Annotated in this window: 41 protein-coding genes and 1 pseudogene (1 of these 42 running past the window's edge); 1 reads left to right on the top strand and 41 read right to left on the bottom strand. The window is 43.6% G+C overall.

The annotated features are described in order from the left end of the window. The 34 genes from LI162_RS03675 to LI162_RS03505 form a co-directional block, all read right to left on the bottom strand. Nucleotides 1-551 carry the 5' portion of an ABC transporter ATP-binding protein gene (locus LI162_RS03675; protein ID WP_186856080.1) on the bottom strand. It extends 1,231 nt beyond the left edge of the window, so only the first 551 of its 1,782 coding nucleotides appear in the window; the start codon lies at nucleotides 549-551; its stop codon lies off the left edge, out of view. A gap of 121 nt (nucleotides 552-672) precedes the next feature. After that, nucleotides 673-1,530, bottom strand: coding sequence for an AraC family transcriptional regulator (locus tag LI162_RS03670; RefSeq protein WP_015524564.1), 858 nt, complete (start codon nucleotides 1,528-1,530; stop codon nucleotides 673-675). A 94-nt stretch (nucleotides 1,531-1,624) separates the two neighbouring features. Beyond that, the gene (locus tag LI162_RS03665) at nucleotides 1,625-3,160 is read right to left on the bottom strand and encodes an ABC transporter ATP-binding protein (protein ID WP_173738634.1); all 1,536 of its coding nucleotides are present in this window, start codon (nucleotides 3,158-3,160) and stop codon (nucleotides 1,625-1,627) included. A gap of 4 nt (nucleotides 3,161-3,164) precedes the next feature. Beyond that, the gene (locus LI162_RS03660) at nucleotides 3,165-3,902 is read right to left on the bottom strand and encodes an energy-coupling factor transporter transmembrane component T (protein WP_173738633.1); all 738 of its coding nucleotides are present in this window, start codon (nucleotides 3,900-3,902) and stop codon (nucleotides 3,165-3,167) included. Further along, nucleotides 3,902-4,480 carry an MptD family putative ECF transporter S component gene (locus LI162_RS03655; RefSeq protein ID WP_117484504.1) on the bottom strand — a complete coding sequence of 193 codons (579 nt, stop codon included), beginning with the start codon at nucleotides 4,478-4,480 and terminating at the stop codon, nucleotides 3,902-3,904. The genes LI162_RS03660 and LI162_RS03655 overlap by 1 nt, the downstream gene beginning before the upstream one ends. Nucleotides 4,481-4,637: 157 nt before the next feature. Then, nucleotides 4,638-5,735, bottom strand: coding sequence for a saccharopine dehydrogenase NADP-binding domain-containing protein (locus tag LI162_RS03650; RefSeq protein ID WP_117484503.1), 1,098 nt, complete (start codon nucleotides 5,733-5,735; stop codon nucleotides 4,638-4,640). After that, entirely contained in the window at nucleotides 5,732-13,036 is a 7,305-nt protein-coding gene (locus LI162_RS03645) for a non-ribosomal peptide synthetase (protein WP_227155768.1), read from the bottom strand. The genes LI162_RS03650 and LI162_RS03645 overlap by 4 nt, the downstream gene beginning before the upstream one ends. A gap of 14 nt (nucleotides 13,037-13,050) precedes the next feature. After that, nucleotides 13,051-14,691, bottom strand: a complete 1,641-nt coding sequence (locus tag LI162_RS03640; protein WP_227155766.1) for a (2,3-dihydroxybenzoyl)adenylate synthase — start codon at nucleotides 14,689-14,691, stop codon at nucleotides 13,051-13,053. A gap of 19 nt (nucleotides 14,692-14,710) precedes the next feature. Beyond that, nucleotides 14,711-15,448: a LytR/AlgR family response regulator transcription factor gene (locus LI162_RS03635; protein ID WP_008688094.1), complete on the bottom strand. Its 738-nt coding sequence runs from the start codon at nucleotides 15,446-15,448 to the stop codon at nucleotides 14,711-14,713. 88 nt (nucleotides 15,449-15,536) lie between these two features. After that, entirely contained in the window at nucleotides 15,537-15,776 is a 240-nt protein-coding gene (locus LI162_RS03630) for a helix-turn-helix domain-containing protein (protein ID WP_008688092.1), read from the bottom strand. 284 nt (nucleotides 15,777-16,060) lie between these two features. Further along, nucleotides 16,061-16,267: a PIN domain-containing protein gene (locus LI162_RS03625; protein WP_024728263.1), complete on the bottom strand. Its 207-nt coding sequence runs from the start codon at nucleotides 16,265-16,267 to the stop codon at nucleotides 16,061-16,063. 27 nt (nucleotides 16,268-16,294) lie between these two features. Continuing rightward, a complete protein-coding gene (locus LI162_RS03620) occupies nucleotides 16,295-19,054 on the bottom strand; it encodes a YodL domain-containing protein (RefSeq protein WP_227155764.1) in 2,760 nt (919 codons plus the stop codon). A gap of 81 nt (nucleotides 19,055-19,135) precedes the next feature. After that, on the bottom strand, nucleotides 19,136-26,818 hold the full coding sequence (locus tag LI162_RS15550) for a DEAD/DEAH box helicase family protein (RefSeq protein WP_255615904.1): 7,683 nt from the start codon (nucleotides 26,816-26,818) through the stop codon (nucleotides 19,136-19,138). A 68-nt stretch (nucleotides 26,819-26,886) separates the two neighbouring features. Further along, the gene (locus LI162_RS03605; RefSeq protein WP_227155760.1) at nucleotides 26,887-27,975 is read right to left on the bottom strand and encodes a DUF5688 family protein; all 1,089 of its coding nucleotides are present in this window, start codon (nucleotides 27,973-27,975) and stop codon (nucleotides 26,887-26,889) included. Nucleotides 27,976-27,981: 6 nt separating this feature from the next. Next, a complete protein-coding gene (locus tag LI162_RS03600) occupies nucleotides 27,982-28,122 on the bottom strand; it encodes a hypothetical protein (RefSeq protein WP_005344203.1) in 141 nt (46 codons plus the stop codon). A gap of 82 nt (nucleotides 28,123-28,204) precedes the next feature. After that, nucleotides 28,205-34,498 (bottom strand): SpaA isopeptide-forming pilin-related protein, encoded by a 6,294-nt coding sequence (locus tag LI162_RS03595; RefSeq protein ID WP_227155758.1) that lies wholly within the window; start codon nucleotides 34,496-34,498, stop codon nucleotides 28,205-28,207. 69 nt (nucleotides 34,499-34,567) lie between these two features. Beyond that, entirely contained in the window at nucleotides 34,568-36,640 is a 2,073-nt protein-coding gene (locus tag LI162_RS03590) for a DNA topoisomerase 3 (protein ID WP_227155756.1), read from the bottom strand. Beyond that, nucleotides 36,641-38,071 carry a CD1107 family mobile element protein gene (locus tag LI162_RS03585; protein ID WP_331470788.1) on the bottom strand — a complete coding sequence of 477 codons (1,431 nt, stop codon included), beginning with the start codon at nucleotides 38,069-38,071 and terminating at the stop codon, nucleotides 36,641-36,643. After that, nucleotides 38,068-38,328, bottom strand: coding sequence for a DUF4315 family protein (locus LI162_RS03580; RefSeq protein WP_227155754.1), 261 nt, complete (start codon nucleotides 38,326-38,328; stop codon nucleotides 38,068-38,070). The genes LI162_RS03585 and LI162_RS03580 overlap by 4 nt, the downstream gene beginning before the upstream one ends. Nucleotides 38,329-38,370: 42 nt before the next feature. Further along, nucleotides 38,371-41,172 carry a CD1108 family mobile element protein gene (locus LI162_RS15875; protein WP_227155798.1) on the bottom strand — a complete coding sequence of 934 codons (2,802 nt, stop codon included), beginning with the start codon at nucleotides 41,170-41,172 and terminating at the stop codon, nucleotides 38,371-38,373. A gap of 18 nt (nucleotides 41,173-41,190) precedes the next feature. Then, nucleotides 41,191-41,301 carry a hypothetical protein gene (locus LI162_RS03570; protein WP_008688066.1) on the bottom strand — a complete coding sequence of 37 codons (111 nt, stop codon included), beginning with the start codon at nucleotides 41,299-41,301 and terminating at the stop codon, nucleotides 41,191-41,193. 16 nt (nucleotides 41,302-41,317) lie between these two features. Next, a complete protein-coding gene (locus tag LI162_RS03565) occupies nucleotides 41,318-43,774 on the bottom strand; it encodes a VirB4-like conjugal transfer ATPase, CD1110 family (protein ID WP_225084009.1) in 2,457 nt (818 codons plus the stop codon). Next, nucleotides 43,656-44,120, bottom strand: coding sequence for a PrgI family protein (locus LI162_RS03560; protein ID WP_005344185.1), 465 nt, complete (start codon nucleotides 44,118-44,120; stop codon nucleotides 43,656-43,658). Before LI162_RS03560 ends, LI162_RS03565 begins: the two co-directional genes overlap by 119 nt. Nucleotides 44,121-44,143: 23 nt before the next feature. Next, complete coding sequence (locus tag LI162_RS03555; protein ID WP_015524554.1) at nucleotides 44,144-45,013, bottom strand: VirB6/TrbL-like conjugal transfer protein, CD1112 family; 870 nt, start codon at nucleotides 45,011-45,013, stop codon at nucleotides 44,144-44,146. Between the two features lie 12 nt (nucleotides 45,014-45,025). Further along, nucleotides 45,026-45,076 carry a hypothetical protein gene (locus LI162_RS16050; RefSeq protein WP_235853306.1) on the bottom strand — a complete coding sequence of 17 codons (51 nt, stop codon included), beginning with the start codon at nucleotides 45,074-45,076 and terminating at the stop codon, nucleotides 45,026-45,028. A 123-nt stretch (nucleotides 45,077-45,199) separates the two neighbouring features. Further along, on the bottom strand, nucleotides 45,200-46,870 hold the full coding sequence (locus tag LI162_RS03545; protein ID WP_004612760.1) for a recombinase family protein: 1,671 nt from the start codon (nucleotides 46,868-46,870) through the stop codon (nucleotides 45,200-45,202). Beyond that, a complete protein-coding gene (locus tag LI162_RS03540) occupies nucleotides 46,871-47,068 on the bottom strand; it encodes a hypothetical protein (RefSeq protein ID WP_227083179.1) in 198 nt (65 codons plus the stop codon). 241 nt (nucleotides 47,069-47,309) lie between these two features. Further along, complete coding sequence (locus LI162_RS03535; protein WP_042520381.1) at nucleotides 47,310-48,647, bottom strand: virulence-associated E family protein; 1,338 nt, start codon at nucleotides 48,645-48,647, stop codon at nucleotides 47,310-47,312. Then, complete coding sequence (locus LI162_RS03530; protein WP_042520382.1) at nucleotides 48,616-49,260, bottom strand: CHC2 zinc finger domain-containing protein; 645 nt, start codon at nucleotides 49,258-49,260, stop codon at nucleotides 48,616-48,618. Before LI162_RS03530 ends, LI162_RS03535 begins: the two co-directional genes overlap by 32 nt. 65 nt (nucleotides 49,261-49,325) lie before the next feature. Next, a complete protein-coding gene (gene mobQ, locus LI162_RS03525; protein ID WP_102287526.1) occupies nucleotides 49,326-50,906 on the bottom strand; it encodes a MobQ family relaxase in 1,581 nt (526 codons plus the stop codon). Nucleotides 50,907-51,093: 187 nt separating this feature from the next. Next, on the bottom strand, nucleotides 51,094-51,237 hold the full coding sequence (locus LI162_RS03520; RefSeq protein WP_009274458.1) for a hypothetical protein: 144 nt from the start codon (nucleotides 51,235-51,237) through the stop codon (nucleotides 51,094-51,096). Nucleotides 51,238-51,536: 299 nt separating this feature from the next. Continuing rightward, nucleotides 51,537-51,833 (bottom strand): DUF3847 domain-containing protein, encoded by a 297-nt coding sequence (locus LI162_RS03515; RefSeq protein ID WP_012816208.1) that lies wholly within the window; start codon nucleotides 51,831-51,833, stop codon nucleotides 51,537-51,539. Further along, nucleotides 51,826-52,167 (bottom strand): DeoR family transcriptional regulator, encoded by a 342-nt coding sequence (locus tag LI162_RS03510; protein WP_003020305.1) that lies wholly within the window; start codon nucleotides 52,165-52,167, stop codon nucleotides 51,826-51,828. Before LI162_RS03510 ends, LI162_RS03515 begins: the two co-directional genes overlap by 8 nt. Further along, nucleotides 52,164-52,352, bottom strand: coding sequence for a hypothetical protein (locus LI162_RS03505; protein ID WP_055058411.1), 189 nt, complete (start codon nucleotides 52,350-52,352; stop codon nucleotides 52,164-52,166). The genes LI162_RS03510 and LI162_RS03505 overlap by 4 nt, the downstream gene beginning before the upstream one ends. 483 nt (nucleotides 52,353-52,835) lie before the next feature. On the opposite strand from LI162_RS03505, the gene LI162_RS03500 reads away from it, so the two are divergent. Beyond that, a complete protein-coding gene (locus tag LI162_RS03500) occupies nucleotides 52,836-53,642 on the top strand; it encodes a helix-turn-helix domain-containing protein (protein WP_012816207.1) in 807 nt (268 codons plus the stop codon). 93 nt (nucleotides 53,643-53,735) lie between these two features. Here LI162_RS03500 and LI162_RS15675 read toward each other — a convergent pair whose 3' ends face one another. The 7 genes and pseudogenes from LI162_RS15675 to LI162_RS03465 all read right to left on the bottom strand — a co-directional run bounded on the left by LI162_RS15675 (nucleotide 53,736) and on the right by LI162_RS03465 (nucleotide 57,638). Further along, nucleotides 53,736-55,037: an MATE family efflux transporter gene (locus LI162_RS15675; protein WP_003020289.1), complete on the bottom strand. Its 1,302-nt coding sequence runs from the start codon at nucleotides 55,035-55,037 to the stop codon at nucleotides 53,736-53,738. Beyond that, nucleotides 55,030-55,464 (bottom strand): MarR family winged helix-turn-helix transcriptional regulator, encoded by a 435-nt coding sequence (locus LI162_RS03490; protein WP_227083177.1) that lies wholly within the window; start codon nucleotides 55,462-55,464, stop codon nucleotides 55,030-55,032. The genes LI162_RS15675 and LI162_RS03490 overlap by 8 nt, the downstream gene beginning before the upstream one ends. Nucleotides 55,465-55,580: 116 nt before the next feature. Continuing rightward, nucleotides 55,581-55,958, bottom strand: coding sequence for a TnpV protein (locus tag LI162_RS03485; protein ID WP_009274452.1), 378 nt, complete (start codon nucleotides 55,956-55,958; stop codon nucleotides 55,581-55,583). Then, nucleotides 55,918-56,190, bottom strand: coding sequence for a helix-turn-helix domain-containing protein (locus LI162_RS03480; protein ID WP_009274451.1), 273 nt, complete (start codon nucleotides 56,188-56,190; stop codon nucleotides 55,918-55,920). Before LI162_RS03480 ends, LI162_RS03485 begins: the two co-directional genes overlap by 41 nt. A 155-nt stretch (nucleotides 56,191-56,345) precedes the next feature. Further along, entirely contained in the window at nucleotides 56,346-56,504 is a 159-nt protein-coding gene (locus LI162_RS03475) for a Maff2 family mobile element protein (RefSeq protein ID WP_118440657.1), read from the bottom strand. Between the two features lie 124 nt (nucleotides 56,505-56,628). Further along, nucleotides 56,629-57,438, bottom strand: a pseudogene (locus tag LI162_RS03470) (VirD4-like conjugal transfer protein, CD1115 family); the annotation flags it as partial. Nucleotides 57,439-57,479: 41 nt separating this feature from the next. Next, nucleotides 57,480-57,638: a transposon-encoded TnpW family protein gene (locus tag LI162_RS03465; RefSeq protein ID WP_006428300.1), complete on the bottom strand. Its 159-nt coding sequence runs from the start codon at nucleotides 57,636-57,638 to the stop codon at nucleotides 57,480-57,482. Nucleotides 57,639-57,671: the final 33 nt, after the last annotated feature.

Raw genomic sequence — 57,671 nt, 5'->3', positions numbered from 1 at the left:
CTCATAAGGAAAAACATAGGAATCATGGCCAGCACCGGAGCAATCAGAACCGCCAATCCCATGCGCCAGTCAATGACCATCATCCAGGTAAAAATTGCAACAGGGAGTAGGAGGTTAGAAGTCAATTCCGGGATCATGTGTGCCAAAGGCGGCTCTAAATCCTCCACCTTATCCATGATGATATTTTTCAGATAGCCGATTCGCCGCCCCATCACTTCGCCGAGAGGCGCTTTCATCAGCCGGTCCGCAATTTTAAGCCGGATTCCTTCCAAAATGGTATAGGCTGAAATATGCGCCAGGATCGTAGAGATTCCATGGCAGGCAACCCGCAGCAGGTAGCCCGCTGCTCCAACCAGACACCAAATCAGAATGCCATTCAGGGTCACATTCTGATTGATAAATGCCAGCAGGATTTCATATACAGCCCAAAAAGGAATAAACCCTCCTGCAACGCTCAGAATGGCGCAGAATACCGAAAGAGCCATTTTCCCCTTGCATGGTGCGGCGAAGGAAAACAGAATTTTCACCCAATTATCTTTTTGCTGCTTCATTACAATCACCTTCCTTCTTTTTAGTCAGCAAAGAAAAAAGGATGGGTAGTCTTTGCTAACCATCCTCATTGTAGCAGTATTCAATTCTTCTTTCCTCTCCAAAACGGCATTTATGCACCATTTAGAAAAAAGATTTTCGGTACTCCATAGGCGTTTGTCCCATCACCTGACGAAAGGCCGTTGCAAATTTACTGGGACTTTCATATCCGACAGCCCCGGCAATTTCTGCAATCCCCTTTTTGGAATCCTGCCTGAGCATTGTAGCAGCGATATTCATTCGATAACGGCGAAGATAAGAATACATGGAATCTCCGTAAACCTCTTTGAAACAGTTTTTCATGCCCGTCAATGAAATCTGGAACCGTTCAGCCAATTCATCCATTGTATAATGCTCTTGCAAATCCGTTGTAATCAGGTCGTGGATTGCTTTTATTTTCTCTACCTGCCCTTTATAAAAATAAGGACGTTCCTCTTTGGACTCGGAAATTTGCAAAGCGTCCAGATACAAAAGTAGTTCCAGCGCCTTTACTTTATAGTAGTCTCCTTTGATTTGCTGCGGGACAAAGTAAAGTTCTGAAAAAATATGTTCAATTCCCGGCTCATTATGAATAACAAACGGTTTCTTGTCGTTACAATACTTCTTTTGAAGTTCATATAAATCAACCGAAAACCCGCCAAAAAAATCTCTGAGGGCTGGCACAGCAATTTCCAAATCAAACCCGAGCGTCATCCCGTGGTAATGGCAAAGCGGAAAGCAAACTCGTCCCGAATGGAAACGCCTGTTATCAACTCGCATTTCATGCTCCTGTAAATAGCCATAAGCATGATTGCCAATTTCGTTTTCGATTCGTCCCTCCCGGCAATGGTCGATATAGAGAAGCGAACTGCCTGTACTACTCTGAAAATGAGAAACGCATTCTTTTAGGTGCATATCACTATACATCACAAAAGCGCCATCAAAAATTTTGTGAGCTGTCATTGTCCCTTCGCCGCTTTCGTCAAAAATTTGCAGGACAACACAATCCTCAGTTTCAATGACATTTTTTACATTTGATCCGCAATTTATTTTACCATCAAACAGTTTGATTTCCGCCGCCCCCTTCCAGTATAAAGAAGTTTAATAGCCGTTCTCGTCCTTCCATATCCCAGAGGGAATAGCTTTCTTCCAGCATTCCGTTTTCCAGATGAATCACATGATTGCAGCATCTGAGTATAAATTCAGGATCATGGGTCACAATCACAATGGTTTTTCCTGAATCGGCAAGTCCTTTGACCGAATCGGCCACCTGCCTCATATGAAAGAGATCAAGGCCGCTGGTAGGTTCGTCAAATAGTATAACCGGACGTTCAGAGGCAATCGCAGAAGCAATCGCCACACGTTGTTTTTGCCCTCCCGAAAGCCCCATCGGATGGCAGGCTTTGTACGGGAGCAAATCCATTTCTGTCAAGATAGCCTCTGCCTTTGCCACATTTTCAGGCGATTCATCGGAATCTTTCCCCGGCATACTTAACAGGACTTCCTCTAAAACGCTCTCCGTAAAAAGCTGATGATTTACATCCTGCATGACCATATAGCATAGCTTCAGCCGCTGTTTGCTTGAATAGGAAGTACCTTCTTTTTCGAGGATACCTTTACATCTTTTTTCCAATCCGCATAAGCAACGGGATAGTGTCGTTTTTCCGGCTCCATTGTGCCCGATGACCGCCGTTACATTTCCGGCAGGAAGCTCTATATTTTCCAGAGAAAGCGTTTCCGGCTGTTTCTTGTATGCGAAATGGAAGTGGTTCAGTTTCCATATCCCCTGCCCTGAATGTAGACTGGCAGGCTCAATGTCTGCAAACTCACCCAGGCCAAGAGGCCGTAATCCCATTTTAGCTTTTTCCGCCGCCGGAATCAACTGAAATTCCGGCAAAGTATAATCCCCTTGTATTTCCCCGTCGCTTAAATATATGATCCTATCTGCCAGATCATAAAGATAGTAGAGCCGGTGCTCCGCAATAATAATTGTTTTGCCCTGTGACTTCAATATTTTTAACAGTTTCCGAAAATCAGCGATGGAATAGGCGTCAAGGTTGGAAGATGGCTCGTCCAAAACAAATACATCCGGTTCCACAGCGGCGGCAGATCCACAGGCGATTTTTTGCTTTTCCCCACCGGAAAGGGAGAAAACACTTCTGTCCAGTAGATTTGTAAGGTTCAACTGCTCTGAGACCAGTTTTACCCGCTTTCGGATTTCTGCTTCTTCCAATCCATGGTTTTCACATCCAAAGGCAATTTCGCTGGTCGTATCCACATTAAAAAATTGAGAACGTGGATTCTGAAAAACAGAACCCACTTTTTTTGATATATCAAATAACGACAGGCTACTCATATCTTTGCCATCGAGTATGACTCTACCTTCCAGCTTGCCATCGTAATAGTGCGGAATCAGGCCATTAAACAAACGAGTTAATGTAGTTTTTCCGCATCCTGATGTTCCGCAGAGCAACACGAAATCTCCATCATTAATAGACAGGTCTATATTTTTCAGCGTTCCATGTACTTCACGTTCTCCGTCGATACTTTCATTTGAAGGGTAGGAAAAAGAAACTTTTTTACATTCAATCATAATCCTACCTCCCTGCAATCATTGTTGCAATCGGAATAGCAAAAGCCACTACACACAATAACAAGAAAAGAATATCCTGCACATGAAAACCGATTTCGCAGATATTTGTTCTCTTAACCGATCCGCCCAATCCTCTCGTCAGGGCTGCAGCACTTAATTCTTCCCCAATCTTAACAGAACACATAATTACAGGAACAAGCCTATATTCCAACATTGCGCCTGCTTTGCCTCCGCCGAAGCGAATCCCTCGCATTTTCATAGCATCGCCTATCGCATTATATTCCTCAACAACTGTTGGGAAAAAGCGGAATATAACAGACATTGGAATAATAATTTGCTCCGGCAAATGCAGCTTCTTCATGGCAGCAACAAATTCACTGACGGTGGTTGTTTTGACTGTAATGTATCCCATCATAATTCCCGGAACAAACCTCATTAAAAAGCCACAAACTGCAACAACAAAAAAACTTGGCAGTCCTGACAAGTACGGGAGTGACAGTATTTGCAGTAGATAGCTGCCACCGTACAAGGCAAAATAGATACATGACCCCTTCCATGCCCCTTCGGTCAGCATCAATATCAGAGGAACTGCCGACAAAACAGGAGCGAACTGTCTGGAAGTTACACCAATGCCTCCACTTAAAACAAATACGGAAATTGTGATAAGCAAAGCGAGTTTCGTCCGGGGGTCTAACAGTATTCCTCTGCCGCTTTTCTGACTTGCTAATAACTCCTGACGCATTATGCAATACCTGCCCTTTTGAAGTGTTTCTTAAAAATCTTCTGTCCGATGATACCGCCAATCACGCCGCAGACAAAACCGGCAATCAAAAGAAGCGGAAGTGTATATGCACTGATATACCCCATAATCGCATCGGCATATTCCTGACTATAGCCGGTAATCAAATCTTGGTAATAGCTGTCCCTTGTTACAACAATAGGAATATAATTACCAATAATCCACATCGAGAAAACCCCATGAGAAATGATCCCTTTCTTTGCGCTCTTATAATCGCCGGACTTCAAGATTAGATCAGCCAGAACACCAAAAACAAAACCGGTAATAATACTCCAATATCCCATACCTGTGAGCAGCATCAAAATACCACAGATCAAACCGGTCAGAGACACCATTCCAAACTTTTGGATTTTAGAATAGTACAGCATCATAACAATGCCGGCAATAAGCGGCGCAATCGCAATCAGCAGTGGCAAAAAAATAGGGATAAAACCCAACATAGCAACGGCCATAAATACCACGAAATAAATTGCAGTAAAGATTCCAACGTTAATAAGGTCTTTTCCTTGTAGTTTCTTCATTATAACATCCTCCTTCTTTTGGTTAGCCAGTTCTAACCTTCTTCAACGTAATATAACAGATATGATAATTTTTTTCTACTCCAAAAAGGCATTTTAAATCCAAATAGATTTTTTTCTGATTCATTTGAATATTATTTTTGAAATAGAATTCTTTTGTTTAAAGTTTAACTATATTCTGTTTTATTTCTCCCGGAAGACTCTCTATAAATTTTTGAATACCTTCTATTTCATCTAAATTATATGCCTTTCCTTTTGAAATTTCATCGTTTAGGCACCATTCTGCCACCAACGCACAAACATACCCCGATAGGGAATTCCAGTTACACGCATATTCAAAAGACATAAGTTTTTTTTCTACATCATTTCCATTTACAAGTTCTATACCAAACCAAAATATAGTCTTTTCATTTTCTGTACTTTTGTTCCTATACATTTTTTCCAATTGCTCTGTATATCCAAAAGTATCCATACTATTCGAATGATATATTTTGCTTCCAATTTCAAAAAAACTAGCCATGGAAGACAGATCAGAAAATGTGTTAAAAAAACAACCTTCCTTGACTCCTGTTTCCTTGCACACTCTTCGAAAATCTTTACTAATAATAGGATACAGATACATTGTTCCTACTTTCTCATCTATACATATACTTTCCCCTATCCTCATTTTGCATGGAATAATTTCGTCTTTATAAAAAAAACTCATGCTTTTAGATTTATTATTAATCATACTTGATATTACATCTTGTGTAGCTCCATGCGAAAAATAACTATTTCCATAAAAGTATTCTTTGATAGATACCTCAGCTCCTTTATGTATTTCTGCCACATACTTAAATAGAGCTTCTGATAATCCTGGATATGTACCTGATGATAGTATAATTCTAGTTTTTTTATCCCCTATCATACTTTTATTATCAACAATATATTTCTCGACATCTCCTTCTCCAAATGGATCAATATAATCATTCCCTTGCTTAATACACTCTCGAACTATCCTTGTCCCAACTATAGATGCGGGAGATGTACAATTAATGACTACATCGCATTGCGAACAGAACATTTCAACTTGTTTCGGAATAAATACATCCATCTGTATAATTTCTATATTCTCTGTTGAAAATTCTTCTTTCAAACACTGAAGTTTATATTGATTACGTGCCCCTATAAGTAAAGCATACCCTTTCCCTTGTAACGCAGATAACACAGATGATCCTACCAAACCTGTTGCTCCAAGAATTCCTATATTCTTCTTCATCCTCTTATATTCCTCTCTATAATTATTTGTGCTAGCAATGTGGCATTTTCCTCACTATGAATGCATGTAACATGATTTCCCGGAACATTTATCACTTCAAATTCCCCAAGACATATATCGTTCCACATTTCTAAATTTTGGTTTTTATCTGCAAAAAAATATTTTTGTTCTTCACATGCTGATAAATAACAAATATCCCCACTATAAAAAGGTAATTCTACATTTGCACCTTTAAATCCATGCTGATAAATTTCAAATGTTGCTTCTAGCAGTTCAGCACTCACGTTAATGCAAGTTTTTTTCTCAATGGCTTTTGCGTAGGCTTCAAATCTTTTTTCTTTTGTACTATTAACAAATTCCCAAAGACCACTATTGTTTTTCATTTTGGTATCTTTCTCTATAATGTTAAAGAAAGTATTTTGAGGTATATTACCATTATTTCTTTTCCTCACTTCTGTAATAAATTCCATTACCTTAAAGTCATCGACATCTTCCAGAACCTCCGAAAGCATTAATTGATAGTTAGGCAAAAAGATCACTTCATCTATAAATTGATCCTCTACCTTCCCGGAAACAGGATAACTATCTATAACAAACAGATTATTTACTTCGATTCCTTTCTCCAGCAATTTTACAGCTACATTTAATGCAAGAATACCTCCAAGACAATATCCAATAAGATTAATATTTTTATAGTGAAGTTGCTCTATTTTCCGAACATACTCGTCTGTAATTCTATCAACTAATTCATGATATTGTATTGAATAATACCATTCTACATCTTCTACATTTATAAATAGAAAATCTCCCAAATCCTCTTTTCGTAATTCCTTTTCTACAAAGCGATAACAATTAGTTGTTCCTAATGCCGTATGGAAAAAAATATATACTGTATCCTTCGCAGTTTTCTCTATAATTCTAAAATCATCAGTTCGTACATTCTCAGATGTTAGAATGTTCTGCTTGCTCTTTACAAAGGTTGTTATTGCTTCCCCCGTAGGATTATTCAATATTTGGCGTAGAATCTCATCAAAAGTGACGGATGTTTTAGTTTGCTCTATAATTTCTTTTACTCTGCCCGCAATCTGTGCCATTAATAAGGAATCTGCCCCTAATTCAAATAGATTATCATCTGGATATAATGCATCAACCTTTAAGACACTGATTAAAATCGAATAAATTTCTTTGTCTATTAAATTTTCTAATTCCCATCTTTTATGTTGAATCTTATCATCCCTTTTATCAATAAAGAGTTTCCGAATTGCCTGTCTATCGACTTTACCATTTGAAGTACATGGTATTTCATCAATAAATTGCAAAAAAAACGGTATCATATACTGAGGTAAGTATCGCTTCAATGCTTCCCGTACACTCTTTTCATCTTTTTTTTCATCTTCTTTTGGAACAATTACCGCAACCAACTTTGGTTCATTATTCCAATCTACTGTTGTTACACAACAGTTTTTCCCCGAGCAGCAATCCATAATTGCATTTTCTATTTCCCCGGTATCAATTCTATGCCCCGAAATTTTTATTTGGGAATCTTTGCGTCCTAAAAACTCAATCTCTCCGTTCCTTAAATATCTGCCGAAATCCCCGGTTTTATATATTCGTTTATTATTTAACCAAAAAAAGCTACTTTGTGTTTTAGAAACATCTCCCAAATACTCTTTTGCTAACCCTTTTCCTGTTATATATAGTTCTCCTTGTACCATATCTGGGCATGGTTTCATATTTGCATCCAGCACTTCAAAACCTTGGTTACTTAAAGGAACACCGTACGGTATGCTACTATTATATGATTCACCCATTTTGCACTCGTGATAAATAGACCATATGCTAGCTTCCGTAGCCCCTCCTAGTGAATATATTCGAACGTCTTTTAAGAATCTGCAAATTTTTTCTGGCAACTTTACTGGTATCCAATCACCTGACAACAATATTTTGTTAATTGACAATTTTTCTCCTTTATAGAATCGTTCAAGATAGTCTACAAACATTTCCATAAAGGCGGGCACAGAATTCCAAACTGTGATATTCCACTTCTCTACCAACATAAGCCAATAAGACGGATCTTTATATCTAACTTTTTCTGGTATTACTATTGTTCCACCTGTAGCTAACATTCCAAAAATATCATAAACAGAAAGATCAAAATGTAATTGTGAGAGCGCCAGAATACTGTCTTTATCTTTTACCTGAAATCTTTCATTTATATCTATAATCGTATTTACAACAGCTTGCTGCTCGATAACTACCCCTTTAGGTTCACCTGTGGATCCAGACGTAAAAATCACATATGCCACATCATCAAAGTTGTCATTAACAATCTCATCATAACTCTTTTTTAAAATGACACTGTCTTTGTCAATCCATTTATATTTTTCTCTATATTTATGAGTTTCTTCTTTTTCTCCAATTAAGCATTTGATTTTTGCTATCTCCAGTATTTTATCTGCACGAATTTCTGGTTGGTCATTGTCTATCGGAACAAATGCTGCTCCAATCAACAAAGTTCCCAAAACACTCGCAATCTGAAAAAAACTCTTATTCAATTTGATTCCAACATAGTCACCTGCTTTACAACTGCATTTCTGCAATTCATCTGCTATTCCATATGCCGTCTCTGCGCACTCAGTATCAAGGCCGTCTGCATCCAGTTCAAAATAACAGTGTGTTGCAACATTTCCCAATTCATACAATCCGCTTCTGCCAAGCCAGTAAGCATACTGCACATCGGTTAATGGGAACGAATGATATGCTTCCTCCAGATTCGGTTTGATCTGCAGTGTATCTTCTTCTTTCTGTTCGGACTGTTCAATAGCTTTTGCCAGAGATTTTACGGTCAGATTTTCAAAAATCGTACTGATCGTTATTTTGCAGCCGAAGGTTGTCTGTACTTCCGAGATCAACCTTGTGGCAATCAGCGAGTCTCCCCCAAGGCTAAAATAATTATCTTCAATTCCGATATTTTCATATCCAAATAATTGTTTCCAGATATCTAAAAGCTTTTCTTCTGTTTCTGTCGTTGCCTTTGAAAATCGGATAACCGCAGTTTCTTCTTTAAAATCTTCCCGCAATTGCTTCCTGTTAATCTTCCCATTGGACAATGTTGGGAGCTGCTCCATGAAATGATAGTTCTGTGGAACCATATACTCCGGCAGTTTTTCTGACAGATATTCCCTTAGTGCTCCATTATGATAGGACAGGACAGACGCCTGCTGTCTGCTGCAGCATATACATCTTCCATATCTCTCTGTCACAGCACAGTCTTCGCCCAATCCTGCCTCTGATAAACATTCTCTCCACAGCAGGCAGTCCGGGGTAACCAGCCCTGCTTCTTTTCTCTTGTCCCGAATATCCGCAAAACCATTTTCCAAAAAAGCCGCTGTAAGTTCCTGAAGGTATGTCCTTACCACAAGGTCAGTCATCAGCAATATTCCGTTTGGCTTCAGTAATTCCGCTACTTTCTTTACCGCATCCGCAGCATCAATATTTCTATGTAAAGCATTTACCGATATCACAACGTCATAACTATGCAAGGACATCTGCTGCTTATCCATGCCTTCTTCCAGATTCAGCATCTCAAACTCGACTCTCTCATATCCCGCAAGTTCTTTCTCTGCTTCCTGCAGAAAATATTTTGAAGAATCCGCATATGTATAAGCCACGCTTACATCTTCCAGTGCATTCAAAAACTGTCTTGTAATTGCAGTGTCCCTTGTACCAATTTCTATAATCTGGAGTGGCTCTTTTCTGCGTTCTTCTGCCAGAAGCCTTAATCCCTGCACCAGTCTTTCCACTGTTTCCTCGCAGCCCGGAATCCTCCGAAGCAGCATATTCGGAGCCAAAGCCGGCTCTTTCTGGTAGAATACGTCCAGCGGAACTTCATTCCCAGTAACCATATGCTTCAGATACGGCTTCAGTTTCTTAAAATACGTTTCCGCATCTCCAGCTTTTTCCGGTACAGCCACTTCCTTCCCGGTACGCGATAGTCTGCCGTCCTCTTCTCTCAGGATTCCTTCCTTCTTTAAAATTTCCAACCATCTTGCCACAGTATTCTTCTGTGTTTCCGTAATGCTCCCTTTTTCAAAAATTTCCTTTTGCGAAAGAACTTCCTTCTCTGATACAAAAATGCCTAACTCTATGAGTGTCTCCAGCATAAGCTGTACACATCTCTGGTCTGCATAGGCAAGGAAATTTTTGTATGCTGTCTTCCGTTCCTGCTGCATCTGCCAATTGCTGACATCATCCTTCAGTTCTTTCCAGCCTCCGCCAAAGATATCTGTGCCGTACAAATACGTTGTAACTTTAGAATCTTCCTGTATCGGCGCTCCGATATAAGCAGCCAGCGTTTTATTGCCATGACCATCACTAACTGTATCAACAACTGCATGAGCCACACCCGGAAACTCCTGAATCGCATGTTCAATTTCTCCCAATTCAATCCTGTGTCCACGGATCTTTACCTGATGATCTTTTCTTCCCAAAAATTCAATTATCTCATCATCCCAGATTCTTCCGAGATCACCGGTCCGATACCATCTTCCATACTGATCTGTGATAAATTTCTGCCCCGTAAGCGCAGAATCTCCCCTATATCCTTTTGCTACACCAAAACCGCCAATCCAGAGTTCGCCTTCTGCCCAGTAAGGGCAATCCCTTCCATACTCATCCACAACACGATATGCCTGATATCTGAGTGGCTTTCCATAGGGAATAGATTTCCAGTTTTTCGGCATCGGCAGGGTAACATTCTGATAATTGGACCAGATACTTGCCTCTGTAGCTCCTCCCATAGCGACAAACTGGCAATCCTCTGTCCATGCCGCAACCCTCTGCGGGAGATCCATCCCAATCCAATCTCCGGAAAGCATAACCGCCCTGATCGGCAGTTTCTGTTTCATGGATTCCGCCCGTATCAAAAGCATATCCAGAAGCACCGGCACTGAATTCCAAACGGTAATCTGATATTTCAACACTTGTTCCAGCCAGTAATCCGCATTCCTTCGCTCCTGCTCTGGAAGCAATACCAATGTTCCTCCTGCGCCTAAAATTCCAAAAACATCATATACCGACAGGTCAAAATCCATAGCTGATACAGCCAGCGCCCGATCTGCACTTGTCACATGGTACTTTTCATTAATATCCTGAACCGTATTCCATGCGCTTTCATGCGCAATCTCTACACCCTTCGGAACACCTGTAGAGCCTGACGTCATGATGATATAGGCGCTGTCCTTCGGCGACACCTCTGGCATTCTCACATTTTCCTGTCCCTCTTCCATACCTTCCATCACAAGGATTTCCGTACCTTCCGGCCAGTCCAGTTTTTCGGATAATTCCCGATTCGTGACCACATAGCGGACTCCCGTCTTCTCATGGATTAACGCTCTCCGATCTTTAGGCTGGCTTAAGCTGACCGGAAGGTATGAATTTCCGGAAAGCAAAATTCCTAATGCCGACTCGATCTGTTCTATCCCGCGCGGCAGGGTAAGTGCAACCGGGACGCCCTTAATATCCTTTTCTGAAATTCCTGCCGCCACTGCTGTTGCCCGTGCTTTTAATTCCCCATAGGATACCGATCTTCCGCTTCCCGCATCAATAAGCGCAATATCTTCCGGGCAAACTTCCGCATGGTTCATAACAGCCCAATGCAGGCATTCCACACGCTCCGGCACTCCTGTACGCGCTGTATCTTCAATTTCTCTTTTTCTTTTTTCAGGAAGCACATCAAATCTCTGATTCCAGTCCTTCTTTCCCAATTCATGCAGAAGAATCTCAAAACTCTCCAACATATCCGGGATCATATTCTCCGGGAATAACTCATCCACGCTGTCCCATGTAAGCTGTACGCCATTTTCATCTTCATAACTCTGAAAATCATTCCACACCTGCGGCGTCTGGGAAATCATATAGGAAAACTGCCCCAGTTCATTCCGGAACGTATCATTTACCAACGGCGTTCCCAGATTGCAGGCAAAAACAACCGGCGCCACTGCCGATGCGTCCCCACACATCTGCGCAATGTCTCTCTGTACTTGCACGCCGGAATATGCCGTATACTTCATATCCTCATGAAGCTGCTTCTGAATCCTGTCCAACAATTCCGCAAAAGTCGGATTTTCTTCGCAGTTAATCTCCAGCAATAACAGAGTAGTAAAATCTGCTATTACTTCCTCTAACCCCTGCTGCTCTGTTTTCCGGTTAAAAAACGGAATGTTAATAAGGAAACAATGATTCCTGCTCCATCGTTCCAGAACCACCGCATATGCAGTAAGAAGAACCATTGCCGGAGTTGTCTGGTATTTTTTTGCCCGCATTTGCAAATGATCCCATTCTTCCTTTTCGATTCTCACAATCCTGCGGTTGAACACCGTTTTTTCCACTTCTTGCGGACGTTTTGCCAATGGAAGGTCAGGGCCTTTTGGCAAATGCTCTAAACGATTCTTCCAGTATTTTTCTGCGTTTTTCCGTTCCTCCCCTTCTTCCTGTTTCTGCCGTTCTAGATAGGAAGCAAAATTCCACCCTTTTGATTCTTTCGGCAGGTTTTCCCCTCGGTAAGCAGATGCCAAATCCCTCAATAATATCTGCAGACTCTGTACATCAGCAACCAAAAGTGCCATGTCCACATGAAGGCGTGCCTTATTTTCAGGAAAAAGCGTAAGCTCTATTCCTGCTACTTCGCCTTCCTCAATCTTTAACTTCCGATGGGATAAACGTTCTCTGACAGATACTGCCATTGCCTCTGCTTCCTCAGATGACATCCGGGAAAAATCATGAACCTTTATTTTTTCACAATACGGCTTATCCAGGATTTTCTGTGTTCCATCATCCAAAAAGCAGGCGCGCAGCATAGGATGATGATACTGCAGTACATTCCATGCTTTTTCCAGACGCTCCGGATCTATATTTCCCCCATCAAACTCTAAATACGCATGACAGTCTATTCCTCCAAGAGCCTGTTCTTCATCCCTGCCAACCCAATATGCATACTGTACGTCTGTTAAAGGAAACGGCTGTTTCATATCCTTTTCCGGCGTTATCTTAGATTCTTGCGCCCGTTTTTTGCCCGCTTTTTTCTTCATGCTGCGCTGGATCAGCGCCCACCAGCCTTCAAGGGTAGGATTTTCCATCAATGAACCGAATGAAACCTTAACCCCCTGTTTTCTCCACTGGTTTACCAGACGCATGATTGTCAGGGATGAAAGCCCAAGCTCCAGCAGATTTTCGGAATCCCCCAAATCTCTGGCTACCGGCAGCTTTTGTTTGATCTGTTCCTTTATCTCTATATATTCCATGATTCTGTCTCCTTCTATTTTTCCTGCGCCATACGTTCTAATGCTTTCTTATCTATTTTTCCTACGCTGGTCAGCGGCCATGTCTCTACCCGTTCTATCTGATCCGGCATTTTATACGCCGCAACGCCTATTTCCCGCAGGAACCTGTGTATTTCCTGCAAATCGATCCCGGCTTCATCATCGGTCACAAGGAATGCACATATCCGGTTTCCAAGGGTTTCATCCGTAACGCCGACAACGGCTGCCTCTTTGATTTTCGAATGCCTGCAAAGATAAGCTTCAATCTCTGAAGGCATGATCTTTTCTCCGGCGCGGTTAATCTGCTCTTTGATCCTCCCGCCCAAACGTAACCTTCCGTCTTTCGTCCACATAGCTTTATCGCCCGTCCGGTAAAATCCGTCCGACGTAAAGCTCTTTTTATTCGCTTCCTCCGCCATATAATAACCATCAATCGTATACGGGCCTCTGGATAATAATTCCCCAAAAACTCCTTCCGGTACGGCCTTATCTTCTTCATCCACAATCTTCACTTCATCCGCAGGAGACACCGGAGTTCCCTGGCATCTTGCGATCAGGGAACCTTCATCCTCCGGGCTAGTAAAGGACAGTAGCCCCTCCGCCGTACCAAATACCTGCATCAGTTTACACGGCCATTCTTCAATGATCTTATCCGCAAGGGAATCTTCCAGCATTGCGCCGCCCACCTGCAAAATCCGCAGGCTGGATATATCATAATCTTCATCCCATTCCAGCATTTCCATGCACACAGTAACCATAGCAGGAACCAATGCCGTTATCGTGACACCTTCCTCTGTAATTGCGTCAAGGATATCATCCGGGCTGGTCGCAGACGCAAGCACAACTTTTCCTCCCACGTCCAGCGTGCCTAAAAGCCCCGGGCAGCATAACGGGAAATTATGAGCTACCGGAAGAGACGCCAGATAAACGTCACTGCTATCCAGACGGCATCTCTTCGCGGACATGCGGGCATTATACATATAATCCGTATGGGTGCGCGGAATCAGTTTCGGAACCCCTGTCGTCCCGCCGGACAGCAAAAGCACCGCCGTTTCATACCCATCCACAGCCGGAAATGCTCCATTTTCTCCATACGTTTCCGCAATCATTCCACTGATATCCCCGGATTCGCTATCTACAAATATATGCCGGATACATGAATATTTCTCTTTCATCGCATTTGCCATCGGCACATATGAAAATCCCAGATATTTCTCCACCACAATATAAGCGGCCGGCTTTGCCAGTTCAATAATTCCTTCCAGTTCCGCCTCCCTGTGGGCCGGCAGCATCATGATCGGCACCGCCCCAATCTTGGAAAGCGCAAAAAACACGATCACAAAAGAAATCCTGTTCGGAAGCTGCACAAGCACTTTGTCTCCCTTTAAAATCCCTTTACGCAGAAAAGCTGCCGCAAGACAATCTGCTTTTTGCTTTAATTCCATATAACTGATCTCGTCTTCACTGTCCGTGACCGCAATTCTTTCTCCATATTTTTCCGCCCACCTATCAAGCTGTTCTCCAAATCCACATCTCTCCCAGCCTTCCAGATTCTCATATTTGCTCATATCTTTCTTATAACCCATGGGAGTATGTTCTTTTCCAAGTCCTCCAACAGATACATCTGAAGAAGACAAATCAAATAATCTCTTATTATCATACCATGCCGTTCCTTTCCCCAAGAAATGTTATCAGTGCGTCGGCAAACTGTCCTTTTCTCGACCTCGAAACATTCAACTGGATTCCAAACGGCAGCAACGCAACGTTCTTTTCCAATCCTTCCACTTTTGCCAAATTCACAATATAGCTGTTGTGTGCATACTCAAATCCCCTTCCGGCCAGACACTCATACAGATCACTTAAAGATTCCTTGCAATGCATCTCTTCTATCTTTCCCTGTCTAGCAATGTATATCGTACAGCCCCTTTTCGCCAGACAGATATATAAAATGTCTTCCGTATGGATGCGCATTATCCTTCCCGCCGATGTAACTGTCACGGAAGAATCTCCACAGCACAATTTCACTTTTAATAAAATCATAGGTATTTCCTTTTTCAGACTTCTGTCATGCAGATCCTTCATGATGTACCGGAACGGTTGTCCAACATTAATGCTGTCAGGAGTCGGTTCAAAACAGCCGGAGCAGAACACCAATATCGCTGCTTCATTATATTCCCTCAGCTTCAGTACTGTTTTATTTCCATCCAATCCAGGCATACGCATATCCATAAAAATCAGATCATGCAAAATATCCGCATCTTCCAATAATTCTTTTCCTGATTCATATTCATAAAACCGTATCTCATTCGAAGACAGAATCCCTTCCGTTTCTATGACCGTCTTTATTTTCTCCCTGTATTCTTTATCATCGTCGCAAATTGCTATTTTACACATATTCATCCTCCAGTGTTAGTTTCTTCTAACCCTTTCCCATAAAAAAACCATCTTGCAGAATCTGAATCCTAAGATTATTTGCCTGTTCCTATAACTCCGGTTCCAAATCTGCAAAGATGGGATCTTCAAAAAATTCCTGTATTGTAATATCCAATCCATCGCATATCTTTTTAATTGTAACTACGCCAGCATTCCTGCTTTGTCCATACAAAATATTTTTCAGTGTTGAAGGCGGGACGCCTGAGCGCACCGCCGCTTCATTCACTGTGATATCTTTCTGCTTAATCAGATCGTTTAACCGATATATGACCGCTGTTTTTATATCCACGGTATCGACCACCTTTTTTTCTTCTATTTTATATAAATCGGCTTTAAAAGGTCGCCCATATATAGTCTTTTTGATCTATGCACGATATTTTTTTAACAGTTTTTCTTATTCTAGCAGAAATCCGCTAAATTTCTATATTTTATTAGATACATGAAACCCTGTGAGAACATTTCTGATCCTACGCAGGGTTTTCCACTTTGTTATAAAATTTTTATATTTTGCAGTATGCTGGATCGGAGTTATCATTCAACTTTCCTTCTGCTGCCGATTGTAAAAACATATTTTTACGAATAAATATTCAGCAGTTCTTCCGGAGAAAGCAGTGTAATCCAAAAGGAAAGAAAATCCTTTTTATTCCTTGTCACAATCGCATCACACTGATTCTCCTTCGTACAAGTTGCAAGTAGGCAGTCTTCAAAATCAGATACTCTCTGCAAATAAGCAGGCAGCACATCTTCGTTCGTCACTGTCAGCACTTTTGCTATGTCCAAAACGGAGCCAAGTGCCTTTCTATAAATTTATACCGTTCTTACATCCCGATCAGCTCCTCTCTCCAGCTCATCTTTTCCCTGCTTTTCTTGGATTTTTCTCTTATTGATTTCCAGTCGTTCATGAATAGATGGCTTCTTTGCCTTCGTAGTTGCTTTATTCTTTTCTGTTTGCATACTCGAAACTACCTTTTTCACAGCTTTGTCATTATCCCCTTTTGTCACATTCGCTGCTCTTGACGCTTCTACTCTGCTGTCCTGCTTTTCTGCAACCTGCCGTTCCTGCTTTTCCTGCACACTTTTTTCTTCCAGACTGCAAAAGCTCTGCAAATATGGCAGCACATGGTTCTGCATATCGGTCAGATCTTCCATACACTTCTGAAACTCTTCATTTCCCTTGTTTTTCAGATAACCAATCCAGCTTTCATCCGTAAGTTTCAGTTCATTTTGGAGTTTCAGCTGACTTAAAATACCGCCATTTCCTGTTCCAATATCTATTTTCCCTTTGAAATGTTGCATCATTTTATCGCCTTTTTCCGCATAATATATAGTAAAAAACATCTGGGCTGTTACCATCGGCTCATCCGTCCTCGGATTACGGTCTGCGTACCATTCCTTATCCTTCTGTGCAGTACGGGAATCCAGATCTGAGAGCTTCTGACAGCGTGGTTCCATCAGCTCTCGCTTTTCACAGTAATTCACATACACCATCGGCTCTGTTTCTTTGGATATATCTGGTTCGTAGGATTTCAGCCGTTCCAGCAAAACACCTGCCCACACGGACTGCTCACAGTCTTCTTCAATCACATCCTTCAGAAAGGAAATATAAGAACCAACATTTCCACTTTGCAGATCCAGCATGACTTCCTGTATGGTATCCTGCCCTGGCTCTACATGGTCCCGATAGTCATACGGATCGAAGTCTTCCGCAATCTCATCCAATGCTGCTGCCAGTTCTTCTGTTGTCATTTTTTTCGGATACATTGCCTCACGCACATCCTGAATCGGGATATATTTATAATCAGGCAATGCTTTATGAATCTTCTCCAAACCTTCACGCACCACCGGCTGATCTTTTAAAAACCGCACATTATCCAAGAAGTCGCCGTGTATCGTTGTTCCCATTACAATTAACAGTTCTGTTTCATCAAACAAGCTATCCTCCGGATCACGATAAATAATCCCCATTCCACTGCCTTTATAAGCGTTTTCCGGATCTTCTCTGTACTTCTCATAGATTGCTGCGATTTCTTTCACATCTGTGCTTTTCTCATAAGCTCCCATATCATGAATTTCATCACATTCTGCAGCATAATATTCCAGATAAGCTTCTTTCTTAGGCGGCATATTATTGAGTACATTATCAATCATGTTATAATTGGCCTCTTCCAGTTCCTCCACCTTTGCCAATGGCTTATATTCGCCCTGGCTTTTCTGAATCTCTGCCATTACAACTTCATCCATTTCTTCTACTTTCTCCATCAACCGATCATAATCTCCACGGATGCGTTCTCCAGTCCAGCCTTCGTCTTCCAAAAGTTCCTCCGCCGCTTCTTCAATAGAAATTTCATCATTCTCATAAACGCCACCATCCATCAAGCGGAAATCTTCATCGTAAAAGGAATAATCATATCCTTCTTCTGTTCTCTGAATAGCAAAGTAACGTTCTCCTACCTCATATGCCAGTTCACTAAGGACCTGTTCTTCCAGATTCAGGAAAGAATCTAGCTGTTCAAAACTGATACTGTCTACAAAATGAGCAGTTACCTTGTCCCCGTCATTCAGAACTACGATATCACTGACAGACAGGGAGTGACCACGGAAGTCTTCCGGTCTGTCAATGTTGAACCTTTCAAAAATATCATCCAGTGACATATTTCCTGATAATTCACCAACATAGACCAGCTTATAATCTTCTTTTTTTATCTGCATACCATGACTTTCAATAAAGCTCATATTCATAAAAGCATAGTTTTCGCCCGGTGAATCCTCCCGGGTCTGATAAATACCAAATGTCCTTCTTGTTCCTAACAACAGGTTTGCTTCTTTCAATGACTGAATCTGTGGATACTTCTGCATTTCCCATTCCAGCTTACGGAAACTCTCCAGTTCTGTCATAGACATCTGATAATGCTCTGGTCCTCGTTCAATTTCCATGCGTTCCGTGACATACATCGGTGATGAAAAATTAGTGATCAGATAGATATCTGCTCCGGCATCGTATAATTTTAGTGCTTCTTCCTGCTCAATGACACTCATAGGCTCCTGAAATGCTCCTAAATTTTCTTCTGCATAATCCAGGTTGTTATCCTTTATCCGTTCCCACATCTGCGATTCCATTCCAAACAAACCATCGTATGCCTGTATCATTTCTTTACTCGCATATTCATCTTTACTGTCATCACTGCCAAGGCAATAAATTTTAGAACCCATTCTGTGATAATCAAGAGCTGCTTCTTTTCTAAGCGGTACCATATCTTCTGCTGTATATCCATAGTCACGTAATTCCAGCTTACCTATGGTTGGATCCGGCAGTTCCTGAATATCCATTCTTGCGTCATCCAGCAAATCCTCTACACCTTCTTGATCTGCCTGACTCACTGCATCTGCCAGATTTCTTACCAAAGTTCTAACTTTCTCTTCCTCGCCGATCAGATTCGCATATTCAAAAATCTGTTCTTTTACATCTGTTGAAAATTCTATATCTCTACGCTCTGCCTGAGCGATCCGTTCCTGCGTATATTCCTGCATTTTCTGTGTTTCTCTACCTATTATCCTGTTTCTTGCCATATAAGTTCCTCCTGTATTCTGAAAGATGGCATAACCCACAGAACATTCTTTCTGCCAGATTATGCCATCTTCCTTGTTATCTTATTCCAGACCGAAATCCCGTTTTCTGTTTTCCTTGCCAGTTTCACTTTCCCGCTGACTCTTTTCTTTATAAATCTGCAGTTTTTCATGGATAGAACCACGTGCCGGTCTTTCTTCTTTCTCATCTGATTCAGATACCTCTGCTTCTGCATCTTCACGTTCATCCATATTAAGCAATGCATTTAGCTCTGACAGTCGCTCCAGTTTCTGGTTCAACTCCTCTTCTTTTGGAAATGGCTTTCCAACCTCTTCTTTTGCATTTGCAAGCTGTTCATATACTGTTTCCAGTCTTTGTTGTGCTTCTGAAAGCTTCTCTGGATAACTGTCCAACAGATTGTTGATACGGGTAATATTTCCAAGTGCATCTGCTCCAAGATGAACTTTCGAGACAGCCTCATGTTTGACAGATAGAATAAATTCTTTACTCCATCCATCAAACTGAATCCTCATATTGAATCCCTGATAGTTTCCGATATCCATCGCAGCATCTACAGCTTTAATATCTTTACATACCGCCAGAAGTGCTGCTCCTGCCTCTTTCTTTTCTGTGAACACTTTGCCACCAATCTCCATAGTAAACTGCTCTGGATCTGTGATTTTATGCTCAGAATAATGAGCGATGTCTGCCTTGTAGCTGTCAATGATTTCTGTCAGTTTTGCAATCTGTTGTGGAAAATTCCTTGCAATATCATCTTCCAGGCGGTACTGATTATTCATGTGGTTAGCTTTTAAAAGCTTTAATTTCGCCACATCAACATCCAATGCCATCTTCTCTTTTACCGCCGGATTTCCGGTTGCAAGTGCCTTGACCTCTGCATAGGAAAGTGCCGCTTCGTCCACATCTTCACAGCTTCGCACAGGTGCTTTACTGGTCATAATCTGAGAAATGAATTTCTGCTTATTCTCGATCAGCTGCCACATGTAGCTGTCGAATGTGGATTCTGTTACATATCGGAAGATATGAACTTTTTTATTATGATTTCCCTGGCGGATAATACGCCCTTCTCTCTGTTCCAAGTCAGATGGTTTCCAGCCAATATCCAGATGGTGCAACGCAATCAGACGATCCTGCACGTTGGTCCCGGCACCCATCTTTGCTGTTGAGCCAATCAAAAAACGAACCTGCCCGGATTTCACTTTTCCAAACAGCTCCGTCTTTTTTGCTTCTGTATTTGCATCATGAATAAAAGCAATCTCTTTTTCCGGTACACCTTTTTCCATCAGCTTGCGTTTCAGGTCATCGTAGACATTAAAACTGCCATCGCCTTTCGGTGTGCTCAAATCACAAAAAATCAGCTGTGCCGATTTCTGTGCTGCTGTGTCTTTCCAGATCTCATAGCTTTTCTCTGCACAGACTGATATTTTGCTTTCCGGATTGTCTGGCAATAATTCGTTCACCAAACGCTGATCCAAAGCTAATTTTCTTCCATCATTGGTGATTTTCAGCATATTATCAACAGAGGCATCTACCCCGCCGTTTCTGACAACTTCTGCACGTTCCCCCAGACTTTCTACGATTTCTTTCTGCTGTTCTGTTGGTTTCAGCACCACTGTTTCATATTCTACTTCCGGCACAGGAAGCTTTAACTGATCGGAAGTTTTGATATCTGCAATCTCCTTGAACATATTCATCAACTCCGGAATATTATAAAACCGTGCAAATCTTGACTTTGCACGGTAGCCTGTTCCTTCCGGTGCAAGCTCAATGCTTGTGACTACCTCGCCAAAGGTGGAGGCCCAGGAATCAAACAGTCCAAGGCCCATATTTTGTAATTTTCTGTTCTGCAGATACCGTTGCATAACATATAATTCCGTCATGCTGTTGCTGATCGGTGTGCCCGTAGCAAAGGTAATGCCTTTTCCTCCGGTAATCTCGTCCAGATACTGACATTTATTAAACATATCTGCCGACTTCTGTGCTTCATTCTGTGCAATCCCGGCTACGTTTCTCATTTTTGTATAAAGAAACGCATTTTTATAGCTGTGTGCTTCATCTACATACAAGTGATCCACTCCCAGTTCTTCAAACGTAACTACCTGATCTTTTTTCTCTTTCTGATTCAGTTTTTCCAGCCTTGTCTGCAGTGTCTTTCTGGTCTTTTCAATCTGTTTGACGGTATAACGTCCGCCATCCTGTTCATACCTTGCACTCTGAATTGCCATTTCCAAATCATCAATCTGCTTCCGTAACATGGCTTCCTGACGTTCATCAGAGATTGGAATACGCTCAAACTGGGAATGTCCAATGATAATAGCATCATAATTTCCCATAGCGATTCTGGCACAGAACTTCTTTCGATTTGCCGGTTCAAAATCTTTCTTCGTTGCCACCAGAATATTGGCACCCGGATATAACTGCAGGAATTCTGCACCCCACTGCTCCGTCAAATGGTTTGGAACGACAAAGAGGTTTTTCTGAGATAATCCCAGGCGTTTGCTCTCCATTGCCGCCGCTACCATTTCGTAGGTCTTTCCAGCTCCTACTACATGAGCAAGAAGCACATTCTCTCCATAAAGCTGATGTGCGACAGCGTTTTTCTGATGTGGGCGAAGTTCAATTTCCGGATTCATTCCTGGGAAAGTCAAATGACTGCCATCGTATTCACGGGGACGGATGCTGTTAAATCGTTCATTGTACACTTTTACCAGCCTCTCTCGTCTCTGCTGGTCTTTAAAAATCCAGTCCTTAAATGCTGCTTTCATGGCATCCTGCTTCTGTGATGCCAGCATGGTTTCTTTCTTATTAAGGACACGGATCTCATCACCATTTTCATTGACACTCTTATCATAGATGCGTACATCTTTCAGGTTCAGGGTATCTTCCAGAATCTTATAGGCATTTGCTCTCTCAGTTCCATACGTTGCATAGGCAAACGCATTTTGGGGACTGTCGGCATTCTTTCCTGTAATCCTCCACTCACCATTTACCTCAGAGAATTTCACCTGTATTTCTTTCTGAAGCAGATACCATGGTGTATGCAATGTTTCTTGCATAAAATCCTGATAATCCGAAGGTTCAATCCAGGTAGCTCCAATACGCACTTCAATCTCCGATGCTTCCAGATCTCTCGGCTGAACTGCCTCTAGTGCACGCACATTCGATGTGAATTCCGGATGATTCTCTGCAAAAGTTCTCGCAGTGTTTAATTTATCCCTGACATTTCCTGACAGATATTCATCTCCACTTTCCCACTGGTCTGTCAGTGGATTCTTAAAAATAACTCCGACCAGTTCTTCTGTGATTTTCTCTTCACTCTTTCCGGTCAGCTCTGCCATATAAGGAAGGTCTACCTTTGCTCTTTCGTTAAGAGACAATGCAAGTGCTTCTGTTGCTGTCTCCACGCTTGTCACAGCAACCGCCTTTTTAATGGTTCGCTTAGTAAACATGTCTGCTTTCCGTTTTAGCGTTCCATCTTCATTCAAGTCTTCCAGTGAACACAGCAGACAATAAGAAGAGTCATCAGAAAACGCCCGTTTGTTGGCATTACTTCCAATGACTCCATACTTCGCCGTGTAGGTATCATATACCTGATTCAGTTTTTCCTGCTGTTTCTGGATTTCTTCATCTGTGACGATTTCCTCCATCTGCATAGCGATCAGTTCTCGGACAGTATCACGGATTGAAACCATCCCTTTTACACGTTCTGCAGTGGCGGCAGGCATTTTCACCTGATTCATCAAAGAGTTGACACGATAATATACCTGATCATCTACCACCGTATAGCTGTAATTTCTAACATTCGGATCAGCCGGAATACTCTCTGGCATCTCATCCAGTTCTGTTTCCACATCTACTGCCGGTACCATGCTTCCCTTAATTTGTTTCACAGCTTCTTGTAACTGTAATTCCAAATCAGCTCCTTCCATTGGAGCACATGTTGTTTCCATACCATACGGACCGGACACTTCTTTCATCTCACCCAGAATCATTTCCGGATGCTGAACAAAATACTGATTGACCGTAATTCCATTGACATCACTATCCAGATTTATCCATTCCGGCATTTCTTTCGTAAGGCTTTCCCTCTTTTGGAAAAACAAGATATCAGCACTGACTTCTGTTCCCGCATTTGCCTTAAAAGCTGTGTTCGGCAGTCGGATTGCTCCCAACAGATCTGCCCGCTCTGCCAGATATTTCCGGACTTCCGGTGACGCCTTATCCATAGTTCCCTTTGTTGTGATCAATGCCGCCACACCACCTGGACGTAACTGATCTATCGTCTTGGCGAGAAAGTAATCATGGATCATGAAATTGTAGCGATCATACTGACGGTCATTGACCTTGTATGCACCAAATGGCACATTTCCAATCGCCACATCAAAAAAATCATTAGGATAATCTGTCTTCTCAAAACCTTTGATCTGAATATTGGCATCTGGATAGAGTAGCTTTGCAATTCTACCGCTGATACTGTCCAGTTCCACACCATAGAGTTTGGACTGATTTAGATTCTCTGGAAGCATTCCAAAGAAGTTCCCGACTCCCATAGACGGCTCCAGGATATTTCCTTTTGTAAATCCCAGATTCTCCAACACCTGATACATACTTTCAATCACAATCGGCTGTGTATAATGAGCATTTAACGTGGAAGCTCTGGCTGCAGCATATTCCTCTGGTGTAAGAACCGTCTTTAATTCCAGATATTCTGTCTCCCATGCAGCTTTTGTCTCATCAAATGCATCTGCAAGACCTCCCCAGCCGACGTACCTGGATAAGATTTTCTGTTCCTCTGATGTCGCATTGCGGTTCTCATCCTCACATTTCTTTAACAACTGGATAGCCATGATATTGGCTCGGAATTTCTCCTTCGGTGTTCCCTGTCCAAGTTCATCATCTGTGATACGGAAGTTCGTTGCTTGAATCGGTTCTGCTATTCCGTTAATCTCTTCCAAAGATTCTTTTTCTTCCGATACCTCAGCTTCTCCCGATAATTCTTTTTCTTTTTTATCATAATCTGTCCACACACGTTGAGAAATAGCAGTAAAATACGAGGACTCTTCCTCCATAATTTCTTCCCTGATTTCCCGTAATTCATCTAAGGTATCCGCATTTACAGTTTTGTTGTGATAATGATAATAAAGTACTTCTTGTCCGAGTTTTACATCCAGACGTTCCAATTCTTGTGTTGACATTCGATTCCAAATATCATCTTTTTCCGTATGAATCGTGAAACCTTCTCCATCATCATGATATTCTAATGTGTATTGAAGTCGATTCACTTCTCCCTTAACTTTGCAATCAAAATCATGGATTCTTGTTCTGGTACCGGACATATATTCTGAATCAACTAATCTCAAATCAGTTATATCTTCCGCTGTCAAAGTATCCTGCTCCAGCTGTTCTCCTAACATCTGCTGTGCTTCTTCCAAATCTGCCAGTCTCTGTGCTTCCTGCCGCTCTTCATACTTTTCCAATTCTTCCGGTGATAAGAAATCATCGGTGCGGATCAGCTGACGGACACGTTCTGCAACCTTATTCCATTTTAATAGAATTTCTACTTCTGGACTGCCAATCTTTCCTTTCGCAAGTTTTAATCCTTTTGCATCATGTGAGGCATCAGATTCATACGCTCCCGGTATCCCAGGTGATGCACCACCTGTTCCATACTCATTTTTCAGGAACTCTGCTGCATCTTTCATATCATGATGCTCCATGAAATACTCATAGATCCGGTTGCGCCCTCCGGCTGTAATGCCGCCTCTTCTAAGGACAGCATCTATTTCATCTTGTGTAATAAAGGAAAGTGCCGGACGTTCGACCGTAAATTTCTGGTCTACCCAGGAACGCTCCCTCTGAAGATCCTGAAAGCGTTGGAGATATTCCGGATTATGCTGAATCTCCCAGCGGTGATAATCTCCCGGATTCTCATCCATATATTTCTGCAGCCATTCAAAACGATAGACAATCGCATCTGCTTCCTCTTGATCTGTCCATGCTCCACTCACTACATCCTGCCAGTCTGAATATGATTGTTTCTTTTCCCAGTTTCTGCAAGTATCCCGAAAATGAAGTGCAAGAAGATTGGTCATTTCTTCCTGCTCCTGTTCAATGGCATTATTGGAGATAAGATTATCAACGTAATTTCCCTCCTCATACATATCCCGAATCCTGTCAGCTGCTTCTTCCCACGTAACGATACGGTCAAAGTTTCTTCTTGCAGAGTCACCTCTCCGGATACGAATACCATCGTTGTCGTACCAGATACTAATTTTCTGACCATCTATGGTAAATCCTTTTCCTCCAGTACCATATTCATCTTTCAGGAAGCTTTGCATTTCTTCATTATCCAGACCTTCAATCAATCTTGCAGTAATGTGAAACAGTGTATTTTTCTGTCCGCTTCCTGTTCGGAGAATATCGTCTACCACTTCATCAGAAATAAGGAAAGCGGCTGGCTGTTCTAATGCAGCTGCCGCTTTCCTTATTTCTCCTAACTGTTCCTCTTGTGTTGGGAATAGACTTAATTGTAAATAATCTCCTGGATCACCAGTTCCTCTGCCTGTGCTTTGATCTGGTTCATGTGTCTGGTCCATGCCATTGTGTCTGCCATCTTGTCCGGTGCCGGATCTTTCTCCAGAAGTTCGTTCATCAGGTCGTCTACTCTCTGTCTTGCCTGACTGTCGATCTCCATCAGATGACTGTCCAGACGGTTCTGCAGTGTCAGAATGTTGAACCTGGCTACTTTGTGATTTCTCAGATACTCTTTCCGCATCATTCCGTACTTGCCGATGGTTCCTCTCGTCTCTTCCAGGCTGATATCCGGAATCTGATACTCTCCGTTCTGGCTGTAACTGATCTCTCTCATAGTCTGTTTCCTCCTTTTTTTCTTCTCTATCTTCTGTGTTATCTATATTGCTTTCACGAATTAACGTGCTAAATTCATTATAAGCTACTTCTTTTTCTTTTGCAACCATTTTCAGGTCATTTTCCAGATCATTCAGAACATATCGTCCAATCTGCATCAGGACTGGTCTGCTGATCTCGTTGACTGCACTTCCCAGATGTCCTAATACTTTCAGCTGATTGAAGTCCGTTATATGCCGAAAATCCTCTGCATCCAGATATTCCTGTACATCCAGTCCACACCTGTTTAGTAATACATACCAAACACTATTGGTCATCAGTTCCCTGAATTCTACTTCCTGATTCTGTTCGTCCAGTTCTTCCAAAAATGTCCCTGTTACATCCAGTCTCAGTTCTTCTAATGCATCTGGAAGCCATTCCTGCATACTCTCCTTCGCTGCCTGATGCAGACTTTCAGCAAGTCCTCCTTCTGTATCTTCCAGTGATAACTGCTCCTGCAGATAATCTGCAACCAGTTGTTCACCTTCCATTGGAAGATTCCATAACTGTGGATCTTTTCCCAGATTCCGCACTTTATAAGTGTCCTGCACATCAAATACATACCGAAGTTTTGTTTTCGGTCCGGAAGTATTGTCAATCAAGGCAATCCCCTTAGATCCCTTTTTGATCCATCGGTACATCTTCTGATTCCAGATTTCCATGGATGCTACGGCAGTTGCTTCCGGTCGCTGTGCATAAATTAAAAGCTGTTCTGGAAAAGTGTATTTGTACAGTTTGGATGCAGTGTTTAGGAACCGCATCCATTCCTGCGGACTGGCAGCTACATCTTTTGCCACCTCTTCCGTCAGCTGTTCCATTGCATATAATTTATTTGCCATGTGCTACTCCTTTTCATAAAATCAGGGACTGCTTGGCACAGTCCCCTTAATATCATCGTTGTTTCTCTTTATAATGCTGTGGCAAGCTCTTTTGACTTATTCTTTGGCACTTTGTCTGCCTCTTTTGCCTTGATCTCTGCCTTGGCTTTCTCCAATCTTCCATGGATTCCACCTTTTACTTCTGCTTTTTCAGCTGCTTTTTCTTTTTCCAGACGTGCTTCCCTACGCTCAGCATTTTCCATTACTGCGGTCTTTTTATCACAGAACTGAACCTTATCAGAAAGCTGTTCCTGTCTTTCCACCTGTGTCTCATTGACTTCCTGTACCATCGCATTTAATTCTGGAACCTGAAAAATTCCGTTATCAGGGAGAATCAACACTTCATGAACGGAAGATGGGATGACAAAGTAATCACTTCCCAGGCATTCCCCAATCTGTTTACGAATATCTTCCTGCAGTAACAGGGAAGCTCCATTCATCTTAGCTTTGTTTGTCAGACAGAACATTGGGTTTTCCATGGCTTCCATATCCATTTTTTCATTCAGCAGGTTTTCTGGTTCTTCACCAAAAATCATAGATTTGATAATCTCATTCATATCCATAAGTGTGACACCACGTTTTCGGTCTGCCACCATCGCATCCGCTTGAATCTGTTCGGCAGATACTCCCCACTCGTTCATCAGAGAAACAGTTACCGGAATGCTGCTGATCCCTTCTCCATTTTCCTCCAGATTTACTGCATAATAAGCTGCAAAATCTCCGTGTTCTGTGACTACTTTATCTGCAAGAAGATCGGTATTCCATTCCTTATCACAAATTCTCACCTGTAATTTGTCCTTCATCTTTTCATAATCAAGAATATCCGGAACTCCCATATCAAAAAATTCTGCTTTTCCCTGTGCCTCAATACGCATATCAGCCACATCGCCAACACAAGAGTCTACATCTTTTCCATGAATATATTCCTGGTAGAGGGAATCCAGATAGACTGTCGGTACGATTCTCTGATCTCCGTTTGGAATCGTAATACCTGTCAACTTCAACCCGTTGTTTTTTTCTACTTCCTGCAGTTTAATTTCTGCGTCCTTATAAGACTCTGGCAGATACTCCTTTACATTGTCTTTGACATATTCATAAAATTCTTTTCTGTTCATCATACGCTTTTACCCCTTTCTGATCATGTGATGGTTCATTCTTTTTCTGCTGACCATCTGCTCGGCTTTCTTCTGATAAGCCATCATTCTCTTTAAAGTTTTCTCCTGGTTTTTTCGTGCTTCCTGTCTTTTTTCCATTGCTTTCATCATAGTTTTTTATTCCTTTCTGTGATTTTTTTGTATGAAAAAGGGAGCCTCAAATAGAAGCTCCCAATCATAACCGTTGGTTTCCTTATTTGCTTTTCTTTTTTCTGCAGATATAAAGTCCTGCCATACCTCCTGTGGAGATTACCAGAAGCAGAATCGGCAGCCAAATATTCGTGCTGTCACCTGTTTTTGGTGCATTTGATACCTTTGTCTCTTCATGGGACTGTGGTGTATCCGGTGTGTTCGGTGTTTCTGGAACTTCCGGTTTCTCATTTGTCAGATTAAAGGTAACTTCTACAACTGGTGTACTGTCATCTGCATAGGCAAATGTCACTTCATGCCTGGTCTGATCCAGTGTGTATCCGTCCAGTGTCTTTGTTTCCACCAGATAATACTTGATAGCGGTATCATATTTGCCGTTCTTAAATGTGGCACTCTCATACAGCTTACTCTCTGCATGACCGGCAGCATCTGTCTTTAAGGTTTCCAGAACTTTTCCTTTGCTGTCACGGAGTTCAAATTCTACCCCTTTCAGTGGTTCTCCTGACGATTTATCTGTCTTATTGAGAATCACTTTTCCCTTGGCAGTATCATCTTTCATAGCCACTTTCTGGATTTCTCCGGTATCTTTCACCTCAAATGTCACATCAGATGTCAGAAGATATCCTTTCGGTGCCAGCTCTTCACGTAAGGTATATTTACCGATTGGCAGTTTTTCGATATAGTGTGCTTCCTCTGTGGAAGTCCAGCTCTCTACTACCTGATCGTCTTTGTCAAGAACCGTCAGTTTTGCACCTGGAATCTCAGTTTCTCCTGTGATATCCGTCTTACTGATCTGCACTTTTGTCACATCATCTTTCATCTCATGCTTCTGAACCTCTGCTGTATTCTCTACTGTGAAAGTAATACTTTCTGCAGTGACATATCCATCTGCCGGTTTTGTCTCTGTCATGGTGTATTCCTTACCAACAACCAGTTCTTTGATCACATGGGATTCCTCCGTAGAAGTCCATTCATCTACTGTATTGCCATCTGAATCCGTCACTTTCAGGTGTGCACCTGGAAGTTCTTTACCTGTTGTCAGGTCTGTTTTGGACAACTCCACTGTGGTTGGCTGATTTTCAAAAGTAAAGTCGTAGCTTACTTCTGCCTGGTCTTCTCCGGCATATTCAAAGGTAAACTCCTGTACTTCATCTGTTGTAACAAATCCGTCCGGTGCAAAGATCTCTTTCACATAGTATTTTCCGTCTATCGGAAGATCTGCCGTAAAAGTAATCTGTCCTTTTTCATCCGTTACTCGCTGCTCGATCAGACTTTCCTTCTCAAGGAGTACCTCACCCTTTGCATTTTTGATATCTTCACTGGTATAAAGACCGAAGACACCACCTGCAAGAACACGTTCTGTATCTTTTTCTTTCTTCAGAACCGTAACCTTTACTTTCTGACGGGCATTCTGCCATTTCTCATCATAAGTGATAACTGGTGTATCCTGATCACGATAGGAAAGGTCAACATATCTCGGCTCTTTGTCCAGCACATAACCATGGGCTGTTTTTACTTCCTTCACATAGTACTTGCCAGCCGGGAGATCTCCCATCTGTGCAATACCATTAGAATCTGTGGTAATGGTTCCCACTTTTTCATCTGCTTTAAAATAATCTTCGCTGACACCATCTGCCGCTTTGATATCTTCCGCAGCAAATACATCGAAAGTTACATCTGTAAGACTTCCAGTTACATATTCAAAGAGATGCTCCACAGTACCTTTTACATTGTCCAGAAGTGTCACTTTATCCAAAAACTCTCCATTTTTGTTGATGATCAGAAGTCCTGTCGGTACTTCATCTTTCATCTCTACTTTCTGAATCTCTTCGGTATCTTCCAGCGTGAACTTCACATCCATTGCTTTCAGATAACCATAAGGTGCCATTTCCTCACGAAGAGTGTATTCCTCACCAACTGTCAGTCGTTTGATCACATGTGGCTGATCTTTTACAGAAGTCCACTGATCCACAACATTTCCTTCTTTATCAAGAACGGTGAGTTTTGCCCCATCCAGTTCCACACCTGTTGTTACATCAGATTTCGTAATTTCTACTGTTGTTGGCTGGTTCTTTTTCACTGTTTTCAGTTTTACTGTCTTCACATCCTGTCCCTGGTAAGAAGCATTCAGATTCAGAACTTCATCAGAGGACACAAATCCAGCCGGTGCTTTTAACTCTTTCACATAATACTGTCCAAGTGGCAGATCCAGCGTACATACTGCAAGACCATTATTATCAGAGGTCATTTCCTGTAAGAGTGTATCTGCTTTCACGATTACTTTTCCATCTGCCTTGATATCCGCTTTGTTATAGATACCAAAGACAGCTCCTGCTACGGTTGCACCATTTTCTGCATCCTGTTTTTCTACCTGAATCGCAACTTTCTGTCGGTCATCGCCAACAGTCACTTCTTGTTCAATCACCGGTGTATCCTGATTGGCATAGACAAATGCGACTTCTGATCTGTCATGGTTCAGGACAAATCCTTCCGGTGCAGTCTCTTCTACCACATAGTAAGAACCAAGCGGCAGGTTATCAGCAACTGCTTTTCCGTCTTCTCCAGTCGTTACCGTTGTTACCAGTGCATCTTTTGCATAGATCAGCTGTCTGTTTCTGTTTTCATCTTTCTGGTAATCCGGTGTATAAATATTTTCAGCTGCATAGACATTAAATTCTGCACCCTTCAGGTATCTTTCTTCATAAACAAAATCCTTCTTGAATCCGGTCAGCATCTCACCTTTTTTATAGATCGTCAGCTTTCCTTTTACCGGATGGTTCTCGTAATCTACCGTAATAATGGCATCTCCGCTTTCAGAATCCATCTGGTATGCTGTGTTTGCATCCACTGCAATCTCTACATAATTCTTGTTGATTGTGTACCCTTCCGGTGCGTTGACTTCCTCAATCCGGTAATGTCCGATCTTCAGATTCTTCGGCATGATCAGATACCCCTGACTGTCCGTAAAATAGGACTTATGGGTTGTTGTCACTGGGTAAGTTGTTACCTGTTCCACATACTTTTTATTATCCAGGTCATATACCTTAAATTCTGTTCCTGCAATCAGGACGGATTTCTTTGTTTCATCGTCTTTTTTCACGATTTTCAGTTTTGCCTTAAACTCTTCATCCAGAAGCACTCGCCAGATCTGTGGCTCATTTGGATGATGCTCTGTGATATTCACTTCAAAATCATCAACTGGCTTGTAATTGTGCGGTGTTGTTGTCTCACGCACGATATAGCTTCCAAATGATAATGGAATACTGCAGGCATAACCTTTTTCATCTGTGAAAATCTCAGTTGCTCCATTTTCTCCACTCACTACAGGTTTTGCAGAATCAAAGTCGTAGCTTCCATCTGCTTTCTTTGTAAGGGAAGATTTCAGATAAACTGTGAATCCCGCTCCGGATAACAGATCTGCATCGGTCTTTCCATTGTTGGCTGCTTTGATGATCTGAAATGGCTGCTTGATGACCTGCTCACTGGAAGTGCACTCTCTTTTTACTTCTGCTGTCATATCTCCTTCATAACTGCATGTAAGATCATGCTCTTCTGCATCTGCTAGGTATCCGGTCGGCGGAGTAATCTCTTTGACATAATATTTGCCAAGATATAAGCCATTTACAGAAGCCTGTCCTTTGTCATCTGTTGTAAGAGAAGCTACCTGCTCTCCTGCTTTATAAATAGTTCCCGTTGCTCCATCCGGGTACACGATATCTTCACGGGCATACAGTCCATAAACTGCACCTTTCAGTGTGGCATCTCCCTGTGGTACTGCTTTTCCTGTTTCTTTATCAACTTTGAATAAATTGATCTTTGCTGTCACACGGTCATTGCTAAAGGTATGGGCAAATGATACGGTTGCTTCTTTATCATTGGTGTAAGAAAACTTGAACGTATACACATCTTCTGTATTTCTTACATAGCCTTCCGGCGCCTGATCTTCCTTTACAGAATAGGAATATCCAATCGGAAGATCTGCTGTGAATTTTGCAGTTCCATCTGCTCCAGTAGTTGCTTTCTCAATCAGTGTTCCTTTTTTCACAACAACGGTTCCGTCTGCATTTCTAATATCATCGGATGCATACAGAGCAAAAATACCGCCTTTCAGTGGTTTCTTGGTGTCTTTATCCTGTTTTACTACAGAAACATCTGCTTTCTGTCTCTCGTTGTTAAAAGTCACATCTGCAAATACAACTTCTTTGTTCTGACCAGCATAAGTTAGAGTCACTGACTTTTCTTCGCTGCCGTTATAGAAAGAGTCCGGTGCTTTTGTTTCTTTTACCACGTAGGTTCCAAGATGCAGGTTTTTCAGTGTGACAGAACCATTCTCACCTGTTGTCAGGTTTTCTTTTACAAGGTCACCTTTGCTGTACACTTTTGTACCATAAGCAGTTACGATATCTGCCCCGGCATACACGTTATACACTGCATTTTTCTGTCTGCGGTTTTCATACTGAAATACCGTTCCATTTTCACTGACCTCTGCTCCGGTCAGAACCTGTCCTTCTTTGTAAATGGTAAGCTCTGCCAGCTGTTCCTTATTTTCCACGGTTACAGCTGAGGTCTTACTTGCTACCAGTTTTACATTTGTTGCCGTTGCATTTACTACATATCCCTGTGGTGCTGTGATCTCTTTCAGATAAACAGTATCCTGTGTCTTGATGATCGTAACAGAAGATTTTCCATTCTTATCTGTTGCCGGCATCTGAGTGATCAGCTTTGTACAAGCCTCATCGCTGTATACACCGAATACTGCACCTGCAAGATTGACATCCGCTGTATCGTCTTTCTTTACGATTTCGATCGTAGCCTGTTCAATCCAGGACACCTTTAAGCTTACATATTTTTCATCAGCAACACCTTCTCCAAATACAAATGCCAGATCCTGAACACTTGCATTCGTAGTCAATTTATATGCTGAATAATCTTTTGTAATACTTCCCTTCATTTTTGCAGAAAAAGTAGCACTTACATCTCTTGTCTGTGTCAGAGGAGCTGAGAGATAAAACGTGGTTCCTCCTCCAATTGTTACGCTTGCACCTGCCGCACTTACATTTCCAGTAGATACATTATGGAGCTTTACTCCTTTTGGTAAGTCCATTGTGATTTTCTGCTGGGAAGATGCGTTGAACTGAATGTTCTCCGTTCTCTGAACATTTCCATCTACATAAGCCTTTACATCCGGCTTTGAAAATGACATCGCTACATCTGGTATTTCCGGCTTATTCACACAATAATTATAGAGTTCTTTTGCCAAAGCCTCTCCTGTAGCATTGGTTCCGTAAAATGCATCACTACTTCCGTTGGCATATGATGCAGCCATATGAATAATGATGAATCTTTTTCCTTCTGAAAAATCCGTGTGTTTATTAGCGAAAAAACTCTCGCTTCCTGCGGCATCTGTACCGTAATAACACACTTTTGCTAACGCCTGATTGTCTCCAATCTTTGTAATTGTATAATTTCCAGATCCAGGTCCTGGCTTTGCTGGCTGTACACAATACGCAATTGCTCTGACGCTTCCGTAGCTGATATAGTACGGCTCTGTCAGATAGGTTCCAAGATTATAATCTGCATATCTATACAGTGGTCCTTTTTCAATTGTTACCTGCTGTGTACTTCTTGCTGAATAAGCCGAAACTGCTTCAAATGTTGCAATCTCTCCTTCTTCCATAGCCTCAAGATCCACACCTTCGTCTCCTGCCTGTTCCAAAACATCATGAAGCTCTAACCCTGATTCTTCATCATAGGTATCCTGATTCTGTGCCTGCTCTACCAAATCATCAAATTCATCAGCGTCAATATCGGTAATCTCCGATTCTGCTTCTGAATCCTCCGCTTCTTCTGTCTGCTGTTCACTGCCAGCTGTTTCGGATTCAGTCACTGCTTCACTCCCTGCCGCCTCTGTCTGTACTTCTGTTTCTTTCTCACGCACAATCAGTTTTCGGCTGATCTGGTACTTCGGATGCTCCTGATTTACCGGTTCCACATAATAGACCGCTTTGTAAGTGTCCGCATGATCTGTCGTAAAATCCTCATTCTTTTCGTTCTTTGCTTCCTCAAATGTGACTTTGACCTTGTTATCATCCTTGATTTCCAGTCCTGTGTAGTCTGATTTCACATCAAATACACTGCCTGTTTCGATTTCATAATCTTTGGCAGTCACCACCTCATCTTCATCCAGAAGGTCTTTCACTTTCTCATAAAGTGGAGGTTTTTCCTCTGGCCGGATCTCCGCTGCATATGCCGTCATCGGAGACAGCACTGTACTAAGCATTGTCATGCCTGCCAGCAAGCCAGATACTACTTTTCTAAAATTACCTTTTTTCTTCATGCTAAGGTCCTCTCTTTCATAATATTTGTATTAAAACAGACAGTCCTTAGACTGCCTGCAATACACTACTTATCGTTGCGGAAAACTCAGATTGAACTGCACATTTCCCTCGCCGGGATCAACCATTTCCACAGTTGCTTCATACTGTCTCCCTGTTTTTCTGGATACCAGATCCTTATAATGGATTTTTCCTTTAGACAGGAACTTCTTTGCTGCCACCTTATCCATCTTTTTTCCCTGACTTGCAAGAAATTTATCATTTTTCCATAAGGTAAAAGCACAGTTCCGGTCAGAACAGTAAAAATTTACTTTTCCTTCCCTGACATCTGCTCCACAGCGGGGACATTTGCCAATGACTTCTCCTTTTGCCTTTCCCTGAAACTGATTTTTCTTCTCTTCTGAAATCCCCTGATACCTGGCAACCAGTTCCTGCATCAGCTCTGTAATCCCATTTAGGAATTCATCTGCTGTCTCTGTATTCTGGGCAATGTGATTCAATGCCATTTCCCACTCTGCTGTCATCTTCGGAGATTTAATCTCATCCGGCAGAACCGTAATCAGTACATTGCCATCATCTGTCGGTACCAGATTTTTCTTTTCTCTTTTCACAAAGCCAGACTGAATCAGTTTTTCAATGATTGCTGCCCTTGTTGCCGGAGTACCAAGTCCTTTCTTCTCTGTATCTTCGGTCAGTTCTTCATTTCCTGCACGTTCCATAGCAGAAAGCAGGGTATCTTCTGTGTACTGTTTCGGTGGCTGTGTAAAATGCTCCGATACAAAAGAATCACAAGGACCGTAATGCTTGCCAACCCAGATATCCAGCTCCGGCTCTTCTTTCTCAATCTTTACGCCAAAGAACTGTTTCAATTTATTTTCGATTGCCTTGAATCCTTCCTGCTTTGTTTTCTTTGCCGTGAGATAAAACGTATGATAATTACAGGTAATCTGGCATTTATGGCTTTCATAAATATAAGGATCTGCAGTTGCTGTCAGAACCCTGGCACTGATCAGATACAAAATCTTGCGGTTTCGTTCTTTCAGTTCACCAATATCTGCTTTGGCTACTTCCATGGTTGGGATAATCGCATGGTGATCAGATACTTTCTTTGAATTTAATACCTTACTCACGTCTGACTGATATTCCAGACCTTCGGCATAAGGCATTTTCCCAAGTAGCATCTGAATCAGTGTTTCAGTGCTTTCTCCCATCTCATCTGTCAAATACTGGCTATCAGTTCTCGGATAAGTGACAAGCTTCTGCTCATACATCTCCTGCACGGCATCCAATGTCTGCTGTGCGGTATAACCAAACATTCTGTTAGCTTCCCTCTGCAGAGTGGTCAGATCATAGAGCTTCGGAGGGCGGACCGTTTTCTCTTTCACATCATCCTTCTCTACTTCGCACATACGCTCCATACAGTCCGCAGCCACTCTATCTGCATCTTCTTTTTTCTGAAAATGCTCTGTAACCGCATCCATATCGTCAAACTTGATATGAGCCATATAATATTTCTCTTTGGTAAATTCCTTGATCTTCTGATTTCGATCAACGATCATAGCAAGTGTTGGTGTCTGCACTCTTCCAACTTTCAGATTCTGGTTATACAGAACGGAAAAAAGACGACTCGCATTGATTCCCACCAACCAGTCTGCCTTTGCCCTGCAAAGTGCTGACTGATAGAGACTGTCATAACACGAACCGTCTTTTAATGACGCAAATCCATCTTTAATTGCCTGTTCTTCCATAGATGAGATCCAGAGCCGCTTCATCGGCTTTTTGCATCCTGCCTGCTCATACACCAAACGAAAGATTAACTCACCTTCACGTCCTGCATCAGTAGCACAGATCACCTCATCTACTTTGGAATCTCTCATCAGTTTCTTTAAGATTCCGAACTGCTTCTTTGTGCCCTCCAAAATCTTGTGTTTCCAACATTCCGGCACAATCGGCAGATCCTCATATCTCCATTTTTTATATTTTTCATCGTATTCCGATGCATCGCATAATCCCACCAGATGTCCTACGCACCAGGAAACGATATAACCGTTTCCCTCCACGTAGCCATCTTTTCTTGTTCTGGCTCCAAGAACGGAAGCCAGTGCCATCGCAACCGATGGCTTTTCTGCAATCACTAATTTCATTTACTCCTGCTCCTCTTCTTCATCTTCCAGCACATTATCGTCAAAATCTTCATCTCTCAGGATTTCCGGTTCTGTACTTTCTTCCTGCTCATCTGCATCGTCTACTTCCCGCTTTTCAGACTCTGAATCTTCGGATTCATCTTCATCCTCTTCCATCTCATCCTCGTCATCATATTCATGCTTTGGTTTATAGACTTTGAAGTAATATCCTCCTGCCGCAGCTCCGACTGCAACCAGTGCAATCAAAAGATACGTTCCAAATGGACTTTTATCTTCAGGCATCTGAATATCATCCTCTACCTTATCTTTCTCGGCTGACTCTGTCGTTTCCGGCTTTTCTTCCTCTGCTTTTTTCTCTGGTTCTGCATAAACCGTATCTACTTCCGGAAGTGTCACCGAATCAGAAAGTGTGAAGTTCATCAGATCTTTTTCACTAACTTCGGTAAGAAAATACACATTATCCTGAGATTTTGAATTGTCAATAATCAGATAGAAAATCTTGCCACTCTTAGTTGAAATGGTATAAAACTCTTTTGTGCCTTCCGTAGCTGTTTTGGTAACAGAATCTGCTGTCTCGCCTTCTTTATTAAGCTGTTCCTCAATACCTGTCACTGTCCGATCATCCACAGTTCCTTTTGCATCTGTTGGCTCAGAAGCCTGTGCATCCTGCGGAAGTGGTGAAGTCGTTGTTTTCTCAGTCCCAGTTGCATCTGCACTGGTCGTGGTTGCCATCGCACCATTACTGTCACTGGAAGTTTTCTGTTTCTCTGCCTGCTTCTTTGCCCATTCATAATAAGGATTCTGCAACACATACTTTTCAGAAGTATTTCCGGCACCATCCGTTACCGTGATTTCAATCTGTTTTGTTGTAAAATCTTTCTGTGTCAGTTGCACTCTCAGCATTCCATCCTTCAGATCTGTATAAGTGGTGCCATTAACTGTCACAGAAGTAATGCCGGAAACGGTATCATTTCCCTGAATCGTCAGTACACCATCTGTCAGAGATGCAGAAAGCGTAGGCTTTTCTGTGTCATAACACTTAATAGAGCGATTCTGCTCATAGACCTTCCCCTCACCATCTGTCACACGCACATACACTGTCTGGTTTCCAGTGATCGTGATACTTCCGCTTCCGGTTACATCCTGCCAGCTCCCATCTTTTCCTGCTTTTGCTTCAATTTTTGCTATTGAGAAACCTTCCGGCATATGGCTGGCATCTACCGTAACAGCAATGGTTGTTTCTCCCTGTTTCCAGCCATCCGGTTTCTCGATCGTAATTGCAGGTGTGGTATTCTCAGCTGCATAAGCAGTCTGTGTCTGGAGCAAAGGTGTTGTCAGGCAAAGAAATGTCGTTGCTGCAAGCAAGCTCTTTTTTACCCTGCTTTTAGTAATTGTTCTCTTCTTCTGTTTCATTTTTTCCAGATTCATCATCGGCTTTTTGTTTCCTCCTTCTGTATTTCTACCCTGCCGGGCAGTTCATTTTTCATTCTCTTTTTGAAAGCTTCCAGCTCTGGAATGCTCATATCCATTGCACGGATAATTTTTACAATTTCCAGATTTTCCGCTTCTGTTTTTGCAATCTCCGCAGCCTTGAACCGCTTTAAATCTGCTTCATATCTGGCTTTGGAGGCTTCCATTTTCTCTTTGGCTTTCTCATAATCTGCCGTTGCTTTTTCAAGACTTTTCATCGCTTCTCCTTTCCGGACGGCTGATGCAGCCGCCCTTTTTTCTTACCATCGTCCAAATCCATAGAAATGGCTCTGCCAGTATGGGGAATTGATGGACGTATACTGCACCGGATGTCCACAATGGATCATCTGACCATTGCCTACATAGATTCCGATATGCGTTACCGGCTCCCCTGCGTCGTAAGTTCCAGTAAAGAAGATCAAATCTCCCGGCTGTGCCTCCGACTGGGATACTGGTGTACAAATGTTGTACAGTCCCTGTGCTGTTAGTCTTCCTGTATTCCTTACACCAGAGTTTGTCAGACAGTAGCTTACAAATCCGGAACAATCGAATCCACTTGGGGAATATCCACCCCACACATACGGTGTTCCGAGATATCTCGCTGCTTCATTTAACAAACGCTGTGCTGCTTCACTGGTATATTCATTGCCGCCAAAGCCTGCCCCTTCTCCTGTTTCCAGATAAAAGATCGGGTTTAACCGCTCTCCATTTTTCAGAAGTTCAATATGAAGATGGCTTCCTGTAGAATTTCCGGTATTTCCTACAAGACCTATCTCATCACCTTTCGTGACGGTTGCTCCTGCAGATACACTCCGGCTGCTTAAATGTGCATACCGCAGTTCATAGCCTTTACTGTCCTTGATCACAACATAATTGCCATAGCTGTCGTTATAAGCAGAAGTTGTAACCGTTCCGGTCAGCCCTGCCATTACTTTTGTCCCTTCCGGTGCTCCGATATCCATACCATTATGAAGCTGATTTGCTCCTGATATTGGATGAATCCTGTATCCATAATAGCTGGTCACACTGGAATACCAGTTAAAATCAACCGGTGTTGCAAACATCTGCAAGTTGCCTTTTGTATCGTTGTAGGCACTGAACAGTTCTTTCTGGAAAAATCCCAGCCTGTCCTGACAGATTGACATCAGGTTTCCACTATTTAAGGTGACATTCAACACATCTACATCTCTTGTCCTGGTCACTTCCACTTCATTGCTTCCATTATCATCTGCCAGATAACATTCCCATATCTGATGTCCATGTGCAGATGCTGCCGCATGACTGTCATAATAGACATCAAACTGTACACCATATCTTGCGAAAGCTCCGGTATCTTCTACGGTATATTCGACACCATTCATAACTACCTTTGTTCCCATTGGTACAAACGGATTGGAAGCATCTACCGCTAAGGTATGATTGGCAGTTGGATATGCTCCACTGGCAGTCGGTCCTCCGCTCCAAATACCACAACAGATTGGGCAGTTGCAATAGCCACTGGTCACAACCTGTCCCAAAGATTCTCCAACCCTTACTGTCGCAGTCTCTGTCACAGTCTCATTCACTGCTTCAGTAGTCAGATGGTATTGCTCTGCAAACAACGCATCCAGTTCCGGCTTCACCTGCTCAAACGTAAACTCCTCATATTTTGCAGACAGGTAACTGATTAGGATAAACGGATCATGCTCTATCGGACCAATATCATAACGGTACTCATCATGCCCCGGTTCTTCCGATTCCATGTTGTTGATCCGCTCCTGCAGATTAGCTTCCAGCTGTGTGTAATACAGTTCCGCTTCCCGGATTGCCTGATCCGATGACAGATAACTGGTTCCGGTATAAGTGATCACATTTTGTAAAAACACTGCAGAGCAAGACGTGACATTCGTTATGATCAGAAACATCAATCCGATCAGAACTGCTACACTGATATACACCTTCCGGTTTTCTTTAAAGAAGTTGGTGACTTTGCCGCCAATCTTCTTGATATAATCAATCGTACCTTTTGCAGCTGTTCCTACTGTCTGTTCACTTCTCTTCGCTTTGGCATAATCCCGTTTGATCTGTTGCTTCTGAATCTGTTTTTTCAGTTTCTTCTGCTCCTGACGGGCTGCAGCCTGTGTCTGTTTCTCTGCCTGTCTTTCAAGTCTGCTTCTTTTTCTGGATGCCCTCTGTTTCCTGCGTCTGGCACTTCTCTGTTCCAGCCGGTAAACACCTTCGCCACTTTCTTCTAACTTATGGGCACCTTCTACCGCCGCATTATCGTCTTCATTTTTGCTGATCTCACGGTGCAATGCTATGGAAGTTGCACTTCCTGCTTTCTTAACAGCAGAAATTTTTTCTGTTTTCACAGATTCCCCTTCGCCAAACTTCAAGCGGGATTTCTTCTTTCCAGGAGCCTCCCCTTCATTTGGCCGATAGACCTGTGCCTTCTTGGAATGCTGCTTAGCTTCCTTTTTCTTTTTTGCTTCCTCATAAGAAAACTTTTTGGCTTTTTCCTTCTGTTTTTGATGGCGGAAATTGACTCCATCCGTATCCATCTGGTTCAATTTCTCCATATCTTTGTCATTTTTCACAGAAGCACCAGTTTCCTCATAAGCAAACTTCAAACGTTGTTTTTGTTTTGGCTTTTTGCTGCCACCTGTCTGATTTCTCCGGCTGTCTCCTCTGTTTTCTGATAGATCAGCACGTTTTTCTTTCAGTCTCCCTGACTGTCCGGCTTCGGATTTTTCTGCAAGTCTGGATTCTTTTCCGACTTCAGCACGGATTCTTTTCCGATTTTGCTGTTTACTACTCTGTCCCAAATCCTCACTTTGCTTCTCTGTCCGTATCAGTTCCGGTGCATCTCTGGATTTTTGCACAGAGGGTCGAATATTTTTCCCACTCCGTTCAGACTGGCGGGGAGTCTTATCCACAAGGTTTTCTTCTTTTTCCCCCTGTTTTCTTCCCATCTGCACATCACCGACACGGTTACTGACACGAACAGAAGATTTATCTGTCAGGTTTTCTTCCACCAGCCCATCCTTGGTCATCTTCTGGACTTTCTTGTCCCTGACTTTCATTCTCTGTTCTGCCACTACTTACTCCTCCTTCTTCGGATACCCTTTCCCTGCCTGTAATAAGCAGAGAAAAGCGATGCCGAAAACAGCACCGCCACTAAAAGTTAATACATATGAAATTGCTCGTAACATTGTTTTCTCCTTTGATTTAACCTGCTTCGGAAGTCTCCTCTAAGCGGGTTGTCATGATTTTATAGAGGGAATTCTTCGGGAATCTGTCTACAAATGGGATAATGACATTTCCATAGAACAAAAGTCCTTCCCCCTCATTACTGTTGGTTACATAGGACAGCTGGGTTGGTGAGATATTCAGCTGTTTTGCCAGAATCTGCCTGTCTCCAGAAGCCTGATTGAGCATATAAATGAAGTCTGAGTTTTCAAAAATGTTCTCAATTTCCCTGGAAGACAGCAAATCCTTAATATTCTGGGTGATGCCAGTTGGAATACCACCCCATTTACGGAATCTCTTCCATATCTCCACACTATAAGCTGCGGTCTGCTCTTCCTTCAAAAGAAGGTGGAACTCATCCACATAATATCTGGTGGACTTATGGGCAGAACGGTTCATCGTTACCCTGTTCCAGACCTGATCCTGGATTACAAGCATCCCGATTTTTTTCAGCTGCTTACCAAGTTCCTTGATGTCAAAGCATACAATGCGGTTATTGATATCCACATTTGTCTGATGATTAAACACATTCAAAGAACCTGTAACATAAATCTCCAATGATGTGGCCAGTCGCTGTGCTTCCGGCTCTTCCTGTTTTCTCAGAAGATTATATAAATCCTCCAGGATTGGCATCTTCTCAGGTACTGGATCGGCAAGGTATTCCTGATATACTAACCGCACACAACGGTCAATAATGGTCTTTTCTACCGGCTCCAATCCATTCTTTCCTCCAACAATCAGTTCACACAAAGACAGAATAAAATCTGCTTTCAATGACAGCGGATTATCTTCCTCAGAATAGTTCAGGTTCAGATCCATCGGATTGATATACTGGTCAGATACTGGCGAAACCCGAACTACCTGCCCATGCAGTGCCTGCACAAGTGCCGAATATTCGGCTTCTGGATCACAGACAATGATATCGTCCTCCGTAATCAGAAAGCAGTTTGTAATCTCTCTCTTTGCTGAGAAGGACTTACCGGAACCTGGTGTACCAAGAATCAGTCCATTCGGGTTCTTCAAACGTTTCCGATCAACCATAATCATGTTATTGGATAACGCATTCAACCCGTAATAAAGAGCTTCCCCTTCCTGAAACAGTTCCTGCGTCGTAAATGGCACAAAGATTGCAGTTGATGATGTGGTAAGCCCTCTCTGAATTTCAATTCGATTAACTCCAAGCGGAATACAAGACATGAGTGCTGCTTCCTGCTGATAATCCAACTGTTTTAAAGAACAGTTATATTTCTGTGCAATTCCCTGCACCTGGAAAATATTATTATCCAGTTTTTGACGCTTCTTTGCGGTATTCATTACCAGAACCGTTACAAGGAACATCCTCTCATTTCTGGACTGCAGATCTTCCAACAGGTTCTTCGCCTCTTCTCCATAAGTCACAAGGTCCGACGGAAGCACATCCATATCATAACCGGAACGTACTGCCCGCTTCTGCTCTTCAATCTTCATCTTATCCAGATCTGAAATCTTACTCTTGATCATCTTGATCGCAGAACTCTGGTCAATGGACTGGATATGAATGTTGACATTGATGCTGTCATCCACATCCAGGAAGTCTGCAAGCATCCGGTCTGTAAGCTCTGGTGCCAGAATCTGCAGATAACTCACACTTCCCATCGTTCTTCCCATCAAAAATGTCTGATTCTTGGAAAAGTTAAAGGAAGTCGGTGCAATAAAATCTTTGGTCTTTAATCCTGTTTCTGGAAGCATCTTATACTGGAACTTAAATGGTTCAATCCGATCCTGGTTGAACACATGATACATAATCTCCAGCCTTTCTAGACCATTCAGGGAATGCGCCTGTGCTCCCAAAACCTTAAAGTTATTTAAAATATCTGTTTCGATTCTTTCAAGCCTTGGCCTTGCCACCTTCAGGCTTTCTGCTTCGATTCCAAAAGTGATATACTTTGTCTTTACCAGACCATTATTTCCTTTGGAAAGCTGATTTTTCAGCATAGTACGATACTCTTCACGAATGGCATTGAAGTCATCGTTCTGATCCGGAATATCAATACTTTTTTCAAATTCTGCCACATCCACCTGCTGATTGATAAAGGACAGCTGCACGCCGATGGAAGAATCAAAGTAATTTAAGAAATCACAGTAATTTTCAAATATCGTGGTCTTATCCTCATTTAAAGCAAGCTGATAGTTGATGTCATAAAACTGAATCGTCTTGGAGAAAAAGGTCTTTGTCACCTGGCAGATACCATCCTGCAGCATTCGAATATACGGAATACTCTGCTGTGCAGTTGTAGGAATGTTTTTCTGTTTCCTCCGATCCCGTTCCTGCTTCTTTCTACGCTTTTCCTGTTCTCTTTCTTTTCTGCTTTTTTTGTTTCTTCTTTCCTGACGGTTTCTTTTTTCCGCCAGGGACAGACGCTCCTGCTGAGCCTCCTGCTTTGTCTTTTTTGCCATCCGGCACACCCTCCTTTTTCACAAGGGTGGAAATCTCCTGATAAAAATTTTCTGTCTTATATGGTCTTACTGCCGGACAGATAAACTTCTGTCGAATGATATTTGCCACCACTTTTTCAAAGGGAAGACCGTCTTTTTCATACATTGCCATGAAGAAAAACGGAAGCATGATCGTTACCATCAGGATGGCTGCGATACTGGAACCGATTGGTTTTCTCATGACCAGATAAAACGGAATTCCCACAACTGCGGCAAGTGAAAAGAAAATCAGCTGCCGCTTTGTCAGATTTAACGCTACTTTTGTTTTGACCTTGGTAAGGTCTTTTGGTACTGGTACATACGCCATGGTATGCGCTCCTTTCCTGCCCGTTAGTGGGCATTAAATATCGATTTGCTAAGGCTTCCGGTCTTGAATAATGAAAAAGCAAGAATCACGGTATAAGCCGCTACTGAAAACATTGCTGCATGAAGGTCACTGGATATGGTCATTGCATTTACTAAAACTGCATAAATTCCCACACAGACCATCATGAAGAATCCCTGAAATGCCAGTGCGAACAAGCCTTTTAAATAATTGTTTCCGATATTGCCCCATTCCTTATTGGTCATGGTGGCAAACGGAATTGGTGCTATGGAAGTATAAAGGTAAATTTCTATCATTCTTCCGTACAAGATTACCGTAATGATAATTGACAGAATGTGCATGGTAACACTGATCAACATCGTTTCCATGGATAGCAGGAACAAATCCCCTAACTCCATATCCTCCAGGGCATCCACAATCCGTGAAATTGCTTCTGTTGCATCCACCGCAGTGTTTCCTGATATCACCCCGGCGGCATTGTTGACCACATGCTGGCCAACATCAAAGACCGCCATCGTGATATTGAACGTATTTGTCACCAGATAAATGGCTACATACGCTTTGAAGATCCAGAGGAAAATGTTATAAGTCTCAAATTCATGGAAATTGTTTTTTTGTGTTACCATCGTGATCAATTCATAGCACAGGACAAAGGTGATGATCAGTCCCGCAATGGGGACAATCACCGTTTGGGATATATTCTGAATCAGATTAAAAATCCCTGCATTCCATCCCTGCGGTGTCTGTCCCACCTGCCCGGCTATGGTTCCCACCTGCTCATTGACAGACGTGAACATGTTATCCAAACTTGACTTAATAAGCCCGATCAGGATATCCTTTATCGCTTCCGTAATTCTCTCAATGATGGTGTTCATCTACCACTCCTCTTAAGAGAACAATGTTGCCAGCTGTGGAATCAGGGTAGTTCCCAGCAGCATGATTCCGGCACCAGCCATCAGCTGTTTTATCCCCAATTAGGTGTAAAACTCTGCTCGATGGCGGGCGGCGGCGTACAAAAAATCTATATGGTGTTTTTAAGAGAATCGTCCCGGTAGGACAGGTCAGGCAGTGACCTGTTCCACCTCTGGGATGGGTTTGAGATTAAAATGAATTTCGATAGAAATGTGTCTTGTTTTATCTTCGTCAATGCGCTCATGCACGACGATTTCTTTGATTAAGCGGTTAAGGGTGGCTGCGTCCAGCTCTGTGATGTTGGCATATTCCTGAATGGCTTCCACCCATTGTTTTGCGTCATTGGCAAGCTGGGCTTCATCGGACAGCCGCTTCCTGCCCTCGGACACTTTTGCTTTAAGCTCCGTCTGCTCGGTCTGTGTCTTTTCCAGCATGGTGTTGAAATTCTGCTCACTGATACGCCCTGCAATCATATCCTCATAAAGCCGCATGACCATTTTATCCAGAACCTCAATCCGTTCCTCGTCCCTTGTAAGGGAGCGTTCCATTGCTTCCCGCTGTTCCCGCTGCTCGGCTTCACAGGTATTAGTCAGGCGGTCGGCAACCGCTTTCCCGTCCATCAGGGCAGCTCTGGCACATTCCCGGATTTTTCGCAGCACATGGCTGTAAAGGGTGTCATAGTCAATCCGGTGCTGGGTGCAGTGGTTCTTTCCAAAGGCATTGTAGGTCTTGCAGGAATAAATCTGCTGGGGATGTTTTGCGTTTGTATAGCGTATCGTCAGCGACTTCCCACACTCGCCGCATTTTATCAGTCCGGCAAACAGGCTGATTTCATTGGTCTGCCCCGGACGCTGGCGGGATTTCAGCTTGTTCTGCACAATGTCAAAGCTCATGCGGTCAATCAGCGGTTCATGCTGTCCCTCCACTACAATCCAGTCCTCCGGCTTCTTTTCCCCAATCGTGCCGATTTTGAAACGGTAGTCTTTTTTCTGGGAAGCAATCGCCCCGGTGTAAACGGGATTCATCAAAAGGTCTTTGATAACGGAGAAGTCCCACATATACCGTCCGTTTTCCGGGTCTTTCTTTTCCCATTTGGTTCGGGTATTGCGAAGCCCCCGTTCCCGGTTCCACCATGTGGGGCAGGGGATTTTTTCTTCCTCCAGCCGTCTGCGGATATAGTTCGGACCATGACCGTTTAGGGCATATCCGAAAATCAGCCGCACAATCGGGGCGGTTTCCTCGTCAATGAGCAGATGGTTTTTGTCCTCCGGGTCTTTCCGATACCCAAACGGGGCAAGACACCCGGTAAACTGTCCTTTCTGCGCTTTCAGAAGATAAGAGGAATGGACTTTCTTGGAAATATCCTTGCTGTACATCTCGTTCAGGATATTCTTGAACGGGGCAATATCGTTGTTATCCCGCAGGGTGTCGATACCGTCATTCATGGCGATATAGCGGACACCATTTCTTGGGAAAAAGTCCTCAATCAAATGCCCGGTTTGCAGATAGTTACGCCCCAGTCGGCTGAGGTCTTTCGTGATGACAAGGTTGATTTGCCTGCGCTCAATGGCTCTCAACATTCTCTGTAAATCAGGACGCTCCATATTAAGACCTGTGAAGCCATCGTCCTGATAGACTGCCACAACCTCCCATCCCTGCTTTTCGCAGTATTTTTCCAGCATATCACGCTGGTTTGCGATACTGGCACTTTCGCCTTGCAGGTCATCGTCCTTTGACAGTCTGCAATAGACCGCTGCACGATAACCCCCGGCAAGTGCCGAACCGATTGTTCTGTATTCCATTTCGTTCATCATAGCCATTTACCCACACAATCCAGACGGTATCTGGCTCTTTTGAACCTCATCTTCATTATACTTCATATCTCTCTTTTTAGCAAGATATTCTTTCATATTTGTCTTACCGTATTTCTGGGAAATCAGGCTGACGAACACATCGGTTGCGTCCAGCTCCCCGTCAAACACCGTTGTAACATGAATCTCTGTTTTGTTTTTTGCCATAGGCAGTTATCCTCCATACATGAAAATAGCCAGACAGAGGGTGTCGGCAACGAAGTCCGGCAACGGGCTTCAAAAGACCTTGCAAACAATCTCAATCTGGCGATGGTTACTATTTATACTTTTCTTTTATTTTTCTGTTGTTTTGGTTGTCATAGGGGAGAAAAGCCCAGAAATAAGGGATTTTCCCCGGCAACCGGCTCGGCAACGGGATAGCAACAGGGGGTGCAACGGGCTGTCATTTTCAGAATGGAAGCTCCATCTGTTCTGAGACCTCCACAAAACCATCCCTCGTTTTTTCAGACGGGTTGCATAAGTCCGTTGCCGGGTTTTCACGCTCCCAGCCCTTTTGTCTGCCATATTCGGAAAACATTCTTGGGTTCGGGAAGTACCGCCAGCCGGAAATACACTGATTCATAATCTCGTTGATTTCCCGGATTTCCCATTGCTTCGGCTCGTCAAAGGCATGGTTTAAGGCTTCCTTGTAGAGCTGCTTGGAACAGACCATGCTCCCGGTGTACTTATCAAGATACGCCTGTATCATCCCGGCTTTGGTGTCCTCCGGCATAAAATCCCGCTGGTGTTCTTTGAGATACCGCTGCATGGCAGGGCTGAAAGCCAGCTTGAACCTGCCGCTTCTGTAAATTTCCATCGCTTCTGCCCACATCTGCTCGATATAGGCTCTGGAAGCGGCTTCGTCCTCCAAAATGTGAACCTCGGCTTGCTCCGGGTACACCATGACGGGGATAAAGCGGCGGTTGCCGGAACGGTCAAGGGGCAGGAAGTCAAGGGCATTGGAAGTGCCGCCAAACACGCACTGACGGGGGCGGTCTGCTGGGTGGGTTTCATAGGGTATCTTGTAAACCTCTTTCTGTCGGCTTAAAAATGACTTGATTTCCTCAATGCTCTTGGCGTTGGCGGTTGCCATCATTTCCGACATTTCGATAATCCAGTGACCTTGCAGCTTGCGGTACACATTGTCATCGTCCAACTTCCGCAAATCATCGGAGAACCACTCGTCCCGGACTGCCAGCAGACGGAAGAAGGTGGACTTGCCAGCCCCCTGACCGCCTACCAGACAGAGCATGATTTCAAATTTGCATCCCGGCTGAAAGGCTCGTGAGATTGCGCCCAGCAGGAACAGCTTCAACGCTTCATAGGTGTAATCGTCTGCGTCAGCCCCCAGAAAGTGCCGCAGGCAGAAACGGATTCGTTCTGTCCCGTCCCACACAAGGGTATTGAGATAGTCCCGGATGGGATGGTACTTGTTTTCATTCGCCACAATCCCGATGGCGTTATCAATCTTCTTCTCATTGGTAAGCCCGTAGGTTTCTTCCAGATAGAGAAGCAGATACTTCATGTCCGTATCGTTCAGGGCGGTGCTTTCCCTGTGGAAGCCGATGGGCTTTATGATGTCCTTGCGGTCGGTCAGGATGTTGTATGCGATAGCCCCGGAAAGCAGCGGGTCACGCTGGAATACGGTCAGGCAGTTCCGTATGCTCTGACGGACACCGCCTTTCTCGGTAGTTCCCAGCCCCGCCTTGATTTCCTCAATGCTCTGGGGCGGCTGCATGGCGTTCATGGTGTTTTTTAGTTCTTGCTGCGTTTGCGGCGGCAAGCTCTGCCATTCGCTTTTCAAGCTGTATCACATCCTTTCCGTAGTCCGTAATCAAAGCTGCTTTTTCCTCTGTCTCCCCAAAGAGCAGCACATCCAGCAGATATTCCACTTGGTCTTGCTTCTGTAAGGCTTCCACAAACCGTGGATGAAAGGCTTCCTCCGGGGAGTGCGGGGCATAATCCTTTCTCCATGCCCGAAGCAAGTGAAGATAATCGGCAAGAATACGGAAGCAGCGGTTTTTTGCTTCCTGAAACTGTTCCTCCGGGGATTTCTGCCGGGGCTTGGGCTTTTTTACCTTCCCCGGCGGTTTCCAGTCCTCATAGGAAAGCCCGAAGTCCTGTGCCAGCTGTACGGCGGCTTCTTTCTTTCCCAGCCCATACAGGGCGGCGGCAAAATCAATCACATCCCCATCCGCACCGCAGCCGAAGCAGTGGTAACGCCGATCCAGCTTCATGCTTGGGGTTTTATCGTGATGGAACGGGCAACAAGCCATCCCGTTCCGGCCTACACGGATTCCATAATGCTCCGCAGCCTGTCTTGTTGTGACGGACTGCTTCACAGCTTCAAATACATTCAAATCTATCCCTCCTTGAAAAAAAGAAAAGCACCTGACATTCTCTGATTGAAAATGGCAAGTGCCTGTTAAAGTTCCATATCCTGTTGTTTGTGTTTTGTCTGCTCCGGGGCAGTTCTTTGTGCTTTTTTCTCGTCTGTCTTATCCTGCAAGACTTCCTTGATGGGCTGCTTCTTGGGCGGCTCTTTGCTTTCCTCTGTGCCGGGTGTGGCTTTCCGTACCCAGTAGCGGATGTCCCGCAGCTTCTTCAAATCCTCCTGTACCTCGGTCAGCGGTGTTTTCAGAGCTGCAATTTCTTCCAGAAGCGTTTCCTGCTCCTCTTGCAGCTCCTTTTGGGTGCTGTCCTTATCGTCCGGGTGCTTGGCAAGGTAGGCGGCGGCTTTCTCATACCGGGCAACCTCCGGGTGTTCCTGTTTGAATTTCTCCTTTGTTTTTTTGAAAAATATCTTCTGGTATTTCTCATAGACAGGCTTACATTCCTGGCAGTCTGTCCGGCTGGCAAGAATCCCGTCAATCACTTTGCTGCGGGTTTCCTTTGGCTTCATCTGATTGCGGTAATCGGCGGCTGATTTCCCGGAAGATTCCAGAAATACTTCTAAGTCCTCCACAGTGGAAAGCCCCTTTTGCCGGAGATAGGACAGGGCTTCGCTGACTGCCTTTAAGTCCTGTGAAGTCCCCCGGTTCTGTCCAGCCCTTGTCCAGTCCTTCCGTTCTTCCTTTCGTATCTCCATATACTTCATCAGCAGATTGGGAAGAAGTGTCGCTTCCTCCGCCGCCTTTTGTGCAAGCAGTTCTTTTCGTTTTTCTCCCAGCTCGGTAATCCAGCCTTTGAGGTTTTGAATGAGCTGCCGGATAGACTTCATCAGGCGGTTGGCGGCTCTGATGTCCCGGTTCAGGTTGCCGATGTTCGTCTGGATACCCCGCTTTTCCATCTGCCGGACAGCAGTCCCCTCATGGACAGTGGGGACTATATCAAGCCCCTGTCTGGCATAGGAACGCAAGTCCACACGCTCTGGGCGGTCATTGGCTTCCAGATAGCGGTTCTGGATGACCTCCCATTCATGCCGCCAGATTTCGCAATACTTCTGGTCGTTCCAATCCACCGTATCCTCCTTGTGGCTTTTCCATCTGCCGGACGGAAGTTTTATCCGTTCCCCGTTTTCGTCAAGGTCATAAACCTTGCGGCTCTTGGGAAGCCATTTTCCATGTTCGTCCATTGCCCTCATAGTGAGCATGACATGGGCGTGGGGATTGTGTCCCGGCGGATGGGGGTCATGGATTGCAAAATCAGCAATCATGCCTTTGGAAACAAACTGCTGCTCACAAAACTCCCGGACAAGGACAGCATACTGGTCGGGTGGTATCTCTCTTGGGATGGTAAGCACCCACCTCCTTGCAAGCTGGGAGTTCCATTGTTTTTCCACAGCTTCGGCGGCGTTCCATAAGGTATTACGGTCTGCATACTCCGGCGGGGCATTTGCTGGGAGCAGAATCTCATTGTGGACGATACCACGCTTTTCCGGGTAGTGCTTCACTTGCTGGTCGTATTCACAGAACAGCTTTTCGCCACTCTGGTAAGCAGCGGCGGCAACCGCAGACTGCCGCTGGCTGCGCTGAACAATCGTGATTTCGTTGTGTGGACAGGGCATTTCGTGTCCCTCCTTTCGCTAATTGGTGGACGGGGTGGCGTTTTACCACCTCATTTTGGGCAGAAAAAAAGCAGGAGACCTTTTTCAGATTTCCTGCTCGGTGTGCCGCTATGTGGGCGGCGGGTATTTAATTGTAAAAGTTCGGGGCAAGTTGACCCGATGTGAAGCTGACAAACTGGAAGTTATTTTACTTGCGTTCTATAAATCCTATGATTGAAAAAATCAATCCTACAATCCCAATTCCGATAACGAGCAGCCCCATTCCTGATGAGCAAAGAGAAATTATAATGGCAAAGAGTAGTATCGCAATACCTAATCCAATTTTCTTCATTGTAAATCCTCCTTTACAAATGCCGATTTGTTGTCATCTTCATTATACTTCATTGGCTATCGAAAAGATAGCATATTTTATGAAACTTGTCGGCTGGGAACAGCTTGCAACGCAAGGTGTCCCCAGATGGCAAGTACACAAAAGGGTAGCTGGCGGCAGCCAGCGCAGGGGAAGCGTAGCGTCCCCTGTATGATTTGGAGCAGACCATGACTGCGGAAAATTACAGCCCTCCGGCGAGGAGCCTTCGGAGAACGCAATGCACCAACCTCTGGGTGGTGTATAATTGCGCCCTTAGTAAACTAAGGGGTTTCCGGCTTCTTCCGTTCCAGCAGTTTTTTCAATAGTTCCTGCGTGTCCTGCCTGTGAAAAATGAGTTTCAATAACAGCATGACATCATCATCTGTCAGGCGTTCCGGCTCTTGCAGAAAACTTTCCAGCATACCGCCACGGGTACAGAGCCGGTGCGTCCGTTCCTTTCGGGTAAGCTGCTTCAACTGGTGCTGCAATACCTTTTCATCATTAATGGCTTTCCGCAGCTTCTTTTCGCTTTTCTCCAGCTCCCTGTTGAGCTTTTCCAGCTTTGAGGTATCAGGCAAGGGCAGCGTCCTCCTTTCCCGGTATCAGCACATAAATCCTGTTTGGTTCTCCAACGCCCTGACGCACCCGCATGATAAGTCCGGCGGTTTCCAGTTCATTCAGAGAACGCTTGACCGTCATGGGACTGCGGGACAGGACTGCGGCAATGGCTGTGACAGGGAAGCAGACAAACAGGATTCCGTTCTCGTCCTCCTGCCCTTTGGACAGCATAGCGTCCAGCATCCGGCAGTACATGACCTTTGCGGTGCTGCTGACTGGAAATCCTGTCAACGCTCTGGGAAAGGGCATACAGGGCGGCAAGGGTGTGTCTATCGTCATAAATTCAAAATTCATTCGGTGTGTGCCTCCTTTTTCTTTGCTCGTTTGGATAAATAACGGGGGCAGTCAATCACAACCGCCCGGAAGCTCTGCCTGCACCCATGCTGGCATTTCCGGCATAATTCGTTGTAAGTGACACGCCCCCGGTCATTGAGGTAAAAGGAAAGCTCATATTTCCTCTTTTTACTCATTCTCGGCATATTGTGTTTCCTCCCGTTTTAGTGTATGGTTTCGGGGCGATTTTCGGCAAAATTACAGCCATAGAGCCGCCTAAAATCTCCCGAAGTATCAGCGATAGGGTAGGCTATCCCCCTATCAGATTGTCGTGTTTCGGTATCATTTCGGTGTCAGTTCGCCAGTTCTCCCCGGTGTCGTTCCTCCCCTGAATCTCACAGCGGCGTATCGCTCCCTTTGGTACGCTCGTTTCGGTCAGGGTTCCTCCACATCCCTGCCAAAAGTCATGGCACTACATCGCCGGGGAAGCATATCCCACACAGGCTGGTCATTCGATTGGAATAATCCATCGATGAACTACCTGTATCATAGAACATTTTTGTGCCCTGTGCCGTATGTCCACAAAGTAGGAATTAGGAGTAAAAATCAGAAATTTCCACGATTGCGGAAAGTGTGATATAATCCAGTTAAGCGGCAGCAATGAAACCGCCGGAAAGGAGTGTGCGCCCATGAAAGGAGCAACAAGCATACAGGAACGCCTTTGGGAACTCCGCAAGGACAAAGGCTTAAATCTGGAAGAACTATCAAAGCTGACGGGTATTTCCAAATCTGCTCTCGGAAGTTATGAAAAAGAGGATTTTAAGGAAATCAATCATGGCAACCTTATCACGCTGGCAGACTTCTATGGGGTTTCCGTTGATTATCTACTGTGCCGGACAGAGAACAGGGAGCAGATCAACACGTCATTGACGGAGCTGCATTTGAATGATGAGATGGTTGCTCTCCTGAAAAGCGGTCGGATTAACAACCGTCTGCTCTGTGAGCTTGCCACACATAAAGATTTTATCAAGTTTCTTGCAGACATTGAGATTTATGTGGACGGGATTGCCACCATGCAGATTCAAAATCTCAATGCACTTGTCGATACCGTCCGGCATGAAATCATTGAACGGTATCGCCCCGGCGAAGATGACCCGCATTTGAAAGTGCTGCAAGCCGCCCATATCAGCGATGATGAATATTTCAGCCACATGGTTCTGGATGACCTCAATCTCATTATCCGGGATATTCGGGAAACTCACAAAAAGGACAGTGAGAGTGCGCCCCAGACCACCGTTGCCGATGAACTGAAAGAAAATCTGGAAGCGGTCGAAAATTTCAAGGGCAGTCGGGATGAAAAGCTGGTCATCCTTTATTGCAAGCAACTCGGTATCAACTATAAAAATCTGTCGGAAGAAGAATTCCGCTGGCTCATTCGGATTCTCAAAAAATCAAAGAAAATGGGAACGCCTATCAGCCAAAGGAAAAAACGGTAAAGAAAAACCGCTGTTGCATGGTTTGTTAGCTTCCATGTAGCAGCGGTTTTTACTGTGGTTATTCAGTTGAAAATCAGAACGATAAACTGGAAGTTATCGATTTCTTTGTGCGCTGTATCTAACGGACAGCACAATGCTTACTGATGCGGTAATGACCTTTGCAAATACGGCGCTCCACCAAATCGTGATTTGACCGCCAAACACCGGCGGCAGCATCAGCATCAACACCAGCATGATGATGGGTTCGATAAAGGTCAGAACATAGGACAGCACACTTTTTTCGGTTGCGTAGAAAGCCGCCGCGGAAACTCGTGTGATGGCGTCAAACGGAACCGACACAAGGAAGATCGGCATGACCTTTATGACCCCTGCGTTTACCTCGGCAGATGAACCGAACAGTAGTCCAATCTTTCCACGGAGCAGGTAAATCAGAATCGCACTGATTACCGCCAAAACCATGGAAAATTCATACGCCAGCGTTTTGGTTTGTTTGAGCGATTTTTCTTCGCCTGCTCCGTAGAACTGACTCATGAGCGGCTGGCTACCATCACCGACACCCTGCAAAAGAAGATAAACAATGCAGATGATATAGGAGATACAGGCATAGGTGGCGATAGCCTCCTGTCCGCCATAATAAACCGAAAATCGGTTGATGATCACAAGAGAGATATTTGGGGCAAGGGTCAAGCCAAATGGAGCAAGTCCGATTTTTAATATCTGAAATGCCGTTTTCGGGGTATCAACAGGTGCGATTTTCAGAGTGAGGTTCTTTTTGATGGCGCAATACACGAGTGCAACCGCCATGGTAACTCCCTGCCCAATAATGGTCGCCAATGCCGCACCGTACATGCCCCGTCCAAGAACCCACACAAAAGTATAGTCAAGAGCAACATTGGTAGCAAAGCCGCAGATCATAGCGATCATTGCCCACAAAGAACCGCCGTAATTACGCATAAACGGAACCAGTCCGGTGCCGAACACCTGTAAAATCGCTCCAAGGGCAATTACCTTGATATACTCATTTCCCAGAGTAAGCAACTCGCCCGATGCACCAAGGGCAGAAAGGATTTTCTCTGAAGTGAAGAAAACGGTGACAGTCAGGACAGCGCTGAAAAGAAGCATCAGCCATGTTGCACCGGCAACGAACTCCCGTGCTTTTTTCTCATTTCCTGCTGCTTTCAGAATGGAGTATTTGACTGAACCGCCCATTCCGATTCCTGTCCCTACGGATTGCAGGACCGCCGTGATGGGATATGCAATGTTGATTGCGGAAAGTCCGGCATCCCCGATTGAGTTGCCTACAAAGAAACCGTCAACGATGGCATACACCCCGGAAAGCGCAAAGGATAACACGGACGGAATCACATACTGAAAGAAAGTCCGCTTGTTATTCACTGCCCAGCCCTCCTCTCAGCTCTCTTTCAAAGAGAAGATTGAAAAGGTCAAGAATTTCACACATGGCTTGGAGCCGTTCGTTCCCGATTGTTCTATAAACCTTCTCCTCGGCTTTTCGTAAAGGCGCAATCATTCTGTGGGCGTATACCTGTCCGCTTTCAGTCAAGACGATCCGCTTCTCACGTTTATCGCCCTCGCTGGCCTCCAACAGTAAATAGCCCTTCTTTTGAAGTGCGCTCACGACCGTATGAACCGTCTGTTTTTGCATACCGAAATTCTCTGCGATCTGCTTTTGCGTCAGTTCTCCCATGGATTCCAGCGCATACAGCACCATCATTTCCGGGTATCCGATGCCAAGTACTGAAGCTGCTTTTGTATATAGCGCAGTGCTTTTCTCCCACGCAACGTTAAAATGATTGTTTTCCATAAGTCCTCCTCTTACAAATAGTATTTACAAATACTATTATAGTATATTGTAAGGACTATTGTCAAGGGCGTATGGAGCAAAAAATTCTTATTTGTCATAATCATTCTACCATACCGTTATGAATAAATCATCTCTTGCAAAATAATTTCTTCTGCCCGGTTGTGAATGTTATTGCAACGCCGCACCCATTCCATTTGTTGGGTTCGTTTCAATTCCTCGGTCACGCCCTCGGCATCTTTCATCTGCTCCATGATGGTGTCTAACCGTTCCTGTGCCTGTTCGTTCAGGTCTGCAAGGTATGTCCATAACTCCCCTGTCAAGGTCAAGGTGTTCAATTTGGCTGGGTGGACTTCTCTTAAATACTCCCGGTGCATCCGTCCGTACTTTCCGATAGGGCGATGTTCCTCCGGCAGCTTCAAATCTGGGATATAGTAATCTCCGACAAGGATATAATCAATTCCGTTTTCCGTTATTCTTGGTTTCAATTCGCTCATGCTCCTTACCTCCTGTGGAAGCAGGCTCGTCTGATACTAACTCAATCACATCGGTAATCTCACAATTCAGCGTTTCGCAGATACGGGCTAATGTGTCCATGCTGATGTGCTTTCCCTCTTTGCTCATGTTGGCAATCATATTCGTTGTCATACCGGCGGCAAGCCTTAAATCTTCTTTTCTCATATCACGCTCTAACAGTGTATGCCAGAGTGGTTTATAGCTGATGTGCATATTGCTTTCCTGCCTTTCTATCCATACCACCGGGGCGGCTGCCCCGGCAGGAACTTTTCTCTTATTATAGCACCAATCTTGTGAAATCACAATTTATTCTTGTAGCCTGCCGCTGATACCGTCTGGATTGTGCTTTTCCTTTCTTTTTGTTCCCTTTAATTAGCCATAAACTGTTTGATGCCCTGGCTCTTAGCACCGGGATTGTCATTTCCATATCCTTCCAGAAGGTTTACGACACCCCACACACCAAGACCTGCGCCGATTGCGACTACAAGAGTTTTTAAAGTTGTAATTGCACTGCTAAAAAATGCCATATACATTCACCAAAACTGACTTTTTTCAGGTGTTTACGGGAATGAAAAAACACCGACTAAAAAGCCGGTGCACCTAGTGTCAGTTATTCCTTTCCTCATTATTTTCTGTTCATTCCCAAGGTTACTACGACAGTTCTACATGAATTACTTCCACCTCTTCTTCAGATTTCGGTGTATACTGCGGATTTAACTCTTTCTCAACTTTGTACCGGTTCTTCTCGTTTTCATCTGCAAGAAGCCGATAGTTTTTGTGTTTCGTGATATCATATTTGTCCGAAAAGAATGGTCTGGCACCACGAATCTGCAGGATACATTTTCCTCCATCCATGACTGCAATCTCATCTTCCGTCATCAGCTGTTTGCCAGTTTTCTGATAATTCAATCCAAAAGACTTCTGATTACTCCTCGTCTCCGAAGTGTTATACAGGTCAATGGTTTCCTTACCCAGAAGCTCGCTCATTTCCTTTAAGGTAGTTTTCTCTTTTCCTCCAAGAAATAGTGTGGTATCACAGTTACCTAGAATAGTATCTGCACTATCCTTATACATTGCCTTTAGCTGACTCTGTGACTGCAAAATAATAGAAGCAGAGATTTCCCTGCTTCGGATGGTTGCAATTAGCTTGTCAAACTGTGGAATCTGCCCGATGTTGGCAAACTCATCAGCGATGACACGCACATGAACTGGCAGTCTTCCACCATACTCATCATCTGCCTTGTCGCAAAGCAGATTGAAAAGCTGTGACTGTAACATGGCAATCACAAAATTAAAGGTTGTATCTGTATCGGACATAATCAAAAACAAGGCTGTCTTCCTGTCCCCGATCTTATCCAGTTCCATTTCATCATAAGACATGATATCACGAAGTTCTGCTATATCAAATGGTGCCAGCCTCGCACCACAGGAAATAAGAATACTTTTGGCAGTTTTGCCAGAGACGAAAAGTCAAGGACTTTTTCATCAAATCCAAAAAGAAGTCACATTTTGCGGACTTCCTCACGGAGCAGACGCTTGATTTTGTCCTCCATTGTCTCTTTTGCGGTCTGGCTGAAATGCACACGGACGATATAGGTTGTCTTGCCGATCTGCTTTCTGACAGTCGGGCAAGTGGCGGTGTTGGTTGCGGTATTGTTCATTCAAAATCCTCCTGTAAATGAAAAATGCCCGGT

This window comes from Mediterraneibacter sp. 210702-DFI.3.120, assembly GCF_020561005.1.
GTDB lineage: Bacteria > Bacillota > Clostridia > Lachnospirales > Lachnospiraceae > Mediterraneibacter > Mediterraneibacter faecis.
This window is presented reverse-complemented; position numbering and strand designations above follow the sequence as displayed.

Coding starts and splice junctions, on each gene's coding strand:
- LI162_RS03670 (WP_015524564.1), bottom strand. CDS start 1,530: ATGACAGCTCACAAAATTTTTGATGGCGCTTTTGTGATGTATAGTGAT.
- LI162_RS03665 (WP_173738634.1), bottom strand. CDS start 3,160: ATGATTGAATGTAAAAAAGTTTCTTTTTCCTACCCTTCAAATGAAAGT.
- LI162_RS03660 (WP_173738633.1), bottom strand. CDS start 3,902: ATGCGTCAGGAGTTATTAGCAAGTCAGAAAAGCGGCAGAGGAATACTG.
- LI162_RS03655 (WP_117484504.1), bottom strand. CDS start 4,480: ATGAAGAAACTACAAGGAAAAGACCTTATTAACGTTGGAATCTTTACT.
- LI162_RS03650 (WP_117484503.1), bottom strand. CDS start 5,735: ATGAAGAAGAATATAGGAATTCTTGGAGCAACAGGTTTGGTAGGATCA.
- LI162_RS03645 (WP_227155768.1), bottom strand. CDS start 13,036: ATGGAATATATAGAGATAAAGGAACAGATCAAACAAAAGCTGCCGGTA.
- LI162_RS03635 (WP_008688094.1), bottom strand. CDS start 15,448: ATGTGTAAAATAGCAATTTGCGACGATGATAAAGAATACAGGGAGAAA.
- LI162_RS03620 (WP_227155764.1), bottom strand. CDS start 19,054: ATGGCAAGAAACAGGATAATAGGTAGAGAAACACAGAAAATGCAGGAA.
- LI162_RS15550 (WP_255615904.1), bottom strand. CDS start 26,818: ATGGCAAATAAATTATATGCAATGGAACAGCTGACGGAAGAGGTGGCA.
- LI162_RS03605 (WP_227155760.1), bottom strand. CDS start 27,975: ATGATGAACAGAAAAGAATTTTATGAATATGTCAAAGACAATGTAAAG.
- LI162_RS03600 (WP_005344203.1), bottom strand. CDS start 28,122: ATGATGAAAGCAATGGAAAAAAGACAGGAAGCACGAAAAAACCAGGAG.
- LI162_RS03595 (WP_227155758.1), bottom strand. CDS start 34,498: ATGAAGAAAAAAGGTAATTTTAGAAAAGTAGTATCTGGCTTGCTGGCA.
- LI162_RS03590 (WP_227155756.1), bottom strand. CDS start 36,640: ATGAAATTAGTGATTGCAGAAAAGCCATCGGTTGCGATGGCACTGGCT.
- LI162_RS03585 (WP_331470788.1), bottom strand. CDS start 38,071: ATGATGAATCTGGAAAAAATGAAACAGAAGAAGAGAACAATTACTAAA.
- LI162_RS03580 (WP_227155754.1), bottom strand. CDS start 38,328: ATGAAAAGTCTTGAAAAAGCAACGGCAGATTATGAGAAAGCCAAAGAG.
- LI162_RS15875 (WP_227155798.1), bottom strand. CDS start 41,172: ATGAAAGTCAGGGACAAGAAAGTCCAGAAGATGACCAAGGATGGGCTG.
- LI162_RS03570 (WP_008688066.1), bottom strand. CDS start 41,301: ATGTTACGAGCAATTTCATATGTATTAACTTTTAGTGGCGGTGCTGTT.
- LI162_RS03565 (WP_225084009.1), bottom strand. CDS start 43,774: ATGGCAAAAAAGACAAAGCAGGAGGCTCAGCAGGAGCGTCTGTCCCTG.
- LI162_RS03560 (WP_005344185.1), bottom strand. CDS start 44,120: ATGGCGTATGTACCAGTACCAAAAGACCTTACCAAGGTCAAAACAAAA.
- LI162_RS03555 (WP_015524554.1), bottom strand. CDS start 45,013: ATGAACACCATCATTGAGAGAATTACGGAAGCGATAAAGGATATCCTG.
- LI162_RS03545 (WP_004612760.1), bottom strand. CDS start 46,870: ATGGCTATGATGAACGAAATGGAATACAGAACAATCGGTTCGGCACTT.
- LI162_RS03540 (WP_227083179.1), bottom strand. CDS start 47,068: ATGGCAAAAAACAAAACAGAGATTCATGTTACAACGGTGTTTGACGGG.
- LI162_RS03535 (WP_042520381.1), bottom strand. CDS start 48,647: ATGAACGCCATGCAGCCGCCCCAGAGCATTGAGGAAATCAAGGCGGGG.
- mobQ (WP_102287526.1), bottom strand. CDS start 50,906: ATGCCCTGTCCACACAACGAAATCACGATTGTTCAGCGCAGCCAGCGG.
- LI162_RS03520 (WP_009274458.1), bottom strand. CDS start 51,237: ATGAAGAAAATTGGATTAGGTATTGCGATACTACTCTTTGCCATTATA.
- LI162_RS03510 (WP_003020305.1), bottom strand. CDS start 52,167: ATGAATTTTGAATTTATGACGATAGACACACCCTTGCCGCCCTGTATG.
- LI162_RS03505 (WP_055058411.1), bottom strand. CDS start 52,352: ATGCCGAGAATGAGTAAAAAGAGGAAATATGAGCTTTCCTTTTACCTC.
- LI162_RS03500 (WP_012816207.1), top strand. CDS start 52,836: ATGAAAGGAGCAACAAGCATACAGGAACGCCTTTGGGAACTCCGCAAG.
- LI162_RS03490 (WP_227083177.1), bottom strand. CDS start 55,464: ATGGAAAACAATCATTTTAACGTTGCGTGGGAGAAAAGCACTGCGCTA.
- LI162_RS03485 (WP_009274452.1), bottom strand. CDS start 55,958: ATGAGCGAATTGAAACCAAGAATAACGGAAAACGGAATTGATTATATC.
- LI162_RS03480 (WP_009274451.1), bottom strand. CDS start 56,190: ATGCACATCAGCTATAAACCACTCTGGCATACACTGTTAGAGCGTGAT.
- LI162_RS03475 (WP_118440657.1), bottom strand. CDS start 56,504: ATGGCATTTTTTAGCAGTGCAATTACAACTTTAAAAACTCTTGTAGTC.
- LI162_RS03465 (WP_006428300.1), bottom strand. CDS start 57,638: ATGAACAATACCGCAACCAACACCGCCACTTGCCCGACTGTCAGAAAG.